The sequence below is a fragment of the Actinorugispora endophytica genome (assembly GCF_004363075.1).
In the GTDB taxonomy this organism is placed as follows: Bacteria; Actinomycetota; Actinomycetes; order Streptosporangiales; family Streptosporangiaceae; genus Actinorugispora; species Actinorugispora endophytica.
The window spans coordinates 1-56,880 of record NZ_SNYN01000030.1 but is presented as its reverse complement, the minus strand read 5'-3'; the positions used below and the strand labels follow the sequence as shown (position 1 = coordinate 56,880).

At 71.2% G+C, this 56,880-nt stretch carries 52 protein-coding genes and 1 tRNA gene; 24 read left to right on the top strand and 29 right to left on the bottom strand.

The genetic code is table 11. From position 1 onward, the window contains the following. Positions 1–427: 427 nt before the first annotated feature. Positions 428–509, bottom strand: a tRNA-Tyr gene (locus EV190_RS21755). 261 nt (positions 510–770) lie between these two features. On the opposite strand from EV190_RS21755, the gene EV190_RS21750 reads away from it, so the two are divergent. After that, positions 771–1,268 (top strand): YajQ family cyclic di-GMP-binding protein, encoded by a 498-nt coding sequence (locus EV190_RS21750; protein WP_133743468.1) that lies wholly within the window; start codon positions 771–773, stop codon positions 1,266–1,268. A 27-nt stretch (positions 1,269–1,295) separates the two neighbouring features. On the opposite strand, the gene EV190_RS21745 is transcribed toward EV190_RS21750, so the two are convergent. Further along, positions 1,296–2,162 (bottom strand): M48 family metalloprotease, encoded by an 867-nt coding sequence (locus EV190_RS21745; RefSeq protein ID WP_133743473.1) that lies wholly within the window; start codon positions 2,160–2,162, stop codon positions 1,296–1,298. 519 nt (positions 2,163–2,681) lie between these two features. Here EV190_RS21745 and EV190_RS21740 point away from each other — a divergent pair. The 6 genes from EV190_RS21740 (at position 2,682) to EV190_RS21715 (ending at position 8,533) form a co-directional block, all read left to right on the top strand. After that, a complete protein-coding gene (locus EV190_RS21740) occupies positions 2,682–4,535 on the top strand; it encodes a 2-oxoacid:acceptor oxidoreductase subunit alpha (RefSeq protein ID WP_133743467.1) in 1,854 nt (617 codons plus the stop codon). Continuing rightward, the gene (locus tag EV190_RS21735; protein ID WP_394345546.1) at positions 4,525–5,619 is read left to right on the top strand and encodes a 2-oxoacid:ferredoxin oxidoreductase subunit beta; all 1,095 of its coding nucleotides are present in this window, start codon (positions 4,525–4,527) and stop codon (positions 5,617–5,619) included. The genes EV190_RS21740 and EV190_RS21735 overlap by 11 nt, the downstream gene beginning before the upstream one ends. 193 nt (positions 5,620–5,812) lie before the next feature. Further along, positions 5,813–6,556, top strand: coding sequence for a phosphatase PAP2 family protein (locus EV190_RS21730; RefSeq protein WP_133743466.1), 744 nt, complete (start codon positions 5,813–5,815; stop codon positions 6,554–6,556). Positions 6,557–6,624: 68 nt separating this feature from the next. Beyond that, positions 6,625–7,287, top strand: coding sequence for an SDR family oxidoreductase (locus EV190_RS21725; RefSeq protein WP_133743465.1), 663 nt, complete (start codon positions 6,625–6,627; stop codon positions 7,285–7,287). Between the two features lie 141 nt (positions 7,288–7,428). Beyond that, the gene (locus EV190_RS21720) at positions 7,429–7,935 is read left to right on the top strand and encodes a hypothetical protein (protein ID WP_133743464.1); all 507 of its coding nucleotides are present in this window, start codon (positions 7,429–7,431) and stop codon (positions 7,933–7,935) included. Between the two features lie 85 nt (positions 7,936–8,020). Beyond that, complete coding sequence (locus tag EV190_RS21715; protein ID WP_208113284.1) at positions 8,021–8,533, top strand: GNAT family N-acetyltransferase; 513 nt, start codon at positions 8,021–8,023, stop codon at positions 8,531–8,533. Positions 8,534–8,540: 7 nt separating this feature from the next. Here EV190_RS21715 and EV190_RS21710 read toward each other — a convergent pair whose 3' ends face one another. Further along, positions 8,541–9,260, bottom strand: coding sequence for a GNAT family N-acetyltransferase (locus EV190_RS21710; protein WP_133743462.1), 720 nt, complete (start codon positions 9,258–9,260; stop codon positions 8,541–8,543). A 178-nt stretch (positions 9,261–9,438) separates the two neighbouring features. Between EV190_RS21710 and EV190_RS21705 the strand changes: the two genes are divergently transcribed. From EV190_RS21705 to EV190_RS21675, 7 genes are all read left to right on the top strand, one after another. Next, entirely contained in the window at positions 9,439–10,188 is a 750-nt protein-coding gene (locus EV190_RS21705) for a MerR family transcriptional regulator (RefSeq protein WP_133743461.1), read from the top strand. 547 nt (positions 10,189–10,735) lie between these two features. After that, the gene (locus EV190_RS21700) at positions 10,736–12,682 is read left to right on the top strand and encodes a serine hydrolase domain-containing protein (RefSeq protein WP_133743460.1); all 1,947 of its coding nucleotides are present in this window, start codon (positions 10,736–10,738) and stop codon (positions 12,680–12,682) included. A gap of 109 nt (positions 12,683–12,791) precedes the next feature. Next, positions 12,792–13,631: an AraC family transcriptional regulator gene (locus tag EV190_RS21695; RefSeq protein ID WP_133743459.1), complete on the top strand. Its 840-nt coding sequence runs from the start codon at positions 12,792–12,794 to the stop codon at positions 13,629–13,631. Between the two features lie 299 nt (positions 13,632–13,930). After that, the gene (locus EV190_RS21690; protein ID WP_133743458.1) at positions 13,931–14,962 is read left to right on the top strand and encodes an iron-siderophore ABC transporter substrate-binding protein; all 1,032 of its coding nucleotides are present in this window, start codon (positions 13,931–13,933) and stop codon (positions 14,960–14,962) included. After that, the gene (locus EV190_RS21685) at positions 14,962–16,002 is read left to right on the top strand and encodes a FecCD family ABC transporter permease (RefSeq protein WP_133743457.1); all 1,041 of its coding nucleotides are present in this window, start codon (positions 14,962–14,964) and stop codon (positions 16,000–16,002) included. Before EV190_RS21690 ends, EV190_RS21685 begins: the two co-directional genes overlap by 1 nt. Further along, on the top strand, positions 15,999–17,033 hold the full coding sequence (locus EV190_RS21680; RefSeq protein WP_133743456.1) for a FecCD family ABC transporter permease: 1,035 nt from the start codon (positions 15,999–16,001) through the stop codon (positions 17,031–17,033). Before EV190_RS21685 ends, EV190_RS21680 begins: the two co-directional genes overlap by 4 nt. Continuing rightward, complete coding sequence (locus EV190_RS21675) at positions 17,030–17,842, top strand: ABC transporter ATP-binding protein (RefSeq protein WP_133743455.1); 813 nt, start codon at positions 17,030–17,032, stop codon at positions 17,840–17,842. Before EV190_RS21680 ends, EV190_RS21675 begins: the two co-directional genes overlap by 4 nt. A gap of 45 nt (positions 17,843–17,887) precedes the next feature. Here EV190_RS21675 and msrA read toward each other — a convergent pair whose 3' ends face one another. Further along, positions 17,888–18,556 (bottom strand): peptide-methionine (S)-S-oxide reductase MsrA, encoded by a 669-nt coding sequence (msrA, locus tag EV190_RS21670; protein WP_133743454.1) that lies wholly within the window; start codon positions 18,554–18,556, stop codon positions 17,888–17,890. Between the two features lie 126 nt (positions 18,557–18,682). Between msrA and rarD the strand changes: the two genes are divergently transcribed. Beyond that, positions 18,683–19,615 carry an EamA family transporter RarD gene (gene rarD, locus EV190_RS21665; RefSeq protein WP_133743453.1) on the top strand — a complete coding sequence of 311 codons (933 nt, stop codon included), beginning with the start codon at positions 18,683–18,685 and terminating at the stop codon, positions 19,613–19,615. 53 nt (positions 19,616–19,668) lie between these two features. On the opposite strand, the gene EV190_RS21660 is transcribed toward rarD, so the two are convergent. The 20 genes from EV190_RS21660 to EV190_RS21565 all read right to left on the bottom strand — a co-directional run bounded on the left by EV190_RS21660 (position 19,669) and on the right by EV190_RS21565 (position 41,871). Next, complete coding sequence (locus EV190_RS21660; RefSeq protein WP_133743452.1) at positions 19,669–20,544, bottom strand: YsnF/AvaK domain-containing protein; 876 nt, start codon at positions 20,542–20,544, stop codon at positions 19,669–19,671. A gap of 444 nt (positions 20,545–20,988) precedes the next feature. Further along, the gene (locus EV190_RS21655; protein WP_243742718.1) at positions 20,989–21,399 is read right to left on the bottom strand and encodes a PRC-barrel domain-containing protein; all 411 of its coding nucleotides are present in this window, start codon (positions 21,397–21,399) and stop codon (positions 20,989–20,991) included. A gap of 170 nt (positions 21,400–21,569) precedes the next feature. Further along, a complete protein-coding gene (locus EV190_RS21650) occupies positions 21,570–22,574 on the bottom strand; it encodes a polyprenyl synthetase family protein (RefSeq protein ID WP_133743451.1) in 1,005 nt (334 codons plus the stop codon). Between the two features lie 145 nt (positions 22,575–22,719). After that, a complete protein-coding gene (nuoN, locus tag EV190_RS21645; RefSeq protein WP_133743450.1) occupies positions 22,720–24,381 on the bottom strand; it encodes an NADH-quinone oxidoreductase subunit NuoN in 1,662 nt (553 codons plus the stop codon). Continuing rightward, entirely contained in the window at positions 24,378–25,943 is a 1,566-nt protein-coding gene (locus EV190_RS21640) for an NADH-quinone oxidoreductase subunit M (RefSeq protein ID WP_133743449.1), read from the bottom strand. Before EV190_RS21640 ends, nuoN begins: the two co-directional genes overlap by 4 nt. 58 nt (positions 25,944–26,001) lie before the next feature. Further along, positions 26,002–27,948 (bottom strand): NADH-quinone oxidoreductase subunit L, encoded by a 1,947-nt coding sequence (gene nuoL / locus EV190_RS21635; protein ID WP_133743448.1) that lies wholly within the window; start codon positions 27,946–27,948, stop codon positions 26,002–26,004. Between the two features lie 15 nt (positions 27,949–27,963). Further along, on the bottom strand, positions 27,964–28,263 hold the full coding sequence (gene nuoK / locus EV190_RS21630; protein WP_133743447.1) for an NADH-quinone oxidoreductase subunit NuoK: 300 nt from the start codon (positions 28,261–28,263) through the stop codon (positions 27,964–27,966). Then, positions 28,251–29,168, bottom strand: a complete 918-nt coding sequence (locus EV190_RS21625) for an NADH-quinone oxidoreductase subunit J (RefSeq protein ID WP_133743446.1) — start codon at positions 29,166–29,168, stop codon at positions 28,251–28,253. The genes nuoK and EV190_RS21625 overlap by 13 nt, the downstream gene beginning before the upstream one ends. Continuing rightward, positions 29,165–29,719, bottom strand: a complete 555-nt coding sequence (gene nuoI / locus EV190_RS21620) for an NADH-quinone oxidoreductase subunit NuoI (protein WP_133743445.1) — start codon at positions 29,717–29,719, stop codon at positions 29,165–29,167. Before nuoI ends, EV190_RS21625 begins: the two co-directional genes overlap by 4 nt. Next, entirely contained in the window at positions 29,712–31,088 is a 1,377-nt protein-coding gene (gene nuoH / locus EV190_RS21615) for an NADH-quinone oxidoreductase subunit NuoH (protein WP_133743444.1), read from the bottom strand. The genes nuoI and nuoH overlap by 8 nt, the downstream gene beginning before the upstream one ends. Next, positions 31,085–33,568, bottom strand: coding sequence for an NADH-quinone oxidoreductase subunit G (locus tag EV190_RS21610; RefSeq protein WP_133743443.1), 2,484 nt, complete (start codon positions 33,566–33,568; stop codon positions 31,085–31,087). Before EV190_RS21610 ends, nuoH begins: the two co-directional genes overlap by 4 nt. Further along, the gene (gene nuoF, locus EV190_RS21605) at positions 33,568–34,884 is read right to left on the bottom strand and encodes an NADH-quinone oxidoreductase subunit NuoF (RefSeq protein ID WP_133743442.1); all 1,317 of its coding nucleotides are present in this window, start codon (positions 34,882–34,884) and stop codon (positions 33,568–33,570) included. The genes EV190_RS21610 and nuoF overlap by 1 nt, the downstream gene beginning before the upstream one ends. Further along, positions 34,881–35,624, bottom strand: a complete 744-nt coding sequence (gene nuoE, locus EV190_RS21600) for an NADH-quinone oxidoreductase subunit NuoE (protein ID WP_133743441.1) — start codon at positions 35,622–35,624, stop codon at positions 34,881–34,883. Before nuoE ends, nuoF begins: the two co-directional genes overlap by 4 nt. Next, positions 35,621–36,922: an NADH-quinone oxidoreductase subunit D gene (locus EV190_RS21595; protein WP_133743440.1), complete on the bottom strand. Its 1,302-nt coding sequence runs from the start codon at positions 36,920–36,922 to the stop codon at positions 35,621–35,623. Before EV190_RS21595 ends, nuoE begins: the two co-directional genes overlap by 4 nt. A 40-nt stretch (positions 36,923–36,962) precedes the next feature. Further along, complete coding sequence (locus EV190_RS21590; protein WP_133743439.1) at positions 36,963–37,721, bottom strand: NADH-quinone oxidoreductase subunit C; 759 nt, start codon at positions 37,719–37,721, stop codon at positions 36,963–36,965. Further along, positions 37,718–38,275: a NuoB/complex I 20 kDa subunit family protein gene (locus tag EV190_RS21585; protein WP_133743438.1), complete on the bottom strand. Its 558-nt coding sequence runs from the start codon at positions 38,273–38,275 to the stop codon at positions 37,718–37,720. Before EV190_RS21585 ends, EV190_RS21590 begins: the two co-directional genes overlap by 4 nt. A 74-nt stretch (positions 38,276–38,349) precedes the next feature. Further along, positions 38,350–38,709 carry an NADH-quinone oxidoreductase subunit A gene (locus EV190_RS21580; protein WP_133743437.1) on the bottom strand — a complete coding sequence of 120 codons (360 nt, stop codon included), beginning with the start codon at positions 38,707–38,709 and terminating at the stop codon, positions 38,350–38,352. Positions 38,710–38,794: 85 nt separating this feature from the next. Next, on the bottom strand, positions 38,795–40,105 hold the full coding sequence (locus EV190_RS21575; RefSeq protein WP_133743436.1) for a geranylgeranyl reductase family protein: 1,311 nt from the start codon (positions 40,103–40,105) through the stop codon (positions 38,795–38,797). Positions 40,106–40,567: 462 nt separating this feature from the next. After that, entirely contained in the window at positions 40,568–41,278 is a 711-nt protein-coding gene (locus tag EV190_RS21570) for a demethylmenaquinone methyltransferase (RefSeq protein ID WP_133743435.1), read from the bottom strand. A 275-nt stretch (positions 41,279–41,553) separates the two neighbouring features. Further along, positions 41,554–41,871 carry a DUF4229 domain-containing protein gene (locus EV190_RS21565; protein WP_133743434.1) on the bottom strand — a complete coding sequence of 106 codons (318 nt, stop codon included), beginning with the start codon at positions 41,869–41,871 and terminating at the stop codon, positions 41,554–41,556. 397 nt (positions 41,872–42,268) lie between these two features. On the opposite strand from EV190_RS21565, the gene EV190_RS21560 reads away from it, so the two are divergent. Next, positions 42,269–42,469: a BldC family transcriptional regulator gene (locus EV190_RS21560; RefSeq protein ID WP_133743433.1), complete on the top strand. Its 201-nt coding sequence runs from the start codon at positions 42,269–42,271 to the stop codon at positions 42,467–42,469. 115 nt (positions 42,470–42,584) lie between these two features. Then, the gene (locus EV190_RS21555; protein ID WP_133743432.1) at positions 42,585–42,932 is read left to right on the top strand and encodes a PLDc N-terminal domain-containing protein; all 348 of its coding nucleotides are present in this window, start codon (positions 42,585–42,587) and stop codon (positions 42,930–42,932) included. A gap of 184 nt (positions 42,933–43,116) precedes the next feature. On the opposite strand, the gene metG is transcribed toward EV190_RS21555, so the two are convergent. Further along, positions 43,117–44,637 carry a methionine--tRNA ligase gene (gene metG, locus EV190_RS21550; RefSeq protein ID WP_133743431.1) on the bottom strand — a complete coding sequence of 507 codons (1,521 nt, stop codon included), beginning with the start codon at positions 44,635–44,637 and terminating at the stop codon, positions 43,117–43,119. A 391-nt stretch (positions 44,638–45,028) separates the two neighbouring features. On the opposite strand from metG, the gene EV190_RS21545 reads away from it, so the two are divergent. From EV190_RS21545 to EV190_RS21535, 3 genes are all read left to right on the top strand, one after another. Next, positions 45,029–45,418, top strand: coding sequence for a hypothetical protein (locus tag EV190_RS21545; RefSeq protein ID WP_133743430.1), 390 nt, complete (start codon positions 45,029–45,031; stop codon positions 45,416–45,418). 124 nt (positions 45,419–45,542) lie between these two features. Continuing rightward, positions 45,543–48,242 (top strand): protein translocase subunit SecD, encoded by a 2,700-nt coding sequence (gene secD / locus EV190_RS21540; protein WP_394345547.1) that lies wholly within the window; start codon positions 45,543–45,545, stop codon positions 48,240–48,242. A 163-nt stretch (positions 48,243–48,405) separates the two neighbouring features. Continuing rightward, entirely contained in the window at positions 48,406–49,158 is a 753-nt protein-coding gene (locus tag EV190_RS21535; RefSeq protein ID WP_243742717.1) for a ZIP family metal transporter, read from the top strand. A 36-nt stretch (positions 49,159–49,194) separates the two neighbouring features. Here EV190_RS21535 and rsmI read toward each other — a convergent pair whose 3' ends face one another. Next, positions 49,195–50,052 carry a 16S rRNA (cytidine(1402)-2'-O)-methyltransferase gene (gene rsmI / locus EV190_RS21530; protein WP_133743428.1) on the bottom strand — a complete coding sequence of 286 codons (858 nt, stop codon included), beginning with the start codon at positions 50,050–50,052 and terminating at the stop codon, positions 49,195–49,197. 427 nt (positions 50,053–50,479) lie between these two features. Here rsmI and EV190_RS21525 point away from each other — a divergent pair, with 427 nt between their 5' ends. Together EV190_RS21525 and EV190_RS21520 are read left to right on the top strand one after the other, a co-directional pair. Beyond that, positions 50,480–52,306, top strand: a complete 1,827-nt coding sequence (locus tag EV190_RS21525; protein WP_133743427.1) for a dolichyl-phosphate-mannose--protein mannosyltransferase — start codon at positions 50,480–50,482, stop codon at positions 52,304–52,306. A gap of 297 nt (positions 52,307–52,603) precedes the next feature. Next, the gene (locus EV190_RS21520) at positions 52,604–52,807 is read left to right on the top strand and encodes a cold-shock protein (RefSeq protein ID WP_133743426.1); all 204 of its coding nucleotides are present in this window, start codon (positions 52,604–52,606) and stop codon (positions 52,805–52,807) included. Between the two features lie 10 nt (positions 52,808–52,817). On the opposite strand, the gene EV190_RS21515 is transcribed toward EV190_RS21520, so the two are convergent. Then, positions 52,818–53,729, bottom strand: a complete 912-nt coding sequence (locus tag EV190_RS21515) for an ion transporter (protein WP_133743425.1) — start codon at positions 53,727–53,729, stop codon at positions 52,818–52,820. Between the two features lie 144 nt (positions 53,730–53,873). Here EV190_RS21515 and EV190_RS21510 point away from each other — a divergent pair, with 144 nt between their 5' ends. Then, the gene (locus EV190_RS21510) at positions 53,874–54,683 is read left to right on the top strand and encodes a phosphatase PAP2 family protein (RefSeq protein ID WP_243742716.1); all 810 of its coding nucleotides are present in this window, start codon (positions 53,874–53,876) and stop codon (positions 54,681–54,683) included. A 42-nt stretch (positions 54,684–54,725) separates the two neighbouring features. After that, complete coding sequence (locus tag EV190_RS21505; protein WP_133743424.1) at positions 54,726–55,049, top strand: sec-independent translocase; 324 nt, start codon at positions 54,726–54,728, stop codon at positions 55,047–55,049. A 24-nt stretch (positions 55,050–55,073) separates the two neighbouring features. Here the strand turns inward: EV190_RS21505 and EV190_RS21500 are convergent, their stop codons facing one another. Then, positions 55,074–55,613, bottom strand: a complete 540-nt coding sequence (locus EV190_RS21500) for a transcriptional regulator (RefSeq protein WP_133743423.1) — start codon at positions 55,611–55,613, stop codon at positions 55,074–55,076. 321 nt (positions 55,614–55,934) lie between these two features. After that, positions 55,935–56,165, bottom strand: coding sequence for a hypothetical protein (locus EV190_RS21495; RefSeq protein WP_133743422.1), 231 nt, complete (start codon positions 56,163–56,165; stop codon positions 55,935–55,937). Between the last annotated feature and the right edge of the window lie 715 nt (positions 56,166–56,880).

The window sequence follows — 56,880 nt, the reverse complement described above, 5'->3', positions numbered from 1 at the left end:
TACGGGGAGTCGGGCGCCGGCGCGGGTGCGCGCGCTCGCCTGCGTTCCGCGCGGCGCGCTTCCCGCGCCACGCCGTGCCCAGGGGCACGACGTTCGATAGGGGGATCGACCAGAGGGCCAACCACAGTCCTTGAGGGAGTGGACCGCGGGAACGAGGCCGGAGCCGAGAGCACCAGCACAGCACGCGCGGCCAGGACCAGGAGCCCACTCACCGGGCAGGCCGAGGCCAGGAGCGCAGCAAGCACGAGAAGAACGGTGAGAAAGAGAAGAGGAAGGTGGGGAGGGAGCAGATGGAAGCCCCGAAGCGTGTGCCCGTTCCGTGCCCGAAGACAGTCAAAAATGTTCGGAAACAGCGAGAGACAACCGGAAACAACGAGAAGCGGCCTTCCACCGGGTTTCCCTGGTAGAAGGCCGCTTCCGCGAGGTGTGGCAGGTGTAGGGTTCGAACCTACGTAGGCTGAGCCGGCAGATTTACAGTCTGCTCCCTTTGGCCGCTCGGGCAACCTGCCTGGGATCGCGTGACGCCTTCGGTGCCGCGCATGAATGAGGATAGCGGACTGCCGCGCAGACGCGAAATCGAATACCCGACACGCTCTCAAGGCCCGGGACGTGCCCGGACGGTGCCCGCGCGCCCGCCGGGCTAAGCTCTTCTGTCACTGCCGTGGCAGGGCCGTGCCGCAGCGGCGCGCCGACCGCGGCGACCGATCGATCACGAGCCGTCGGCCGCCCCAACGGGGCCGGGCCCAGACACTACGGGGGTATGAGCACACGTGGCAGCCGAATCCAGCTTCGATGTCGTCTCCAAGCTTGACCGGCAGGAAGTGGACAACGCCGTCAACCAGACCGCCAAGGAGCTCTCCCAGCGCTTCGACTTCAAGGGGACCGGCTCGACCATCGAGTGGTCCGGCGACCAGGGCGTGGAGATCAAGTCCGGCTCCGAGGAGCGCGCGAAGGCCGCTCTGGACGTGTTCAAGGAGAAGCTGATCAAGCGCGGCGTCTCCCTGAAGGTCCTGGACGCGGCCGACGAGCCCAAGATCTCCGGCAAGGAGTACCGCCTGCCGATCACGCTCAAGGAGGGCATCACCTCCGAGGACGCCAAGAAGATCTCCAAGATCATCCGGGACGAGTTCCCCAAGGGTGTGAAGGCCCAGATCCAGGGCGACGAACTCCGGGTCAGCTCCAAGAAGAAGGACGAACTCCAGGCCGTCATCTCCCTGCTCAAGGGCAAGGAGCTCGACATCGCCCTGCAGTTCGTGAACTTCCGGTAGCCCCCGGGGCCGACGGGGTGACCGCGGTCACTCCGCCGGCCCCCACTCCTCAGCCATGCCCCTCAGGCGGCGGATTCGCTCGGGGGTGGGCGGGTGGGCGGCGAAGAGGCCGCCCGCGCCCCGGCGGGAGAACGGGTGGGCGATCATCAGGTGCCCGGAGGCGAGCAGGCCCCGCTCCGTGGGGAGCGGGTGGGTGCGGGCGCCGATCTCGATCTTGCGCAGAGCCGTGGCCAGGCCGATCGGGTCTCCGGTGAGGCGGGCGGCGGCCTCGTCCGCGTCGAACTCGCGCCTGCGGCCGACGGCGGCCCGGACGACCGCCGCGGCGATCGGGCCGACGGCGAGGAACAGCAGTCCGCTGAGCAGGCCCTGACCGTCCTCGTCCTCCGAGTCGGCGAGCGGAAGCAGCAGTGCCAGCGCGGTGAGGGACGTGATCATCATGGCGAGCATCGCGGCCACCGAGCAGACGATGGTGTCGCCCTTGCGCAGGTGCGCCAGTTCGTGCGCGACGACACCGCGCAGTTCGCGTTCGTTGAGGATCCTGAGCAGGCCCGTGGTGCAGCACAGCACGGACCGGCGGCGACGCCAGCCGGTGGTGAAGGCGTTGGGCGCGACCGTCGGGGACAGGAACAGCCTGGGCATGGGCTGGCGGGCCTCGGTGGCGAGCTCCCGGACGACCCGGTAGAGCTCCGGCTGCTCGATCTCACTGATGGGGCGCGCGTGCATCGCGCGCAGCGTCATGGTGTCGCCGAAGAAGTAGACGAGTCCGTTGACGGCGATGACCGAGACCACGCCCAGCTTGAGACCCTGGGCCCCCCAGCACGTCCAGCTTCCGACGACCAGCAGCGCGGAGAGACCGGCGATGAGGGCCGCCGCGCGAAACGTGTTGTGGTGCATGGCCACGGTCCTCCCTTCCTCTGCTCGCGGGGCCTTAGTCCGCCCGGCCCGTTCCCCGTTGTCAACGTACGGGTCGGGGTCGCGCGTTCCCGGGCCCGGGGGGCGAACCTCACCTGCCCCTGCTCCACGCCCCATGGTCGGTAAATCGGGCCTCGGAGCGACCCCCGGCGGGGACCACCGCCTATAGTTCCGACTGTGACCTTCGCTACTCGGCCCGCGCTGCCCGGTGTCCTGCTCGTCGGGCGCCGGCACGTGGACCTGCTCCGGATCAACGGCGGCCTGTGTCCCCGATGACCTCCGGCCGGTCCCGTCCCCGCAGGAGGACCGACCGCCTGCGAAGCCCTCCCGTCAATTCGGCCCCGGTCGTCCAGCCACGCCCCCGGGACGGGGGAGCCCCCGAAGACAGAGACAAGCGCCACGTCCGGGCGGCCGTCCGGTGAATACCGTTGTGGCGAGACTGAGTCAACCCTAAGTCACCGTGTTCCGCGCGGCGGCTTCTCTAGGAGGTCGACGATCTCAGTGCCCAAAGAGGTCCAGCGACTCGATCGCGTCATCATCCGGTTCGCCGGCGACTCCGGCGACGGCATGCAGTTGACCGGCGACCGGTTCACCCAGGAAACCGCGTCCTTCGGCAACGACCTGTCCACCCTGCCGAACTTCCCGGCGGAGATCAGGGCGCCCGCGGGAACGCTCCCCGGCGTGTCCAGCTTCCAGCTGCACTTCGCCGACCACGACATCATGACCCCCGGGGACGCCCCGAACGTCCTGGTCGCGATGAACCCCGCCGCCCTCAGGGCGAACATCGACGACGTGCCCAAGGGCGCGATGGTCATCGTCAACACCGACGAGTTCACCAAGCGCGCCCTGGCCAAGGTCGGCTACACCGCCAACCCGCTCGAGGACGGCTCCCTCGCCGGGTACAAGGTGAGCGCGGTGCCCCTGACCTCCATGACGGTCCGCGCGCTGGAGGACTTCGGCCTCTCCAAGAAGGACTCCGAGCGCGCGAAGAACATGTTCGCTCTGGGGCTGCTGTCCTGGATGTACAACCGCCCCACCGAGGGGACGCTCGACTTCCTGCGGGCCAAGTTCGCCAAGAAGCCGGACATCATGTCCGCCAACATCGCGGCGTTCAAGGCCGGCTGGAACTTCGGCGAGACCACCGAGGACTTCGCGGTCTCCTACGAGGTCAGACCGGCGGCGCTGCCCTCGGGCACGTACCGCAACATCACCGGCAACACCGCGCTGTCCTACGGCCTGGTCGCGGGGGCCGAACTGACCGGGCTGCCGCTGTTCCTGGGGTCCTACCCCATCACCCCGGCCTCGGACATCCTGCACGAGCTGTCCAGGCACAAGCGGTTCGGCGTGCGCACGTTCCAGGCCGAGGACGAGATCGCGGGGGTCGGCGCGGCCCTGGGGGCCTCGTTCGGCGGGGCCCTGGGCGTGACCACCACGTCGGGGCCGGGCATGGTGCTCAAGGCCGAGACGGTGGGTCTGGCGGTCATGACCGAGCTGCCGTTGATCGTCGTCGACGTGCAGCGCGGCGGGCCGTCCACCGGCCTGCCCACCAAGACCGAGCAGGCGGACCTGTTGATGGCGCTGTTCGGGCGCAACGGCGAGTCCCCCGTCCCGGTGCTGGCCCCGCGCTCGCCCGCCGACTGCTTCGACATCGCGGTCGAGGCCGCGCGCATCGCCACCAAGTACCGGACCCCCGTCATCGTGCTGTCCGACGGGTACCTGGCCAACGGCTCCGAGCCCTGGCGGATCCCGGACGTGTCGGCGCTGCCGGACCTGTCGGTGGAGTTCGCGGCCGGGCCCAACGGCGAGGACGGCGCGTTCCTGCCCTACCTGCGCGACCCCGAGACGCTGGCGCGCCCGTGGGCGGTGCCGGGGACGGCCGGGCTGGAGCACCGCATCGGCGGCATCGAGAAGAGCGACCGCACCGGCGACATCTCCTACAGCCCCGCCAACCACGACCTGATGGTGCGGACCCGCCAGGCCAAGGTGGACGGGATCTCCCGCGACATCGACCCGCTGGAGGTGGACGACCCGACGGGTGACGCGGACGTGCTCGTGCTGGGCTGGGGCGGCACGTACGGCTCGATCGGGGCGGCCGTGCGCCGGGTCCGGCGGGTCGGGGGGAGGGTGGCCCACGCCCACCTGCGCCACCTCAACCCGTTCCCCGGGAACCTGGAGGAGGTCCTGCGCCGGTACGACCGGGTGCTGGTCCCCGAGATCAACCTCGGCCAGCTGGCCCTGCTGCTGCGCGGCAGGTTCCTGGTCGACGTCATCAGCTACACGAAGGTGCGCGGCCTGCCGTTCAAGGCCGAGGAACTGGCGGGCGTGCTGCAGGAGGTCATCGACCGTGCCGAGTGAGAACACCGACGGGCACCCGAACGGGGTGGCCGCCGACGGCTCCGGACCCGCGTTCAAGGGGCTCACGCTGGTCCCCGTGAGCGACGTCCGGTACAGGATGAAGGACTTCAAGTCCGACCAGGAGGTGCGCTGGTGCCCCGGCTGCGGGGACTACGCGATCCTGGCCGCGTTCCAGGGCTTCCTGCCCGAGCTGGGGGTCCCGCGCGAGAACATCGTGATCGTCTCGGGCATCGGCTGCTCCTCGCGGTTCCCCTACTACCTGTCCACGTACGGAATGCACTCGATCCACGGGCGCGCGCCCGCGATCGCGACGGGGCTGGCCGCGAGTCGGCCGGACCTGTCGGTGTGGGTGGTCACGGGCGACGGCGACGGTCTCTCCATCGGCGGGAACCACCTGATCCACGCCCTGCGGCGCAACGTGAACATCAACGTGCTGATGTTCAACAACCGGATCTACGGCCTGACCAAGGGGCAGTACTCCCCGACCTCCGAGCGGGGCAAGGTCACCAAGTCCTCGCCGGTGGGGTCGCTGGACACGCCGTTCAACCCGGTGTCGCTGGCGCTGGGCGCCGAGGCATCGTTCGTGGCGCGCACGGTGGACTCGGACCGCAGGCACCTGACGTCGGTGCTGCGCGCGGCCGCCGACCACCCGGGCGCGTCGTTCGTGGAGATCTACCAGAACTGCCCGATCTTCAACGACGACGCGTTCGAGCCGCTGAAGGACCCCGGCCAGCGGGACGCGCGGCTGCTGCGGATGGAGCACGGCGAACCGCTGATGGTCGGCGCGGACCGGGGCGTGGTGCTCGGCGAGTACGGCGAGCTGGTCGTCGCGGACGTGGCCGAGGCGGGCGAGGACCGCGTGCTGCGGCACGACGCGCACCGGACCGACCCGGGGTACGCCTTCGCGCTGTCCCGACTGGACCGGCCCGCGTTCGAGCACGTGCCGGTCGGCCTCTTCCGCAGTGTGCGGCGGCCCAGCTACGACGAGATGCTGAACGGGCAGATCGCCGAGGCCGAGACGACCCAGGGCCGGGGTGATCTGGCGGCCCTGCTGGCGAGCGGGGACACCTGGACCGTGGAGTAGCCCCGGTCCGACGACGAAGGCGGGCGCGCACCGGAAACGGTGCGCGCCCGCCGTGCTCCCGGGGTGTTCCGGCGCCGGGGGCGGAGCGCGCCCGTCCGGAACCTCCGGAGCAAAGAGTCCAGTTCATCCAGATTTTTCCAGATTTTCTACTAAAATTTTATCGATGGCAGTGAACCGGTAACCTCTTCGAACTGTGAACCCCCCTTCTACTTCCCCCGGCCCGGCCGCGCCCACCGCCTCCTCCCGCCGGGAACAGGCCGAGGCCCTCCTGCCCTCGCGGCGGGGGCCGCTGACCGCCGTGGCGCTGGCGGCCGCCCTCCCGTTCCTGTCCCTGTGCGCGCTGGTCGTCGGCGGCTGGTGGCCGCTGCTGGCCTTCGACGCGGTCCTCGCGGAGCGGCTGTACGCGTGGGTGCGCCCGCGGCCCGATCTGGCGCACGGGCTGGAGGTCTGGACCGAGGCGTTCGGCACCTGGTCGATGCGGATCGTCTCGCTGCTCACCGCCGCCTGGCTGGTGCTGCGCCGCCAGTTCTCCACCGCCCTGTGGGCGTGCGCGGCGGTGTTCACCGCCAACCTGCTCGGGCTGGTCACCAAGCTCGGCGTGGCCCGGGAGCGCCCCGAGTTCACCGATCCGATCCTGGTCGGGGTGGGGCCGTCCTTCCCCTCGGGGCACTCGCTGATGGCCTTCACCGGCATGGGAATCCTGCTGTTCGCGGCGCTGCCGCTGCTGCGCGGGGCCTGGCGGGGCGCCGCGTGGGCCGCGGCGGCCGTGATCGCGCTGAGCACCGCGCTGAGCCGCCCCATGCTCGGCGTGCACTGGTTCACCGACATCGTCGCGGGGATGAGCCTGGGCGTCCTCACCCTGGCCCTGACCATGCTGGCGTGGACCTTCCTGCCGTCGGCGCTCCGACGCCGGGACCGCCCCTCCACCCGCCGCTGACCCGCCCTCCCCCTGGTCGACGGCGGGTGCGCGGAGCAGTTCGGGTCGGCAGGGAATAGCCTGCGGGTATGCGTATCGTCATCGCCGGAGGGCACGGAAAGATCGCACTGCGACTGGAGCGGCTGCTGGCCGCGCGCGGCGACTCCCCCGTGGGCCTCATCCGCAACCCCGACCACGCCGGCGACCTCCGCGCCGCGGGCGCCGAACCGGTGGTCATCGACCTGGAGTCGGCCACCGTCACCGAACTGACCGAGAAGGTGATGGGCGCGGACGCGGTCGTGTTCGCCGCGGGCGCCGGCCCCGGCAGCGGGGTCCCGCGCAAGGACACCGTGGACCGCGGCGCCGCCGCGCTGCTGGCCGACGCCGCCTCGCTGGCCGGGGTGCGCCGCTACCTGATGGTGTCCGCCATCGGCGTGGACAAGGGCCCCGCCCCCGACGCCGAGCCGGTGTGGGCGGCGTACGTCGAGGCCAAGAAGGCCGCCGACGACGACCTGCGGGAGCGCGGCCTCCAACTCGACTGGACGATCCTGCGTCCGGGCGGCCTGACCGACGACCCGGGGACCGGGAGGGTTCGGCTCGCGCCGGAGGTGGAGCGCGGCCAGGTCTCCCGGGACGACGTGGCGGCGGTGCTCGTGGCGCTGCTGGACACCCCGTCCACCGTCGGCCACGTGCTGGAGCTGGTCGGCGGTGACACCCCGGTCGACGAGGCGGTGGCCGCCGTCGGACAGTAGTTTCGACGCTCTCTGTGGCCCGAAGGGGGTCATAGGGGGCATCATGGACGGAGATGGCCCTGCGGGTCTTCTCCGCGACGCACGCGGACGAACAGCAGCGCTCGACAGCGCTCGTCAAGGGCAGATGGGTACGGTTGGCAGATGAGCGTCACACAGGTCGTGAGAGACAGCACCGTCGTCGAGCACGCCAAGGTCGCAGCTCAGCAGAAACGCAAGATGTTCGTGGTGCAGCTGCGCGTCAACACCTATGACGACGCCTCCAGCAGCGTCCGGCCGGGACTGACCCGAATCCTCGAGGGCATCGAGGAGGCCGGTTGGCGGTTGGAGCAGACCTCCTACAGCCAGGGCAGCAACGGCGAACCCGCGCAGCTGTTCGTCTTCCGTCCCGCTCCCGACGAGCCCGAGGCCCCCGAGCCGGAGAAGGCCGCGCAGGAACAGCAACAGCAACAGTCGGGACAGCAGCAGCCGTACCAGCAGGACCCCTACGCCGGGTACCAGTACCCGCAGGGCCAGCAGTACGACCAGCAGGGCTACCAGCAGCAGTACCCGGGGTACGGGCAGCAGCAGGGGTACCCGCAGCAACAGCAGCAGTACCCGGGGTACGGGCAGCAGCAGTACCCCCCGGGCTACGGCCAGCAGCAGTGGTAGGACACCGCGACGGCGCGGCGGCCCCCGGCTCACCCGAGCCGGGGGCCGTCCGCGTTCCGGCCTCTCCGACGAGCGAGGCAGACCTCTGACTCCCGCGCGCGCCCCTCTGCCCGCGGTCCGCGCGGCCGTCGCCGGGGACGGCCCCGACCTGGTCCACGTCGACGCCCTCACCTGGTCCTCCGACGTCACCCCCGCGCCCCGGTGGGACCCCGGCAGGCGCTTCTTCGAGGGGTGCGCGGTCGAGGACGTACTGGTCGCCGAGGTCGACGGGAGGACCGCCGGGTACGCGGTGGTGTCGCCGTACCTGCCCTTCCCCAGCGCCGCGCACGTCCAGGAGCTCAGGTCCCTCGCGGTGGCCCCGGAGGCGCGGCGGCGCGGCGCGGGACGCGCGCTGCTGTCCGCCGCCCGGGACCTGGCCGCGCGGCGGGGCGCCCGCAAGCTGGTCCTGCGCGTCCTGGGCGGCAACACGGGGGCGCTGGCGCTGTACCGTTCGGCCGGCTACGAGGTGGAGGGGGTCCTGAAGGGGCTGTTCCTCCTGGACGGGCGTCCCGTGGACGACGTGCTGATGGCTCTGGACCCGACCGGCCGCGCGGGGTGACGGCCCGTCAGCGCCACGAGTGCCAGCGCGCGCCGGAGACCTCGCCGAAGCCCAGGTCCGCGTAGAGCGGCACGCCCGCCGGGGTGGCGGTCAGGACCACCTCGCGGTCCTGGTGGTCCGCGAGCGCGGCGGCCAGCACCGCGCGCGCGATCCCGCGGCCCCGCTGCTCGGGGAGGGTCGCCACCCAGTAGACGCCCACGGTGGCGCCGTCGTCGTAGGTGCAGCACGCCGCGGCCGGCACGCGCTGCCTGCGGGCCAGCCACACCCGCAGCCCGGGAGCGTCGAGCGCCTCCGGCGGCAGCAGCAGTCCCGGGGTGTACGGCCACAGGTCCCGGTAGGGGAAGCCGTACACGATCGTGCTCTCGGCCTCCTCCAGCGCCCGCCGGTCGGCCACCCGGACGATCTCCAGGTCGGCCTTCGGCGGCGCGGGCCGGACCGGGGCCGGCGGCCTGGCCATGACCGTGAGGTCGGCCGTCTCGGCGCCGGTCGTCCACGCGTCCCCGAGCGCTCCGAAGGGGTCTTCGACGACGCGGGGACCGCCGGCGTCCAGGATTCCGCGCACGGTTCCGGGAAGCTCCTCCAGGGGGTCGCGCAGGACGGTCCGGACGAGCCCGCGGCGCGGTATCCGGAGCACGACGGCCTCGGGCGCGTCGTGCAGGACCTCGGTGTGGTCCGGCCCCAGGCCGGTCCACAGCGCGGCCGCGTTGTCCGCGTAACTTCCCGGCATTCCCGATACTCCGCAGTGCGATCGTGTCAACGACGCTCCGCAGCCTAGCCGCTGGCCGCGGGGGCCGGGGCACCGGGTGGGAATCCGCCGGGAACGGGGCTTGCACCTGACGTCGCGTCAGGTCCTAACGTCGTCGGTGCCGCTCCGGACGGGGCGGCGCGAGGAGGAGGCCGGGGCGATGGGTGAGCAGGGCGGACAGGTCTGGAAGGTCGGGGACCTGGCCAGGCTGACCGGGTTGACCGTGCGGACGCTGCACCACTACGAGCACGTGGGGGTGCTGCGGCCGTCGGGGCGCAGTCCGGCGGGGCACCGGCTCTACGACGAGGGCGACGTGCGCCGGCTCTACCAGGTGGTCGCGCTGCGGGACCTGGGGCTTCCGCTGGAGGCGATCGGCACGGCGCTGGCGGGGGAGCTGGACCTGACCGCGCTGTTGCGCGAGCACCTGGCGCACGTCGAGCAGCAGCTCACCGCCCTCAGGTCGCTGCGCACCAGGCTCACCGCCCTGGTGGCCTCCGCGCGCTCGAGGCGCGTGGGCCCCGACGACCTCCTCGGGCTGACGGAAGAGGTGATCAAGGTGGAAGAGACCATCAGGAACTACTACACGGACGAGCAGCTGGCGTTCCTGGAGCGGCGGCGCGGGGAGATCGGCGAGGACGCCATCGCCGCGGTGGAGGCCGAGTGGCCGGAGCTCATCGCGAAGGTCCAGGCCGAGATGGACGCGGGCACCGACCCCGCCGACCCCCGGGTCCGGGCGCTGGCCGAGCGGTGGATGGGGCTGCTGGAGGCCTTCCACGGCAACGACCCGGGCGTGCGCGACTCGCTGTACCGGATGTACGAGGAGAACAGCGAGCAGATCACGCGGCAGTACGGCGGGCCGCCGGCCGCGATGCGGGACTACATCGGCCGGGCCCAGGAGGCGGCCGGCTGATCCGGGGCCGCGCGGACGGCCCCTCCCCGGCGGGGCGACAGGCCGGGACACCGGGGTTCCGATTACGGCGGGCGGCGACGGCGGGCGCCGGTCGAGGCCGCGCCCATGATGCCCGTTGTGTGGGGGTCTCGTTGGCGGTCTTGGGCTTTCTGCCCGTTTCGGGGTCGGGAAGGGCGGAAAGCCCATGATCATTCCGGGTGAGAGCGGAACCGGCCCTCGAACCGCCACGTCACGGGCATCCGGCGGGAACGCGCGGGCCTCCGGCCCCGCCCGCCATCGCCGCCCGCCATGACCCTCCGGTCCGCGCGGCGCGAGGCCGAAAGACCCACCCGAAGCACCGGTGCGCGAATCACCCCCGCGCCGGAGGCTCCCCAGGGAGTCTCCGGCGCGGGGGTGATTCGGTGGGTGGTGCTGGCACCACCCTCGGGAGGGCAGCGGTCTGGCACTCCAAGAGGGGGGACAGCGCGGCTGCCCCGAGGCATCCGGATCTCTAGCGTCGTATTCCGAAGGGACCACCCGGGTCCCCGGAGCACGAGGAGACGGCGCCGTGTCGCCACGAACAAGATCCGCACTCGCCCTCGGCGCGGCGGCGATGCTGGCCGCCGGCCTCGCCGTCCTCCCCGGCACGGCCGCGCTCGCCGACGACGCGACCCCGGTCGAGCCCACGGCGGAGAACGTCCGGAGCTTCCTCGACGGGCGGGTGCCCGAACTGCTGGAGGAGCACCGGATCCCCGGCGCCGCGGTGTCCGTCGTCGCCGGGGGCGAGCAGGTCTTCGCGGGCGGGTACGGCGTCACCGACGCCGACGCCGGGACCCCGGTCGACCCCGACCGCGTCTCCTTCCCCACCGCCTCGGTCAGCAAGTCCTTCACCGCGGTCGCCGTGCTGCGGCTCGCGGAGGACGGCGAGGTGGACCTGCACGCCGACGTCAACGAGTACCTTCCCGACGAGGCGGACCTGCCCGACACGTACCCCGGGCAGCCGGTGACCCTGCACCACCTGCTCACCCACACGGCGGGCTTCGAGGACGCCGTCGCCGGCATGCTCGCCGACACGCGCGACGAGGCGGCCCCGCTGGCCGACTACATCCCCGGGTACCGGCCCGAACGCGTCTACCCGCCCGGGAGGTTCGTCGCCTACTCCAACTACGGGTACAGCCTGGCCGGGCTGGTCGTCGAGGAGGTCTCGGGGCTCTCCTTCGAGGAGTACACCGCCGAGCGCGTCTTCGCGCCCCTGGGCATGGGGAACAGCGGCTTCGCCTTCCCCGACGACGCCGCCGAGCGCTTCGAGACCGCCACCCTCTACTACGGCTCCCCCGACGACCCCGCCCCCGACACGTACCTGAACCAGATGCCCGCGGGCGGCGCCTACGCCACCGCCACCGACATGTCGCGCTTCATGCTCGCCCTGCTCGGCGGCGGTGAACTCGACGGCGAGCGGGTCCTCTCCCCCGAGACCGTCGAGATGATGACCACGCGCCGGGACGGCCTGCACCCGGCGCTGGCGGGCAGCGGATACGGGGTCTGGGAGGAGCGCCCCGCCGGTCCCGGCGGGCCGCGCTCCGTCGGCCACGGCGGCGACTACGTCGGCGCGCACTCCCACTACTCGATCCTCCCCGAGGATGACCTGGGGATCTACGTGGTGGTGAACGGCGACGGCGCCCCCGCTCCCCTCTTCGAGGACGCCCGGACACTCATCGTCGAGGAGTTCCTGGCCGAGTTCGCCGGCGTCGGGCGGAACCCGGATCTGCCGGCCGCGGCCGACTTCCCGCTGGAGCCCTACACGGGCGTCTACACGACGACCCGGACCAGCCGCAGCGACCCCTCCGCGCTGATGATCGCCATGGACCAGGTCATGGTGTCCGCCGCGGACGACGGCACGCTGCACACCTCCAGCTCGGTACTGGGCGAGCAGGAGTGGACGCCGGTCGAGCCCGGCGTGTTCCGCTCCGAGAAGGGCGACCGGCTCGCGTTCTCCGAGGAGGACGGCGAGATCACCGGCCTCGGCTTCGACGTCATCTCCTCGCAGAACTACGAGCGGGTCCCGTGGCACGGCCAGCCGTACCTGCACCTCGCCGCGGCCGGGATCGCGCTGCTGGTCATGGCGACCATGCTGGTGTGGCCGGTGGCCGCCCTCGTACGCCGGCTGCGCGGCCGCAGCGCGCCCGCCCCGGCCGGCGCCCGGGCCGCCCGCCTGGCGGCCGGGGCCGCGGGCCTGCTGAGCGCGGGGTTCATCGGCTTCATGGTGTGGCTGCTGGCCGACCAGGCGGCGCTGGAGCAGATGCTCTTCAACGAGTCGCCGCTGCTGACCGCGCCGCTGACCGCGCTGTTCGTCCTGGCGGTCGCTCTGGTGGCCATCGCGGGCGCGTCCTGGTTCCGCCGCTGGTGGAGCCTTGCCGGACGGATCCACTACTCGCTCGTCGTGTGGGCCGTCGCCGCCTTCGCCTCGGTGGGCGCGCAGTACGGGTTGGTGTGGCTGCCGGTGCCGCTGCCGTAGGGCGGACACGCGGAAGGGCGGTCCGGGCGCTCCCGGACCGCCCTTCCGCGTGTCCGCTCCAGGGTCGACGCCTCCGTGCCGGCGGCCACCACCGCATAGCCTGGATGACGTGGCCATACAAGACATCCGGCCGGGCCCGGCCGCCCGACCGCGCCCTGCCGGACCGTCACGGCGCGACGCGGTCGACAGCCGCAGGCTCCCCCTCTACTCCGCCGGTGAGATCGATGTGCCGTTCGTCGTCGAGGGCATGACCGAGTTCATCCCGTGTGACACGTTCTGGGAGGAGCACTCGCATCCGACGCACGAACTGCTCTGGAACCGGCAGGGCGCGTCCTCGGCGACGGTCGGCAGGCGGATCTGGACGATCACCCCGACGGCCGGCCTGTGGATTCCCGCCGGCACCCCCCATTCCGGCTGGGCACCCGCCGGAACGTGGCACCGGTCCGCGCAGTTCGGCGTCCACGCGGTTCCGTCGATCTCCGACAGGCCCGTCGCGGTGGAGGTCACACCGCTGCTGCGGCTCCTGCTCGACCGGCTCGACACCGGCGGCATCGTCTCGGAGCCGCGTTCGAGGACGGAGGCGATGGTGGTCGACCTGCTCGTCCCCGCCCAGCGCGAACTGCTCTTGCAGATACCCGCGTCGCCGCTGCTGGCTCCCATCGTCGCCGCCGTTCGCGACGATCCCGCCGACACCACCACGCTGGCCGTGTGGGCGGCGCGGCTCGGTGTGAGCACCCGCACCATCACACGGGCGTTCCGTTCCGAGACCGGCCTCGGGTTCAGCCGGTGGGTGGCCACCGCGCGCGTGCAGCACGCGGTCGCGATGCTCACGCGGGGAGACGAGATCGACGAGGTGGCCGCGCGTACCGGGTACCACTCGGTGAGCGCGTTCGGCGTGGCCTTCCGGCGGATCACGGGATTGAGCCCGGGACGGTTCCGCTCGCAGTGAACGGCGCACCGGAAACCCCATCGGATAACAATTGTCCGTTTCGCGACAAAAGGTGTCACATCTAATCGATTGCACCTTAACCAAGTACACCCTAAATTTGCTTAGGCAAACCTAACCTCTCGCTGTCGTCGAGGTCGGGGCGGCGCGTGCGCCCACGCGTCGCGTCGAGGGGTTCCGCCCGACCCCGCCCCCGCAGGCCGCGCGCCGCCGCGTACGCCCACGGGCCCCGCAGACGACACGGGAGCCGAACCGTGGCATCGACACGGCTCAGGCCACCCGGCCGCAACCGGAAGGAAACCATGCCCCCCGTTTCAAGGCTGACCGCGCTCTCCACGGCCGCGCTGCTCACCGTCGGACTCGCGGCCTGCTCCTCGCCCTCTCCCGAGCCCTCCGGCGGGGAGGACGCCGGCTCCGGGAACTGGACCCCCGTCACCATCGAGCACGCGCTCGGCACGACGACCATCGAGTCGGAACCCGAGCGGGTCGCCACGGTGAACTGGGCCAACCACGAGGTTCCGCTGGCCCTGGGGATCGTGCCCGTCGGCATGGCCGCCGCCAACTTCGGCGACGACAACGGCGACGGCGTGCTCCCGTGGGTCGAGGAGAAGCTCGACGAACTGGGCGCGGAGACGCCGGTGCTGTTCGACGAGACGGACGGCATCGACTTCGAGGCGGTCGCCGACACCCAGCCGGACGTGATCCTCGCCGCCTACTCCGGGTTGACCCAGGAGGACTACGACACCCTGAGCGAGATCGCCCCCGTCGTCGCCTACCCGGAGACCGCCTGGGGCACGGCCTGGCGGGATTCGATCCGGTTGAGCAGCCAGGCCCTGGGCCTGGCGGACGAGGGCGAGGAGCTCATCGCCGACCTGGAGGAGGAGATCGACGCGTCGGTCGCGGAGCACCCGCAGATCGAGGGCAGCTCGGCGATGTTCCTGACCCACGTGGACACCACGGACCTGAGCGAGGTCAGCTTCTACACGGCGCACGACACGCGCGCCATGTTCTTCGAGGACCTCGGACTGGCGACCCCCGAGAGCATCGCGACCGCCTCGGCCGAGACCGACCAGTTCTCCCTGACCCGGAGCGCCGAGCAGGCGGACGCGTTCGACGACGTCGACATCATCGTCACGTACGGCGGCGACGACCTCGTGGCCACCCTGGAGGACGACCCGCTGCTGTCGCAGATGCCGGCGGTGGAGACCGGCTCCGTCGTCAACCTCCCCGGGGACGGCCCCCTCGGCACGGCCGCGAACCCGACTCCGCTGTCGATCTCGTGGGTCCTCGACGACTACCTGTCGCTCCTCAGCGCGGCCGCTGACGAGGCGTAGTGACGACGAACACCTCGCCGTCCGCCCCGGGCGCCGCCGTGCGGCGCCCGGGGCCCGGCCGGTTCCTCTGGCTGCTCGCCGTGCTGGGCGTACTGGCCGCCCTCATGGTCGCCTCGGTCACCGTCGGCTCCCGCGACGTGCCGTGGTCCGCCGTCGTGGCGGCGTTCGGCGGCTCGGTCGAGGGCTTCGACCAGGCGGCGGTCGCCAAGCGGATCCCCCGGACCCTGCTGGCCGTCCTCGCCGGCGCGGCCCTCGGCGTGTCGGGCGCGGTCATGCAGGGGGTGACCCGCAACCCGCTGGCCGATCCGGGCATCCTGGGCGTCAACATGGGGGCCTCGCTCGCCGTCGTCACGGGCATGGCCTTCTTCGGCCTGGAGTCCGCGACCGGTTTCGTCTGGGTGGCGATCACCGGCGCGGGCGCCACGATGGTGTTCGTCTACGTGGTCGGCTCCCTGGGGCGGGGCGGCGCCACCCCCCTCAAGCTGACCCTCGCCGGAGCGGCGGTCTCCGCCGCTCTGACGTCGTTCATCAGCGCCGTCGTGCTCCAGCGCAACGACGTCGCCGACGGGGCCCGCTCCTGGCAGATCGGCGGTGTCGGCGGCGGGACGTTCGACAGCGTCGCGCAGGTGCTCCCGTTCCTCGCCGCCGGAATGGCCGTCTGCCTGCTGTCGGCACGCGGGCTCAACCTTCTGGCCTTGGGCGAGGACCTCGCCGCCGGCCTGGGGGAACGCGTCGCGATCGCGCGGGGGACGGCCTTCCTCGGCTCCGTCGTGCTGTGCGGCGCGACCACCGCCGTCACCGGGCCGATCGGCTTCGTCGGCCTCGTCATCCCGCACGTGTGCCGGCTGCTCGTCGGTGTCGACCACCGGTGGCTGCTCCCGTTCTCGGCGCTCGGCGGCGCCGCCCTCCTGACCGCGTCGGACGTGATCGGCCGCGTCGTGGCCCGCCCCGGGGAAGTCGATGTGGGGATCGTGACCGCGTTGATCGGCGCCCCCTTCTTCATCTACATCGTCCGCCGTCAGAAGGTTCGTGCACTGTGAGCGTCTCCACCGTCGAGACCGTCACCCGCGGCCGGGTGCGCCGCGCGTACCGGCGGCGCGCCGTGATCGTCGTCCTCGCCGTCCTGATCGTCCTCGTGTTCGCCGTGACCCTGATGGCCGGACGGACCTTCTACCCGCCCGGCGACGTCGTGCGGGTGGTCCTGGGGCAGGACGTGCCGGGCGCCTCGTTCACCGTCGGGCGGCTCCGGCTGCCGCGGGCCGCGCTCGCCGTGGTGGCGGGACTGTGCTTCGGGATCGCCGGCGTCACGTTCCAGACCATGCTGCGCAACCCCCTCGCCAGCCCGGACATCATCGGCATCACCTCGGGTGCGGGCGCGGCGGCGACCTTCGCGATCGTGGTGCTCTCGCTCGACGGGGCCGGGGTGTCGGTCTTCGCGATCACCGCCGGCCTCGCGGTGGCCGTGGCCGTGTACGCGCTGTCGTTCAAGAACGGGGTCTCGGGGATCCGCCTCATCCTGATCGGCATCGGCATCGCGGCCATGCTCGACAGCGCCACCGCCTACATCCTGGACCAGGCGGCCGAATGGGACCACCAGGAGGCGATGCGGTGGCTGGCCGGCAGCCTCAACGGCGCGACCTGGGACAGGGTCGTCCCGGTCGCCGTCGCGCTTCTCGTGTTCTCCCCCGTGCTCCTGCACCGGTCGCGCGACCTCGAGGCGCTCCAACTGGGTGACGACACCGCGTCGGCCCTCGGCGTGCGCGTGGACCGGACCCGGCTCGTCGCGATCATCGGGGCGGTGGGACTCATCGCCTTCGCGATCGCCGCGGCGGGGCCGATCTCCTTCGTCGCCTTCCTCTCGGGTCCGATCGCGGCGCGCGTCGTCGGACCGAACGGTTCCCTCCTCGTCCCCTCCGCGCTGGTCGGCGCGCTCCTCGTCCTGGCGGCCGACTTCTGCGGGCAGTTCGCCTTCGGGATCCGCTACCCGGTCGGGGTCGTCACCGGCGTGCTCGGCGCCCCCTACCTCGTCTACCTGATCGTCCGCTCCAACCGCGCGGGAGGCTCCCTGTGACCACGGACCATTCACTCCTCGTCGAGGAGCTGACGCTCGGCTACAAGGACCGCGTCGTCATCGACTCCCTCGACCTCGCGGTCCCTCCCGGGCTGATCACCGCGATCGTCGGCGCCAACGCGTGCGGCAAGTCCACCCTGCTCCGCTCGATGTCGCGGCTTCTCGCCCCCCGGAGCGGGCACGTGCTCCTCGACGGCAAGGAGGTCCACCGCCTTCCGTCGAAGGAGGTCGCGCGGACGCTCGGCCTGCTCCCGCAGTCGCCGATCGCGCCGGAGGGGATCACCGTGGGCGACCTCGTGGGACGGGGCCGGCACCCCCACAAGCGGGCGCTCTCCCGGTGGAACAAGGAGGACGACGAGGCCGTCGCCGCCGCCCTGGAGGCGACGCGGACGGTCGACCTGGCCGACAGGCCCGTGGACGAGCTCTCCGGCGGGCAGCGCCAGCGCGTCTGGATCGCCATGGCCCTGGCCCAGCGGACGGACCTCCTCCTTCTCGACGAGCCGACCACGTTCCTGGACGTCACCCACCAGGTCGAGGTCCTCGACCTGCTCACCGACCTCAACCGGTCGCTCGGGACGACGATCGTGCTGGTCCTCCACGACCTCAACCTCGCCGCGCGGTACGCCGACCACCTCATCGCGCTCGCGTCGGGCAGGCTCCACGCCGCGGGCCCGCCGGAGCAGGTGCTGACCCCCGAGACGGTGCTCGCCGTGTTCGGGCTCCGCTGCGAGGTCATCACCGACCCCACGTCGGGGAAACCCCTCATGCTCCCCATCGGCAGGCACCACAACGCGGTGCGGGCCGACTGACGGGCGGGGCCCCGCCCCGACCGCCGTCGAACAGAGGTCCGGGCCCTACCCGTCGGTGCGGGCCACCCCGATCGGGCAGACCGCGCCGGTGCCGCCGACCCCGCAGTACCCGTTGGGGTTCTTGGCGTCGGACAGGTACTGCTGGTGGTAGGGCTCGGCGAAGTAGAACTCGCCCGCCGGGACGATCTCGGTGGTGACGGGTCCGTAGCCGGAGGCGGCCAGGACCGGTTGGAAGGCGTCCCGGGTGGCCTCGGCGGCGGCGCGCTGGGCGTCGTCGTGGTAGAGGATCATCGACCGGTACTGCGTGCCGACGTCGTTGCCCTGGCGCATGCCCTGAGTGGGGTCGTGGCCCTCCCAGAAGACCTTGAGCAGGGCCTCGTACGAGGTGCGCTCGGGGTCGAAGACCACGCGCACGGCCTCGGTGTGGCCGGTGCGGCCGGAGCAGACCTCTTCGTAGGTGGGGTTGGGGGTGTAACCGCCCGCGTAGCCGACGGCGGTGGTGATGACACCGTTCTCGGCGCCCAGGCGCCAGAAGGCGCGCTCCACTCCCCAGAAGCAGCCCATGCCGAAGTCCGCGATCCGCGCGCCCTCGGGGTAGGGCGGGGCCGGCGGGATACCCAGCACCTCGTGGCGGGCGGGAACCGGCATGGGGGTGTCGCGGCCGGGCAGCGCGCTCGCCCGGTCGACCATCATCGTCTTCGTTGACCCGAACATGCCTCCAGGCTATCCGCGCCGTCCAGTCGGACCGCGCCGCCGGGGCGGCCGTCGGCATCCCTGCTAAACAGCACCTTTAAGAGGAATTAATTATTAAAGGCTGAATATTTCCAATAATCTGAATCAGTGTCTGACATGAACAAGGGTGTCGCCTACGGCGCGGGCGCGTACCTCCTCTGGGGCTTCATGCCCCTCTACTGGCCCCTGGTGGCGCCGTCCGGGTCGGTGGAGATCCTCGCTCATCGGATGATCTGGTCGCTGGCCGTCGTCCTCGGGCTGCTGCTGGCCATGCGGCACTGGCGGTGGGTGCTCGCGGTGCTGCGCAGCCCCCGGCAGATACTGCTGCTCACCTGCGCGGCGCTGCTGATCACGCTGAACTGGGGCACCTTCATCTACGCCGTGAACACCGGGCACACCCTGCAGGCCGCCCTCGGCTACTTCATCAACCCGCTGGTCAGCGTGGCGCTCGGCGTCATCGTGTTCTCCGAGCGGCTGCGCGCGGCCCAGTGGGCGGCGGTGGCCCTCGGCGCGGTCTCCGTCGCGGTGCTCTCGCTCTCCTACGGCTCGCTGCCCTGGATGGCGCTCACCATGGCCTTCACGTTCGCCTTCTACGGGCTGACCAAGAAGTTCGTCAGGCTCGACGGCGTGGAGAGCCTGACGGTCGAGACGGGGATCCTTTTCCTGCCCGCGCTGGGCTTCGTGGTGTTCCTGGAGGCGACCGGGGCGGGCACCTTCCTGTCCGGCTCCTCCGCGCACGCGGCGCTGCTGATCGGGGCCGGGCTGGTCACCGCGGTACCGCTGGTGCTGTTCGGCGCGGCCGCGCACCGCATCCCGCTGAGCCTGGTGGGACTGCTCCAGTTCATCGCGCCGGTGCTGCAGTTCCTGGTCGCGTGGCTGGTCTTCCGCGAGGAGATGTCGTCCTTCCGGTGGATCGGCTTCGCCGTGGTGTGGACCGCGCTCGTGGTGTTCGCCGTCGACATGATCCGCCACTCCCGCCGGGGCAGGCCCGCCGCCGCGCCGCCGGTCGGAGGGCCGGACCTGGCGGTCGAGCACCGGTAGGCCGTGCGGAGGGGCGGCCCGGCGACCGGGCCGCCCCTCCCGCGTTTCGGGCCTCAGGGCCTCCGGTGGCGCCGGGGCCTGCCCTCCTCGTCGATCTCGATGTTCTCCTTGCGCAGCTCGCCCTCCACGTGCTCGGTGTCGGTGACCTCCTCCTTGGTGATGCGCACCTTCTCCACCGGCACCTGCTCCTTGCCGAGTACCGCGTGCTCCTCGCTGAGGATGATCTCCTCGTCCTCCTCCCCGATCACCGTGCCCGCGGCCCGGTCCCTCTCGGTTATGGGTTCGCGGTGGACGCGGATCTCCTCGCGCTTGACGGGAACGTCCTGCTCGAAGTGCTCGGTCTCGACGGTCTTGCGCACCCGGGCCCGGCCGCTCTCCTGGCGCTCGACACCCACGTGGGCCTGCTCCTCCGAGCGGGTGACGGACGTCTCACCGTAGGCCGTCTCGCCTCGGGCCATCGGGCGGCCCCCGGCCTCGCCCGTACCCGTCGGGGGGACGCCCTCACCGCTCCGCCGCCCCATGTCGCGGCCCATGTCGCGGCCCTCCGCGGTGCGCCGCTCCTCGGTCATGGTTTCCCCGGGACGGGTCTCGGCCTCGCCCCGCGGGCCCGGAACCGACGGCTGCACTCCGTAGTGCCGGTACAGCCGGCTCTCCTCGTCCGGGGAGAGGTGCCGTCCCGCCTCGAATCGCGGCGAGTCCTTGATCATGCCCTTGTCGAACGGGACCCTCAGATCCTCATGGGAGATCTGCGCCCCCGCGAGCGGGACGAAGCTCTCCTGCGTGCCGAACATGCCGGTGTGCACGGTGACCCATGTCGGTTGGTGGGTCTGGTCATCGCGGTAGACCTGGCCGATCTTGCCCACGTTGTGACCGTCCTTGTCGAGCAGCCGGTGTCCGACAAGGTCCTGGACTCCGAGTCTCGGCGCCATGCGAATCAACCCCTTGGATCTGGCCCCGCCGGGGCGGGCTTCTTCCCGCGACATCCGGAAACCGGTATCGCAGCAGGTCAGAGAGTTCGCTACCCGTTTGCCGGTGAAGCGACCAGGAGTTGTCCGACGTATACCCGGAAAATGCCAGAACCTGACCCGGCGGCACCCCGGCGGGGCGCTAGGGAGTCTTCGGCGCGGGGGTGTTTCGGGCACCGGTGGTTCCGTTGACGGTCTTGGGCTTTCTGCCCTTCCCGGCCCCGAAACGGGCAGAAAGCCCAAGACCATTCCGGGTCAGAGCGGAACCGGCCCTCGAACCGCCGCGTCACGGACACCCGGCGGATACGCGCGGGCCTCCGGCCCCACCCGCCGTCGCCGCCCGCCGTCACAGGCCCCGAGCGGACCCTGCTCCAACAGAGCCCGAAACACCCCCGCGCCGGGGGTTCTCTAGACCGTGGGCTGGGTCCGGGAGCGTTCGGGGGTCTTGGCGTGCTTGCCGCGCGGAGCGAGGTACGGGCGCTGCTCCGGGACCTCCTGCGCCGTCTCGGGGGCCAGGCCGTAGTGCAGGTAGATCTGGTCCTCCTCGGCCACCGAGATGTGCCGGTCGGTCGGGAAGACCGGCGCCGTCCGGACCGTCTCCCTGGAGTACGGGACCTGGACGTCGTCTCCGAGCGGGCGGGCGCCGCGCAGCGGCACGAAGTTCTCCCCCGCCCGGAAGAACCCGCGCCGCACCGTCACCCAGCGGGGCGCGCCCGTCTGGTCGTCGAAGTAGACCTGGCCGATCACGCCCACTCTGATCCCGTTCTCGTCCACGAGACGGAGTCCGATGAGTTGCTGCGCCCCCAGTTGCCGCACCACAGTCGATCACGCTCCTCGAGTTCCCGGTACTCGGCCGCATCCGGACGGTATCCCAGAGTCACCAAGAGACTACGGTCGGGCGCGTTCTGCGGTCGGCCGGACGGAGCCGCGCATTACCCGGGGCATACGCGGAAAAGGGGCGGCCATGACCCTGCGGCCGGTGCTCCCGGTCAGCCGGTGCGGCGCACCACGTAGTCGCAGAGCGCCTCGAAGGCGTCGCGGGCCGGGCACGAGGGAAGGGTGGCCAGCTCGGTGCGGGCCAGGTTCGCCCAGCCCTCCAGGTCCGCGCGGGCCGCGCTCATCGCCGGGTGGGCGCGCAGCAGGGACAGCGCCTCGGCGGTCTCGTCGTCGCCCAGAGGGCGTCCCAGCAGCGAGCGCAGCCGCGCGTTCTCCGGCGCGTCGTCCCTCTGCGCGTGGAACATCGGCAGTGTCAGCACGCCCTCGCGCAGGTCGGTGCCGGGGACCTTGCCGGACTGGTCGGTCTCGCTGGCCACGTCCAGGATGTCGTCGGACAGCTGGAAGGCCATCCCCAGCGCGTCGCAGGCCCGGGTGACCGTCTCGATGACCTTGGGGTCGGCACCGGCGACCATCGCGCCGAACCGTCCGGACGAGGCGATCAGCGACGCCGTCTTGTCCCCGATGACCTCCAGGTAGTGCGCCATCGGGTCGGCTCCGGCATTCGGTCCCGCGGTCTCCAGGATCTGCCCCCTCACGAGCCGCCCGAAGGTCTGCGCCTGCAGGCGGACCGCCTCCGTGCCCAGGTCCGCCAGCATCTCCGAGGCGCGCGCGAACACGTAGTCGCCGGTGAGGATCGCGATGGAGTTCCCCCAGCGGCGGTTCGCGCTGGGTTCGCCGCGGCGCAGCTCCGCCTCGTCCATGACGTCGTCGTGGTAGAGGGTCGCCACGTGGGTCAGCTCCACGACGGCCGCCGCCGGGACGAGGTCGGGGTTACCGGTGTCACCGAAGCGCGCAGCCAGCAGCACCAGTATGGCGCGGAAGCGCTTGCCCCCGGCCGCCAGCAGGTGCGCCGCCGCCTCGTTCAGCAGCGGGTCACTGGCCTCCACCGTGTCGTGGAGCAGCTTCTCCACCCGGTCAAGCTCCGCCTGAATTTCCCGGGCGAGCGCGTCGTCGATACTCGGCAGCGTCAGGAACCCGCTCGGGACAGCACCGCTCACCTGAAAGCTCCACGTGTCAGCAGGGCGCGCGATACCTCCTGAGAAACGAAGTACCGCGCGCTCTCGAAAATGAACACCAACCGATCTAGAAGTTATCCGACGTCGTCTCAACCACCAAAGCCGACGCCGGATTACCCCTCCATCCCTACCGAACGAACATGTCCTCCGGAACGATCCCGGCCCCGGAGGGCTGTGTGCCGACGGCCGCCTCCGCGGACGGCTGGGGCAGCAGGTTGTCCAGCACCGGCCCGGGGAAGACGCCCAGGAGGACGGTGGCCGCGATCCCCACGCCGATCACCGTTCCGGTGAGCCCGCCCGGCCTGAGCACCCGGGGCGCCGTCTCGGCGGGCTCGGCGAAGAACATCAGCACGATGATGCGCACGTAGAAGAACGCGGTCACCGCGCTGCTGAGCACGCCCACGACCACGAGCGGGGTCGCCCCGGCCGCCACCGCCGCCTCGAACACCGCGAACTTGCCGATGAACCCGCTGGTCAGCGGGATACCAGCGAAGGCCAGCAGGAACAGGCCGAGCGCTCCGGCCAGGAACGGGGAGGTCCGGGCCAGGCCGGCCCACTGCGCCAGGTCGCCCGCCTCGGCCCCGCCCTCGGGGGCGCGCACCAGGGTGACGACCGCGAACGCGCCGATCGTGGTGAAGCCGTAGGCGGCCAGGTAGAACATCGCACCGGCCAGTCCGTCGGCACTGGCCGCGACGACCGCGGTCAGGACGAACCCCGCGTGCACCACCGAGGAGTAGGCGAGCAACCGCTTGATGTCCCGCTGGGTCACCGCGATCACGGCGGCGAGCACCATGGTGAGGATCGCCACCACCCACAGCATCGGCCGCCACTCCCACACCGACGCGCCGAAGGCCACGTAGAACACCCGCAGCAGCGCGCCGAAGGCGGCGACCAGCGTGCAGGAGGCCATCAGCGCGGTGATGGGGGTGGGCGCGCCCTGGTACACGTCGGGCTTCCAGTTGTGGAAGGGCACCGCGCCGACCTTGAACAGCAGGCCCACGCCGATCAGCGCCATGCCGATCAGCAGCAGCGGCTCGCCGTCCTCGATCACCCCGGCACCGCCCGCGCCGACCGCCGCGTAGACGTCGGCGAAGTGCACCGAGCCCGCGTAGCCGTACACCATGGCGATCCCGAACAGGAAGAACGCCGAGGAGAAAGCGCCCAGGAGGAAGTACTTGACCGCCGCCTCCTGGGAGAACAGCCTGCGGCGCCGGGCCAGACCGCACAGCAGGTACAGCGGGAGGCTCATCACCTCGAGGGCGATGAACATGGTGAGGAAGTCGTTGGAGGCCGGGAACAGCTGCATTCCCAGCACCGCGAACATCACCAGCGGGTAGACCTCGGTGTGCTGCGATCCGGCGAGGACGTGCGCGCGCTCCTCCTCGCTTCCGGGAACCGCGGCCGCCTGGGCGGCGAACGCGCTCTCGCCGTCGCGGTTCTCCGCGATGAGCAGCAGGCTGATGAAGGCCAGCACCAGGATGGTGCCCTGGAAGAACAGGGTCGGCCGGTCCACCGCGACGGTGGCGAACGCCACACCGACACCCGCGCCCTGCTCGGGCAGCGAGCCCACCTGCAGGAGGGTCAGCACGAACGCCGCGCCGACGCCGGCCAGGGCCAGCACCAGCTGGGTGAGGCGGCGGTGCCGCCGGTCCACGAACGCCTCGACGAGCACCCCGACGACGCCGACCGCGAAGACCACCAGCAGGGGTGACAGCAGCCAGTAGTCCAGGTCGGGGGCCTGGGTGGTGAGTGCGGGAGCCGTCGGCTCCGGCAGGCCCAGCGGGATCATTCGCCTGCTCCTTCCTGGCCACCGGCCTGGTCGACACCCAGCACCGGGGCGGGGTCGCTGACATCGATCTGCTGCATGGTCTGCTCCACCGCGGGGTTGATCACGTCCAGCAGCGGCTGCGGGTAGACGCCGAACAGGATGATGACGGCGATGAGCGGGGCCACCGCCCACACCTCGCGCCCGGACAGGTCCGCCATGCCCGCCAGCTTCTCCCGGACCGGGCCGGTCATCATGCGCTGGTACATCCACAGGATGTACAGCGCGGCCAGCACCACGCCGACGGTCGCGACGACCGCGGGCACCGGCAGGACCGTGAAGGTCCCGACGAACACCAGGAACTCGCTGACGAACGGCGAGAGGCCCGGAAGCGCCAGGCTGGACAGGCCGGCCACCAGGAAGGTGCCGGCGAGCACCGGGGCGACCTTCTGCACGCCCCCGTAGTCCGCGATCACCGCGGACCCGTTGTTGCGGGTGATGAGGAAGCCCGCGATCAGGAACAGCGCGCCGGTGGAGAAGCCGTGGTTCACCATGTACAGCGCGGCGCCGGACTGGCCCTGCGAGGTCATCGCGAAGATGCCCAGCGTGATGAAGCCGAAGTGCGACACCGAGGTGTAGGCGATGAGCCGGAGCATGTCGGTCTGGCCGATCGCCACGACCGCGCCGTAGATGATGCTGACCAGGCTGAGGACCACGACCGGCCAGACGAACCACGCGGCGGCCCCGGGGAACAGCTCCAGGCAGTACCGCAGCATGCCATAGGTGCCCACCTTGTCCAGGACGCCCACCAGCAGCACGGCGGTCCCGGGGCGCGAGCTCCCGGCGGCCGCGGGCAGCCAGGTGTGCACCGGCCACATCGGGGCCTTGATGGCGAAGGCGACGAAGAACCCGAGGAACAGCCAGCGGGCCGCCGTGGTGTCCACGCCCGCGAGCAGGCCCTCGGCGCCGACCAGGTCGGCCCACAGGAACGTGCCGTTGCCCGCCTGGGCGCTGTAGGCGTACACGCCGATCACCGCGACCAGCATGAGCAGCCCGCCGAGGAGGCTGTAGAGCAGGAACTTCATCGAGGCGCGGCGGCGCTCCCCGCCCCGGCCGTACCGCCCGATCATGAAGTAGACCGGGATCAGCATGGCCTCGAAGAAGACGTAGAAGAGGAAGACGTCGGTGGCCGCGAAGACCCCGATCATCATCGCCTCCAGGACCAGGATGAGGGCGAAGTAGCCCTTGCCCCGGTCCTCGGCGTCCTCCTGCTCCTTCCAGGCCGCCAGCACGACCAGCGGAACGAGCAGCGCGGACAGCCCGATCAGGGTCAGCGCGATGCCGTCCACGCCCACCGCGTAGTGCACGCCGAAGCGCGCGATCCACGGGTGGACCTCGGTGAACTGGAAGCGGGGGCCCGAGGGGTCGAAGTTCAGCGCCATCGCGCCGACGACGGCGAGCACGACCAGCGTGCAGGCCAGCGCGACGCGCTTGGCGAGTTCGGCCCGCTCGCGCGGGATGAGCGCCACGACCAGCGCGCCCACTGCGGGCAGCGCGATCGCGAGTGTCAACCAGGGGATGGTCATTTAGGTCCTCACCTGCCGGTCTCGTGCGCTCCGGGAGGTCGTTCGGCTGGGTGTGAGACTAGGCAAAGGTCACTCCCAGCGTGGTGGCCACGACGACGGCCGCGCCGAAGAGCATGGTCAGGGCGTAGCTGCGGGCGAACCCGGTCTGGACCAGGCGCAGGTTCTCCGAACCGGTCCGGATCCAGCGCGCGACCCCGTTGACGAGGCCGTCCACGGCGTGGTTGTCGAAGGCGGTCGAAGCCGCGGTGACCACCTGGCCGGGCCGCATGAACAGGCCCTCGTTGAGGGCGTTTCCGTACAGCTCCTCGCGCGCGGCGACGGTGACGAAGTTCCCCTTGGGGGCCTCGACCGGAACGTCCGCGCGGGCGTAGCGCACCCACGCGAACGCCACGCCGACGAGCATGAACGCCAGCGCGATCAGCGAGTACGGGCTGGTCACCATGTGCGCGAGGTCGAACTCGTGGTGCGGCGCGCCCACAACGGGGGCGAGGAACCCGGCGAGGGTGTAGTTGAACACCAGCACCGCGCCCAGCGCCACCGAGCCGACGGCCAGCACGATCATCGGGACCGTCATGGAGGACGGCGACTCGTGCGGGTGCGCGTCGTCGGCCCAGCGCTTCTTCCCGAAGAACGTCATGAACATGATCCGGGACATGTAGAACGCGGTGAGCCCGGCGCCCAGCAGCGTGGCCCAGCCCAGGATCTGCCCGGTGACGCCGCCGGAGTCGAACGCCGCCTGGATGATGCCCTCCTTCGTCCACCAGCCGGACAGGAACGGCACCCCGATGATGGCGAGGTAGCCCGCCCCGAAGGTGGCGAAGGTGATCGGCATGGCCTTGCGCAGCCCGCCGTACCTGCGCATGTCCACCTCGTCGTTCATGCCGTGCATGACCGATCCGGCGCCCAGGAACAGCCCGGCCTTGAAGAAGCCGTGCGTGACCAGGTGCGCGATGGCGGCGGCGTAGCCGATCGGGCCGAGCCCGGCGGCCAGGACCATGTAGCCGATCTGGCTCATGGTGGAGCCCGCCAGCGCCTTCTTGATGTCGTCCTTGGCGCATCCGATGGCCGCGCCGGCCAGCAGGGTGGCCGCGCCGACGACGGTGACCACGAGCTGCGCGGTGGGCGCCGCCTCGAAGACGGGGCCCGAGCGCACGATCAGGTAGACCCCCGCGGTGACCATGGTCGCGGCGTGGATGAGGGCCGAGACCGGGGTCGGGCCCTCCATCGCGTCCAGGAGCCACGCCTGGAGCGGGAGCTGCGCGGACTTTCCGCACGCTCCCAGCAGCAGGAGGAGGCCGATCGCGGTCATGACGCCCTGTCCCGCGCCGCCGACGGACTCGAACAGCGGGGTGAAGGCGACGGTGCCGAAGGTGGTGAACATCAGCATGATCGCGATCAGGAGGCCGATGTCGCCGACCCGGTTGATCAGGAACGCCTTCTTGGCCGCAACGGCCGCCGAGGGCTTGTGCTGCCAGAACCCGATGAGCAGGTAGGACGCCAGGCCGACGCCCTCCCAGCCCAGGAACAGCAGCAGGTAGTTGTCGGCCAGGACCAGCACGAGCATGGCCGCGACGAACAGGTTGAGGTAGGCGAAGAACTTCCGCCGGTTCTCGTCGTGGCTCATGTAGCCCACCGAGTAGACGTGGATCAGCGATCCGACGCCGGTGATGAGCAGCGCGAAGGTGATCGACAGCGGGTCGACGAGCAGGCTCACGTCGGCCCGGAACCCGCCGACCTCGATCCACCGGTAGACCTCGACCGCGACGCTGCGCCCCTCGGGCGCGCGGCCCAGGAGGTCGACCAGGCCCAGAACCGCCCAGGCGAAGCTCGCCAGCGCCGCGGCGATGGCGAGCCAGTGCCCCCAGGCGTTGGCGCGTCTGCCGCCCAGCAGCAGGATCGCCGCGCCGGCGAGCGGGAACGCGATCAGCAGCCAGGCGAAGGAGAGTGCGCCGCCGTCGGCCGCGGTGGTCACCGCGTGCACGTCAGCGGCCAGGGTTGGCGTCATCGTCGTGCCCCCGCCCTAGTTCTTGAGCAGGCTGGCGTCGTCGACCGACGCGGACCTGCGGGTTCGGAAGATCTGCATGATGATGGCGAGCCCCACCACGACCTCGGCCGCGGCGACCACCATCACGAAGAAGGCGATGACCTGGCCCTCGATGCCGCCGTGCATCCGGGCGAAGGCCACGAAGGCGAGGTTGCACGCGTTGAGCATCAGCTCCACGCACATGAAGACGATGATCGCGTTGCGCCGCACCAGGACGCCGACGGCGCCGATGGTGAACAGGACCGCCGCGAGCACGATGTAGTTCATCGGGTCCATGAGCCCTCGCCCTCCCGTTCTCCGTTGCCGTTGTCCGAACCGGCCGCGGACCCGCCGGTGTCGTCCCCACCCTTGTCGCGGGTCTCCCCGGACCGCGCGGAGTCCGGCCCGCCGCCGGGCCCCGCGCCGATGACGCGGCGCATGTCCTCGGGCACGGACCGCTGGTCCTCCGGGACGCGGGCGGCCAGCACCGGGTTGAGCGAGAGCTCCGAGACCGAGCCGTCCGGCAGCAGCGCGGGCATGTCGATGGAGTTGTGCCGGGCGTAGGTGCCCGGGCCGGGCAGCGGCGTCGCGTGGTCGCCGCGGATGCGCTCCTGCGACAGGTGGCGCTGGGTGCGCTTCTTCTTGGTCCGGACCGTGTGGGCCAGGACGAGCGCCCCCAGGACCGCCGTGATGAGCAGCGCCCCGGTCGCCTCGAAGGCGATGACGTAGCGGTAGATGACCTCGCCGGCGATCCACGGGATGTTGCCGCCCGCGGCGGCCACCCCCGCGGCCAGGCCGACCGGCTCGCCCACGGTGACGGTGGTGATGCCGGTGGCCAGCGGGACGAGGAAGCACAGCGCGATGACGGCCGTCAGCAGCCGCTGGCCCCTGATCGTCTCCACCAGGGAGTCGGAGGACCCGACGCCCACCAGCATGAGGACGAACAGGAAGAGCATCAGCACGGCGCCGGTGTAGACGACGATCTGCACGACCATCAGGAACGGCGCCTCGTTGATGCCGTAGAAGACCGCGAGGCTGATCATCACGACGGCCATCATCAGCGCCGAGTAGACCGCCTTGCGGCTGAAGACCACGCCGAGCGCGGCGAGCACCACGACGGTGCCCAGCACGTAGAAGGCCACGGTCTCGCCGCCCCCGACGGGGGCGGACGGAACCGCGGTCTGGAGGGGGACGGTGATCACTGAACAGCCTCGCTGTTCCGCTCGTCGGCGCGGGCCGCCGCGTCCGCGTCCTGGCTGCCGAGTCGGTAGTAGTCCTCTTCGGTCTCGCCGAGCCGCATCGCGTGCGGCGGCGCCTCCATCCCCTCCAGCAGCGGCGCGAGCAGCTGCTCCTTGGTGAAGATGAGGCTCTCGCGGCTGTCGTCGGCGAGCTCGTACTCGTTGGTCATGGTGAGCGCCCGCGTGGGGCACGCCTCGATGCACAGCCCGCACAGGATGCAGCGCAGGTAGTTGATCTGGTAGACGCGTCCGTAGCGCTCCCCCGGGGAGAAGCGGTCCTCCTCGGTGTTGTCGCCGCCCTCCACGTAGATGGCGTCGGCCGGGCAGGCCCAGGCGCACAGCTCGCAGCCGATGCACTTCTCCAGGCCGTCGGGCCATCGGTTCAGCTGGTGCCGCCCGTGGAAGCGCGGCATCGTGGGCGCCTTGACCTCCGGGTACTCGACGGTCGGCACCTTCTTGAACATGGTGTGGAAGGTGACGCCGAACCCTTTGACGGGATTGAGCCACTCAAGCACCGGAAACCTCCTCACGCTCGTGGGCCGAGGCCGGTTGGAAACGGGGTTCCTCCGCGGCCACGCTGCTGCCGTAGTGCGGAGCCGTCATCGGGGGCACGGGGAATCCGCCGTGCATGGGGTTGTCGCGCATGGCCCGGCGCTCGGCCTCCAGTTCGGCGTCCGACTCGGCCCTGGCCCGTTCGGCGGACCGCCCCCAGGCCCAGAGCGCGGCGACGATCAGCACGAAGAAGACGCCGATGACGACGGCCGTCACGTACGGCGGGTACTGCTCGTTGCGCAGCACCCGGATGGTGGCCACCGCGGTGATCCAGACCAGCTGGATCGGGATCAGCACCTTCCAGCCCAGCGCCATGAGCTGGTCGTACCGGATGCGGGGCAGCGAGCCGCGCAGCCAGATGAACAGGAACATGACGAGGAGGAACTTGCCGAGCCACCACACCGCGCCCATCCACCCCTCGCCGGCGTCCGGCCAGAAGGTGGTGACCGGCGGCGGCGCGTGGTAGCCGCCGAGGAACAGGGTGACGCTCAGCGCCGCGACGGTGACCATGTTGACGTACTCGGCGAGGAAGAACATCGTGAACTTCATCGAGGAGTACTCGGTCATGAACCCGCCGACGATCTCGCCCTCGCCCTCGGCGAGGTCGAAGGGCAGCCGGTTGGTCTCGCCGACCATCGTGATCAGGTAGATCACGAAGGACGGGAACAGGATGACCGCGAACCAGACGGGCTGCTGCGCCTCGACGATCCCCGAGGTGCTGAGCGTCCCGGAGTAGATGAACACCGCGACGAACGACAGGCCCATCGCGATCTCGTAGCTGATCACCTGGGCCGAGGCGCGCAGGCCGCCCAGCAGCGGGTACGGCGAGCGCGAGGACCACCCGGCGAGCACGATGCCGTAGATGCCGATGGAGGCGGTGGCCAGCACCAGCAGCACCGCGACCGGCAGGTCGGTGAGCTGCAGCCGGGTCTGCACGCCGAACATCGACACCTCGGGCCCCACGGGGATCACCGAGAAGGCGATGAACGCCGGGATCGCCGCGACCATGGGCGCCGCGATGTACACGACCTTGTCGACGGTGCGCGGGATCAGGTCCTCCTTGAGCGACAGCTTCACGCCGTCGGCAAGGGACTGCAGCAGGCCCCAGGGGCCGAACCGGTTGGGGCCGTGGCGCTGCTGCATCCGGCCCATCACCTTGCGGTCGGCCATGATCATCATCAGCACGCAGACCATCAGGAAGACGAAGATGCCCACGGCCTTGATCAGGACGATCCACCAGGGATCGCTGCCGAACGCCTCCAGGCCCGGTTCGGCGGCCAGGTCCAGCGCCCGCGCGCTGACGGCCGCCGCCGTTTCGGTCGTCGGTGTCACTTCTCGCTCCCAGCACTCGTCGCTGCCCCGACGGGAACCCCGCTGTCGGCGGCCAGGGACACCACGGCCCCGATGCCCGCGCCGAGGTCCCGGCGGGACGCGCAGTCGGCGGCGTTGGCCGGGAGCCACACCACGCGGTCGGGCATTTCGGTGACGATCGCCGGGACGCGCACCGCCCCGGCGGGCCCTTCGACCCGCAGCACGCCGCCGTCGGCCAGGCCGATCTCGGCGGCGGTGGCCGCGGAGACCCGGGCGGCCGCCGGCCGCGCGGTTCCGGCCAGGTACGGTTCGCCGTCCTGCATCCGGCCCTCGCCCAGCAGCTGCCGCCAGGTGGCCAGGACCGCCTGGCCCTGTCCGGGGGCGGCGGCCGGGGCGGGGCGGTCGACCGGGGTGGGCAGCGGCGTCCCCTTCCAGCCGCCGAGGCCGCTGAGCTCGCGGCGGGCGGCCTCGGGGTCGGGCAGGCCCAGGTGGACGTCCATCTCGTCGGCGATCGCGGACAGGACCCGCAGGTCCGACAGCGCGCCGGGCACCTTCAGGGCGGTGCCGAACGGACGGCCGCGCCCCTCCCAGTCGACGAACGTTCCGGACTTCTCGGCGACGGCGGCGACCGGGAGCACCACGTCGGCACGGTCGGTGACGCCGCTGGCGCGCAGCTCCAGGCTGACGACGAACGGCACCCGCGCCAGCGCGGCCCGGGCGGCCTCGGGGTCGGGGAGGTCGTCCAGGTCGACGCCCGCGACGAGCAGGGCGTCGAGTTCTCCGGCGGCGGCCGCGGCGAGGATGCCCGCGGTGTCGCGGCCCTCACCGGCGGGCAGGTCGGCGACCGACCAGGCGCGCGCCACCTCGGCGCGGGCCGCGTCGTCGGAGACCGGCCGGCCCACCGGCAGCAGGTTGGGCATCGCGCCGGCCTCGACCGCGCCGCGGTCGCCCGCGCGGCCGGGGATCCAGGCCAGGCGGGCGCCGGTGGAGTCGGCCAGGGCGGCCGCCGCCGACAGCGCGCCGGGGGTCTCGGCGAGGCGCTCGCCCACCAGGATGACGGCGCCTTCGGCCCGCAGCGCCTCCAGCGTCTCGGGCGCGACCTCGCCGAGGGAGGACAGGACGCGCGCCTCGTCGCCGGGCGCCGCGGGGACCAGGGTCCCGTCGGTCTTGACCAGGCCCCGGCTGGCGAACGCGGCCACCGAGTGGACGCGGGTGCGGTTCTTGCGGACGGCCTTGCGCAGCCGCAGGAACACCACGGCCGCCTCGTCCTCGGGCTCGAACCCGGCGAGCAGGACGGCGGGCGCCTTCTCCAGGTCGGCGTAGGAGACCTCGACCCCGCGCCCGGCGACCCGGGCCGCGATGAACCCGGCCTCCTCCTCCGAGTGGGGGCGGGCCCGGAAGTCGACGTCGTTGGTGCGCAGCGCCGTCCGGGCGAACTTGGCGTACGCGTAGGCGTCCTCCAGGGTGAGCCGCCCGCCGGTGAGGACCCCGACCCTGCCGCGGGCGGCGGCCAGGCCGCGGGCCGCGGTGGTCAGCGCCTCGGGCCAGGAGGCGACCTCCAGGGCGCGGCTGTCCTCGTCGCGCACCAGCGGGTGCTTGAGGCGGTCGGGCCCGGTGGCGTAGGTGAACGCCCACCGGCCCTTGTCGCAGTTCCACTCCTCGTTGACCTGCGGGTCGTCCCCCGCCAGGCGCCGGGTCACCTTGCCGCGCCGGTGGTCGGTGCGCAGCGCGCACCCGGCGGAGCAGTGCTCGCAGACGCTGGGGGTGGAGACCAGGTCGAAGGGGCGCGAGCGGAACCGGTAGGCCGCGCCGGTGAGCGCGCCGACCGGGCAGATCTGCACGGTGTTGCCGGAGAAGTAGGACTGGAAGGGCTGGCCCTCGGCGATGCCCACCTGCTCCTTGGCGCCGCGTTCGAGGAGTTCGATGAACGGGTCCCCGGCGATCTGCGCGGAGAACCGGGTGCAGCGGGCGCACTGGATGCAGCGCTCGCGGTCCAGGAGCACCTGGGTGGACAGCGCGATCGGCTTGGGGAAGGTCCGCTTGACGTCGGTGAAGCGGGACTCGCCCTGGCCGTTGGCCATCGCCTGGTTCTGCAGCGGGCACTCGCCGCCCTTGTCGCAGACCGGGCAGTCCAGCGGATGGTTGATCAGGAGGAACTCCATGATCCCGCGCTGGGCCTTCTCCGCGACCGGCGAGGTGAGCTGGGTCTTGACGACCATGCCCTCCATGACGGTGATGGTGCAGGACGCCTGCGGCTTGGGCATGCCGCGCCCGTTGCCCATGTCGGGGATCTCCACCAGGCACTGGCGGCACGCGCCGACCGGGTCGAGCAGCGGGTGGTCGCAGAAGCGCGGGATCTGGATCCCGAGCAGCTCGGCCGCGCGGATCACCAGGGTGCCCTTGGGGACCCTGACCTCGAAGCCGTCGATGGTGACGGTGACCAGGTCCTCCGGCGGCACCGCGGGGGGACCGCCCGCGGTGGTGTTGGTCGTGACTGTCATCAGGCGTCCTCTTCCACGGACTCGCTCGCCCAGCGGGTGGTGCGCTGGTAGGGGAAGAGCTCCCACGCGGGGGTGTGCGTCCCCGCGATGAACTCCTCCCGGAAGTACTTGATCGCCGAGGTCACCGGGCTGGTCGCTCCGTCTCCCAGGGCGCAGAAGGAGCGGCCGAGCAGGTTGTCGCAGATGTCGAGCAGCTTGGCGACGTCCTCCTCGGTGCCCTTCCCCGCCTCGATCCGGCGCAGTACCTGGGCCATCCAGAAGTTGCCCTCGCGGCACGGCGTGCACTTGCCGCAGGACTCGTGCGCGTAGAACTCGATCCAGCCGCGCACGGCCCGGACCACCGAGGTGGTCTCGTCGAAGATCTGCAGCGCCCGGGTGCCGAGCATCGACCCGGCCGCGCCGACGGACTCGAAGTCCAGCGGGATGTCCAGGTGCTCCTCGGTGAAGATCGGCGTGGAGGAGCCGCCCGGTGTCCAGAACTTGAGGCGGCGCCCGTCGCGGACCCCTCCCGCCATCTCCAGGAGCTCGCGCAGCGTCACGCCGAGCGGGGCCTCGTACTGGCCCGGCCGGGTGACGTGCCCGGACAGCGAGAAGAAGCCGAACCCGGCGGACTTCTCGGTGCCCATGGAGGTGAACCAGTCGGCGCCGTTGGCGACGATGCCGGGCACGCTCGCGATGGACTCGACGTTGTTCACCACGGTCGGCGAGGCGTACAGCCCGGCGACGGCGGGGAACGGCGGCTTGAGCCGGGGCTGGCCCCGGTAGCCCTCCAGCGAGTCCAGGAGGGCGGTCTCCTCACCGCAGATGTAGGCGCCCGCGCCGGAGTGCACGACCACGTCGAGGTCGAAGCCGCTGCCCAGGATGTCCTTGCCGAGCAGCCCGGCCTCGTACGCCTCGGCGACGGCGTTGCGCAGCCGCCGGATGACGTGCAGGACCTCGCCGCGCACGTAGACGAAGGCGTTCCTGCTGTTGATCGCGTAGGAGGCGATCGCGATGCCCTCGACCAGGGCGTGCGGGTTGGCCAGCAGGAGCGGCATGTCCTTGCAGGTGCCCGGCTCGGACTCGTCCGCGTTGACCACGAGGTAGCGCGGGTTGGGGTTGTCCTTGGGCAGGAAGCCCCACTTCATCCCGGTGGGGAAGCCCGCTCCGCCGCGGCCGCGCAGCCCGGAGGCCTTGACCAGGTCCACGATCGCGTCGGGGGTCATGCCCAGCGCGGCGCGCAGCGCCTCGTAGCCGCCGGTCTCGCGGTACGCGGCCAGCGTGAAGGAGTCGGGCCGGTCCCAGTTCCTGGACAGGATGGGGGTCAGGGTGGTCACTCGGCGTCCTCCTCGTCTGCCGGGGCGGGCGCGGCCGCCGGCTCGGGGGCGCGCCAGCCGCGCTCCCGGGCCACTTCGAGCCCGGCCAGCGAGGGGGCGCCCGCCTGGGGGCCCTCCGCGGCGCGGCCGTCGTCGAACCCGGCCAGCACCCGGGACGCCTGCTTCCAGGTGCACAGGCTGTTCGGGCCGCGGGTGGGCTTGACGTCCTTGCCCAGGCGCAGGTCGTCGACGAGCTTCTTGGCGGACTCGGGGGTCTGGTCGTCGAAGAACTCCCAGTTGACCATCACGACCGGCGCGAAGTCGCAGGCCGCGTTGCACTCCAGGTGCTCCAGGGTGATCTTGCCGTCCGCGGTGGTCTCGTCGTTGCCGACGTCCAGGTGCTCCTTGAGCCCGGCGAAGATCTCGTCGCCGCCCATCACCGCGCACAGCGGGTTGGTGCACACGCCCACGTGGTAGTCGCCGACGGGGCGGCGCTTGTACATCGTGTAGAACGTCGCCACGGCCGTGACCTCGGCGGTGGTGATGCCCAGCTGCTCGGCGCAGAAGGCGATGCCGGCGGTGCTGACGAAGCCCTCCTCCGACTGCACGAGGTGCAGCAGCGGCAGCAGCGCCGACCGCGGCTTGGGGTAGCGGGCGATGACGTCCTTGGCGTCGAGCTCCAGGCGGGCCCGGTTCTCGCCGGAGAAGACGTCCCCGGCGGTCTCGTCCCGGGGGGTCGGGGGTGTCTCGGGCGCGCTCATCGGTCGACGCCTCCCATCACGGGGTCGATGCTGGCCACCGCGGCGACGACGTCGGCGACCGTGCCGCCTTCGCACATCGCCGCGACCGCCTGGAGGTGGGTGAACGAGGGATCCCTGAAGTGCAGCCGGTAGGGGCGGGTGCCGCCGTCGCTGACCGCGTGGCAGCCGAGTTCGCCCTTGGCGCCCTCCACCGCCGCGTACGCCTGGCCCGGGGGGACCCGGAACCCTTCGGTGACGAGCTTGAAGTGGTGGATGAGCGCCTCCATGGACCCGCCCATGATGTGCGCGATGTGCGCGGGCGAGTTGCCCATGCCGTCGGCGCCGATGGCGAGCTGGGCGGGCCAGCCGATCTTGGCGTCCTCGATCATCACGGGGCCGGGGGCGAGCTTGTCCAGGCACTGCTCGACGATCTTGAGGCTCTCGTCGATCTCGGCCATGCGCACCCGGTAGCGGGCGTAGACGTCGGCGCCGTCGGAGACCGGCACGTCGAACTCGTAGTTCTCGTACCCGCAGTAGGGCTTGGCCTTGCGCAGGTCCCAGGCCAGGCCCGCCGAACGCAGCAGCGGCCCGGTGACGCCCAGCGCCATGCACCCGGCCAGGTCCAGGTAGGCCACGTCCCGGGTGCGCGCCAGGTACAGCGGGTTGGCGTCCAGGAGCTTGCGCATGTCGTCGAGCCGCTTGGGCATCTCGACCAGCAGTTCCCGGATCTTGCCGACCGCCCCGGGCGGCAGGTCCTGGGCCACGCCGCCGGGGCGGATGTAGGCGTGGTTCATGCGCAGGCCGGTGACCATCTCGAAGATGTCCAGGACCAGCTCGCGCTCGCGGAATCCGTTGGTCATGATGGTCGTCGCGCCGAGCTCCATGCCGAACGTGGCCATCGCGACGAAGTGCGAGGACATCCGGTTGAGCTCCATCATCATCACCCGGATGACGTTGGCGCGGTCGGGGATCCGGTCGGTGACGCCGAGCAGCTTCTCGACGGCGAGGCAGTAGACGGCCTCGTTGAAGATCGGCGTGAGGTAGTCCATGCGGGTCACGAACGTGGTGCCCTGCGTCCACGTCCGGTACTCCATGTTCTTCTCGATGCCGGTGTGCAGGTAGCCGATGCCGACGCGGGCCTCGGTGACGGTCTCGCCGTCGAGGGTGAGGATGAGCCGGAGCACCCCGTGGGTGGACGGGTGCTGGGGGCCCATGTTGACGACGAGCCGCTCGGCGTTTCCGCGCTGGGCGGCCGCGACGACCTCGTCCCAGTCGCCGCCGCTGGCGTCGACGTAGGTCTCAGTAGGAGTGGCGGTCATGGTCGCCCTCCCCTCCTCGCAACGTGGGTGTCAGTGGGGGTCACGCGTACGACCTCCGCTCGTCCGGCGGGGGGATCTTGGCTCCCCGGTACTCGACCGGGATCCCGCCCAGGGGGTAGTCCTTGCGCTGCGGGTGGCCGTGCCAGTCGTCGGGCATCTGGATCCGGGTGAGCGCGGGGTGGCCGTCGAAGACGATCCCGAAGAAGTCCCAGGCCTCGCGTTCGTGCCAGTCGTTCGTGGGGTAGACGGCCACGATCGAGGGGATGTGCGGGTCCTCGTCGGAGCAGGCCACCTCGACGCGGATCTCGCGGTTGTGCGTGATCGAGCGCATCTCGTAGACGGCGTGAAGCTCGCGCCCGGTGTCGCTGGGGTAGTGGACGCCGTTGACGCCCAGGCACAGCTCGAAGCGCAGGGCCGGGTCGTCGCGCAGCCGGGTCACCACGTCGAGCAGGTACTCCCGCCGGACGTGGAAGGTGATCTCGCCGCGGTCCACGACGACCCGCTCGACCGCGTCGCCGAACGACGTGTCGACCTCCTTGAGGGAGCGCTCCAGCGCGTCGGCCACCTGGTCGAAGGAGGCGGTGCGGGGGTCGTCCTCGTCGGTGTAGGGCCGCTCGGTCCGGGACTGCGCCGGGCGGTAGACCCGGAGCCCCCCGTAGCCCGAGGTGTCGCCGGAGCTCCTGGCGCCGAACATGCCCTTGCGGGCCACCGGCGAGTCCAGGCGTTCCCGCCCCCTCTCCGCGGGGAGATTTTCTCCTTCGGATAGGTTAGGCTTGCCTTCATGATTGGCGGAGGTCACTGCGCGGCCCCCCCGGTCTGCTCGACCAGCGGGAGCATGCGCATCCGCCGCCGGTCGAGTTCCTCGATCTCACGTTCGCGGTGCGCTCCGAGCTTGGTGTTCTGGACCTTGTCGTGCAGCTTGAGCACGGCGTCCAGCAGCATCTCGGGGCGCGGCGGGCAGCCCGGGAGGTAGATGTCCACAGGAACGATGTGGTCGACGCCCTGGACGATGGCGTAGTTGTTGAACATGCCGCCGCTGGAGGCGCAGACGCCCATGGCGATGACCCACTTCGGCTCGGACATCTGGTCGTAGATCGTGCGCAGGACGGGCGCCATCTTCTGGCTCACCCGGCCGGCAACGATCATCAGGTCGGCCTGGCGGGGTGTGGCCGAGAAGCGCTCCATGCCGAAGCGGGCGATGTCGTAGCGCGGGCCGCCGGCCGACATCATCTCGATGGCGCAGCAGGCCAGGCCGAACGTCGCGGGCCACATGGACGTCTTGCGCACGAAGCCGACGACCTGCTCGACCGTGGTCAGCAGGATCCCGCTGGGAAGTTTCTCCTCGATTCCCATCAGGCGAACCCCCTTTCCGGTTCTTCGATCTCAATGGGACGACTGGTGGGGCTCATACGCGGGTCGTTCACGGGTCAGTCCCATTCGAGACCGCCGCGACGCCACTCGTAGGCGTAGGCGATCGAGACGTTGGCGAGGAAGAGGACCATCGCGACCAGGCCGAACATCCCGAGCGCGTCGAGGTGCACCGCCCACGGCACGAGGAAGATGACCTCGATGTCGAAGACGATGAAGAGCATCGCCGTCAGGTAGTACTTGATCGTGAACCGGCCGCCGCCCACCGGCTGGGGGGTGGGGTCGATGCCGCATTCGTAGGCCTGCAGCTTGGTGCGGTTGTAGCGCTTGGGGCCCGCCAGCGCTCCGACGACCATGGAGAGCACCACGAAGGCGGCGCCGATACCGCCGAGCACGAAGATGGGTGTGTACAGCTCCATCGGCTAGCCGTTCCCTTGTGGTTCTGCGCGGAAGAAGTTCATGCCATACCGTCCTCGCGGGGTTGCGTCTCGTCACCGTGCCCGGTCAGGCGGCGGGCGCGATCTTGGACAGGCCGTTGATGACCCGGTCCATCGCGTCGCCGTGGCTGGGTTCGGTGAGGTTGGCCAGCAGCTTGAGGGTGAAGCGCATCAGGAGCGGCTGCGGAAGGCCGTACTTGGTCGCGTACTTCATGAACTCGGCGTTGCCGATCATCTTCACGAAGTAGCGGCCGAGCGTGTAGTAGCCGCCGTAGGTGTCCCGCAGGATCTCCGGGTAGCGCAGCAGGGTGCGCTCGCGGGTCTGCCGGGTGGGGCGGCTGAGTGCCTGGACGACCACGTCCGCGGCGATCTGCCCGGCCTCCATCGCGTAGGCGATGCCCTCGCCGTTGAAGGGGTTGACCATTCCGCCGGCGTCGCCGACCAGCATCAGGCCGCGCGCGTAGTGCGGGGTCCGGTTGAAGCCCATCGGCAGCGCGGCGCCGCGGATCGGCCCCTGCTGGTTCTCCTCGGTGTAGCCCCACTCCTCGGGCATGCTCCGGGTCCAGCGCTTGAGCAGCTCCCGGTAGTCCACCTTCTGGAAGGACGCGGTGGAGTTGAGGATGCCCAGGCCCACGTTGCTGGTGCCGTCGCCGACGCCGAAGACCCAGCCGTAGCCGGGGAGCAGGACGTCCTTGCCGCCGCTGGAGTCCCACAGCTCCAGCCAGGACTCCAGGTAGTCGTCGTCGTGCCGGGGGCTGGTGAAGTAGGTGCGCACCGCCACGCCCATCGGGCGGTCGTCGCGCTTGCGCACGCCCATCGCCACCGAGAGGCGGGAGGAGTTGCCGTCGGCCGCCAGCACCAGGGGCGCGCGGAAGTGCGTGGTCTCGCCGTCGGCGTTCCTGGCGCGGACCCCGACGATGCGGTTGCTGCGCTCGTCGATGACGGGCTCGGTGACGTTGGTGCGCTCCAGCAGCCGGGCCCCGGCCGCGACCGCCTGCCTGACCAGGATCTCGTCGAAGTCGTGGCGGGTGCGGACCAGGCCGAACCCCGGGTACTCGGCCAGATCGGGCCAGGGCAGCTCCAGGCGGACACCCCCGCCGATGATCCGCAGCCCGCGGTTCCGGATCCAGGCCTTGTCCTCGAGGGAGACGCCCATGGACACGAGCTGCCTGACGGCGCGCGGGGTGAGCCCGTCTCCGCAGACCTTCTCGCGCGGGAAGGCGGTCTTCTCCAGGAGGAGGACGTCGACTCCGGCCTGCGCGAGGTAGTAGGCGGCCGTGCAGCCGGCGGGTCCCGCGCCGACGATGATGACATCGGCCTCGTTCGCGGGGGTCCCAACGGCTACGGACGTCGATGGGGTCGGTGCTGTCTGGCTCACGAATGGTCCTGACTGCTCGGCGCGGCGTTGCGCTGGCGGCGTGAGGGAGGTCACGCCTGTGGCTGCGTTCGGTGCGGGATATAACTCGCCCTCTTGTGAAGTGCTTCACAAGGTTTTGGCTCGCAGTCTAGACCTTTCGCCCCCGGGGAGCGACCCCCGCCCCGCCCTCGCCCCATTCGGGGGATTTGCCTGCTATCAAGGGGTTTTAAAGAACAGATGAAGGGATATATAAGGAGGTTTGCCCGTTTCATCCCAAAAAGGCCCGAAGGCTTGTCGGGCGCGCAAAAAGTCCCATAAAACAGACATTCGACATCCAATACCCCAAGTGGACGGCGGCTCCGACGCCCTGTCCCAGCCTCCCGCAGCCCCGAAAAATCTTCTGGAATCCCGGTGGCGGACACGCGAAAGCGCACGGTGGGTGACCACCGTGCGCTCGGAGTGACAGTCTTTTCGGGTGTCCGGTCAGCCCTCGCGGTACCCCCGGTGCAGGGCCACCACGCCGAGGGTGAGGTTGCGCCAGGCCACCCTCGACCAGCCCGCCGCCTGGAGCCGCCCGGCCAGGGCGGGCTGGTCCGGCCAGGCCGCGATGGACTCCGACAGGTAGGCGTAGGCGCCGGGGTCGTTGCCGAAGCCGCGCGCCACGAGCGGCAGCCCGACCTCCATCCCCCTGCCGAGGAGCCGGTCCAGGACCGGGACCGGGAGGTGGCTGAACTCGCAGATGACCAGCCGCCCGCCGACCCGGGTGACCCGCCGCAGCTCCGCCAGCGCCTGGTCCACGTCGTTGACGTTGCGCAGGCCGAAGGAGATGGTGACCGCGTCGAAGGTCTCGTCGGCGAACGGCAGGCGCAGCGCGTCCCCCGCCACCACGGTGACCCCGCGGCTGGAGGCGCCGCCCCGGCGCTCGGCCCCGACCTGGAGCATGCCGAGCGAGAAATCGCAGGCGACGACCCGCGCGCCCTTGGCGGTGAAGGACTCCGAGGAGGTCCCGGTCCCGGCGGCCAGGTCGAGCACGAGCTCGCCGCTGTAGGCGTCGACGGCGCCCACGACGGCGCGGCGCCAGCGGCGGTCCTGGCCCGCGGAGAGCACGTCGTTGAGAAGGTCGTATCGTCCCGCGATGGCGTCGAACATCGCGGCGACGTCCCGGGGGTTCTTGTCCAGCTCGGCACGGGTCATGCCGTCCAGCCTAAAGCGGCCGGACACCGGTCAGAACCGGTTTCCCCACCGCACGGACGGCGTTCTCCGCCCGAACCCCCGCCCAGGGGACGTCTCCGCGTGTGAACGCGCGCGAGCACACGGTGACCGAAAGAACGGGGGCGACAGAACGCTCGGGGGCCGCCCCGGAACCCCGGCCGTACGCGCGGCCGGAGGGGCGCTCCTGGCCGCGGCTACCACGCGCGGCTCCGGACACTCCCGCCGGGGTGGGCCGACCGGGGGCCCGGACGGTCCCGTCATCGCTCGGCGGCGTCGGCGCGGGGCTCCTCCGCCGGAGGCTCCGCGTCGCCGGGGGCGTCCGCTTCCACCTGGTCCTCCTTTGCCGCGCCCTCCTCGAACCGGCCCCCGACACCGCGCTTCCGGTCCATCGCCTCGGTGATCGCGGCGGACATCGCGTCGCGCCGCTTGGAAAGCAGAACGAAACTCACCAGGCCGCTGACCAGGAAAGCGATGATGATCGCGAGCAGTTCTCGGGCGCCGAGCAGGTAGACCACCCCATAGGTGGCCGCGAAGAGCAGGAGACGGGCCGCGGTATAGGCGATGACGTTGCGCATGAAACTGCCTCACAACGGGCGAGTCGACGAATAGATTAGGAGGCAGCGACGCGCGAGACCGCGATTCAGGTCACCGCCGGCGTGCTCCGAGGCATCCCCTGGAACGCCCGGGCGCACGCATCGCCCCTCCTCACAGGGTACGGGCCGGCTTTCCGGGGCGGTGACCGCCCCACCCGCGCGACGCCGGTCCGATGTCCGGACACGAACCTGGTTCCGGTCACCTCGGAGTCACCGCGAGACGACCGATCGAAACCAGGGTCACGTTCCGGTCACATCTGGCCGAGTCGACATCCGTTCCTCCCTATTTTCCGAAAACTAGGGAGGAAACGGACTAACTCGTGCACACTAGGGGATCAAACACCCGCCGTGAATTCCGGGGCGGGAGCGAAGGGGGATAGTGAAGGTGGAAAGAGGAAGCGAACGCTTGCTGACCCCCGGAGAGGTTGCCTCTCTCTTCCGGGTCGACCCCAAGACGGTGACCCGCTGGGCTGCCTCTGGACGGATCAGCAGCATACGAACGCCCGGCGGGCACCGCCGGTTCCGGGAGTCCGAGGTCCGGGCACTGCTGCACGGGGAGGTCACCGAGCCCTCGCACTGAGCGGGGTCCACGGCTTCCCACCGCGTCCGACACGGACCACCGGTCACGCCGAGCGCGCTCGACCGGGTTCTCGCCCCCCGCACGTACGGGACGTCTCCCCGGATAGGCTGGAAGCATGGTGTGGCTCGCTGGCCTGATTACGCTGCTCACGATTGTGCTCTGGGTGTACGCGTTCTTCGACGCGCTCACCTGCCCCTCTGAGGAAGTCCGCAACCTTCCCAAGGTGCTCTGGATGATCATCATCATCGTCTTCGTGGTGGTCGGTCCGTTGCTCTGGCTCTTCCTCGGTCGTCCCCGTGCCCCCGCCACAGCGGCTACCTCCGCTCCCGTGGCGGCTGCCTCCGCCGACCACCTGGACCCCTCGGATTTCCAGCACCCGTCCGGACGTCAGCGTCCTCTCGGCCCGGATGACGACCCCGAGTTCCTGCGGCGGCTCGACAAGCGCATCGACCCCGAGAACTGAGCACACGGCGAGGGCCCCGCCCAGGGATGGGGGCGGGGCCCTCGCCTCCCTCGGCGATCTTGACCTTTTCGGGGTCTCAACAGCTTCCGAGACCCCGAAAAGGTCAAGATCGCCGAGAAAACCGGGGGCGGCCCCCGTAGTACGGGGGCCGCCCCCGGTCCAGGCGGGAACAGCGGGCGGAGGCTCAGTCCTCCGCCGTCGCCAGTTCCAGTCGGCGGAAGATCGGGGCCGGGGCGGTGACCCGGTCGCCTCCGTGGCCGGTCTGCTCGAGGATCCTGGCCGCCGACTCGGGGAGGAACGGCACCAGCAGGTCGCCGAGCACCCGGCAGGTCTCCACGAGTTCGGCGAGCACCCCGTCCAGCGTCTCGGGGACCGCGCCCTCTTTCTTCTCCGCCTTGGCCAGCGTCCACGGGGTGGCGGCCTCGACGAAGCGGTTGCCCTCGTTGCCGAGCTGGGTGATGACCTCCGCGGCCTTGCGGAAGTCGAACGCGGCGACCTCCGCGTCCAGCCGGGCGCCCGCCTCGGCGCGGACCCGGCGCAGGTCGGCCGACAGCGCGGTCTCCCCGGGCAGCGCCGGAACCGCGCCGCCCCGGTACTTGTTGACCATGGACACCGTGCGGTTGACCAGGTTGCCGATGTTGTTGGCCAGGTCCTCGTTGTTGCGGGCGACCAGGCGCTCGTCGGTGTAGTCGGTGTCGCCCGTGAGCGCGACGTCGCGCAGCATCCACCAGCGCATGGCGTCGGTGCCGAACCTCTCGGCGAGCTCGCCGGGGTCGGCGGCGTTGCCCTCAGACTTGCTGATCTTCCTGCCGCCGGCGGTCAGGTACTCGTGCACGAAGACCGTGGAGGGCAGCTGGATCCCCGCCGAGAGCAGCATGGCGGGCCAGTACACCGCGTGGAAGCGGATGATTCCCTTGCCGATGACGTGGACGCGCTCGTCGCTGTCGGTCCACCAGTGCGCGAAGTTCTTCTCGTCGCTGCCGTAGCCGGGTGCCGTGATGTAGTTGGCGAGCGCGTCGTACCAGACGTAGACGACCTGGTCCGGCTGTCCCGGCACGGGGATGCCCCAGCCGCGGGCCCGCTCCATGCTGCGCGAGACGCTGAAGTCCTCCAGGCCGGACTCGATGAACGACAGCACCTCGCGCTTGCGGTGGGCGGGCTCGATCCTGAGGCGGTCGCTGGAGATCAGCTCGATCAGCTGGTCCTGGTAGCGGCTCAGCCGGAAGAACCAGTTGTTCTCCTCGACCAGGTCGGGCCGCACGCGGTGCTCGGGACACAGCCCCTCGACGAGCTCGTCCTCGGTGTAGAACTGCTCGCAGCCGTAGCAGTACAGGCCCGTGTAGCTCTTGGTGTAGAAGTCGCCGCGCTCGGCGCAGGCCGCCCAGAGCTTCTCCACCCCGGGGCGGTGCCGGGGGTCCGAACTGGTCTTGATGAAGTCGTCGAAGGACAGGTTGAGGGCCCTGCCCAGGCTCAGGAAGCCCTGCGCCACCTGCTCGACGTACTCCTGCGGGCTCACGCCCGCGGCCTCGGCGCTCTGCACGTTCTTCAGCGCGTTGTCGTCGGTGCCGGTCTGCGCGCGCACCTCGTCCCCGCGGTGCCTGCGGTAACGGGCCAGGAAGTCGGTCTCGACCAGCTCCAGGGCGTGGCCCACGTGCGGTTTGCCGTTCACGTAGGGAATGGCGGTCATGACGAAATAGCGACTCATGCGAACCTTTCCGCCCCACTGACACCCGGGCCGAGGAGGCACCGGCTGGGGCCTCCTCAAGCGTTGGATCAGGGCACGCGCGGGAGGCCGGAGAACATCGTCATCCGGCTCGGCATCATGGCCGTGCGCACCCGCTGCATGCCCCCAATGCTACCCCCGTTGCCGCTCCCCGGGCGCTCCCCGGGCGCTCGCCGGAACCGGGCCCGCGCCCGGCCGATCCTTTGCCCTCGGCCGGGCATGGTCCGGCGGTCGGCGGGGGTTGGTGCTGTTGGGGGTTCCCAGCGGCCCCGGGGGTGGTTCCGCCTCTCTTCCCGCACTCCTATTCCGCTCCTCGCGCGGATAGGGTGTGTGGCCGTAACCCGTTGCAGCCCGTCGCGAACCCGTGAGGAAGGTGGTCACCACGGTCTCCCGTGCCCTGGCCGCGCTCCTGGCCGCGATGCTGGTGCTCCTGTGCGCTCCCTCGGTCGCCGCGCAGGACCGCGAGGACGCGCCCGCGCGCTCCGGCCGGACCTCCTCCGCGGGGCTCTGGCCGCACGCGGTCGCGGGCCCCGTGAGCGACTCCTTCTCGATCGCCCTGGCCCTGGCCAAGTGGAGCGGGGAGCAGCAGCGCGCGGTCCCGCGCGACCTGCCCGACGGGTACACCCCTCCACCGGTCTCGGCTCCCGGGCCGGGCCACGCGTGGGGACGGGTTCCGCCGCCGGAATCGGGGCCGCCGCCCGACGCCGCGCCCGACTCCGGCCTGCCACCGGGCCGTGCGCCTCCGCTCACGACGCTCACCTGATCCCCCTGACGGCGGGCACCCACCCGCCGCCCCCTTTTCTTCACGTCGTGAGAGGTCTTCCGTCTTGTCCACTTCACCGGGGTCCGGGGCGCGCTGGACGCGCGCCATCGTATCCCTGCTCATCATGGTCGGCGCGTTCGCCGCCGGCTGGTTCATGCCACCGCACCTGGGGCTCGACCTCAGCGGCGGCACCCAGATCGTCCTGGAGACCCAGGACGGCGAGGACGGCACCGAGGCCAACGCCGAGAACACCGACAAGGTCGTCGAGGTCCTTCGCAACCGCATCGACTCCCTCGGTGTCAGCGAGGCGACGATGTCGCGCTCCGGAGAGAACCGGATCATCGTCGAACTGCCCGGCGTGCAGGACCCGACCGAGGCGGCCGAGATCATCGGGCAGACCGCCCAGCTGACCTTCCACCCCGTCCTGGGCGTGTCCGCCGCCGGCGGGACGACCGGGATGGGCGACTTCGCCAACGCGCCCGCCGACGAGGCCAACCCGCCCGCCGACGCCACCGCCGAGGAGGGCGCCGAAGGGGGCGGTGAGAGCCTCTCCGAGGAGGACCTCCAGGCCCTGCTCGGCGGCCAGGACACCGGCGGCGCGGGCACGGCCCCCCCGAGCCAGGAGGCCGCGAACCCCGAGGACGTCGCGCTGACGCTCCCCGACGAACAGGGAAACCAGCTCCAGCTGGGCGCGGCCGCCATCAAGGGCGACCAGGTCGGCGGCGCCGAGGCCGCGCTGGACGAGTTCCAGACCAGCTGGCTGGTCAACGTCGAGTTCCGCGGTGACGGCCGCGACGCCTGGCAGGAGCTGACCGGCCAGGCCGCCTGCAACGAGATGAGCACCCCGCAGCGGCGGGTCGCGATCGTCCTGGACAACGAGGTCATCTCCTCCCCCGAGGTCGTCGCCGAGGTCGCCTGCGACGTCGGCATGACCGGCGGGCGCACCTCCATCACCGGCAGCTTCGACCAGGAGAGCGCCAACGACCTGGCCGTCCTGATCGAGGGCGGCTCGCTGCCGCTGCCCGTCGAGGAGGTGCAGCGCCAGACGGTCGGACCGACCCTGGGCGCCGAGGCCATCGAGGCCAGCTTCATCGCGGGCGGGATCGGCATCCTGCTGACCGCCGCCTACATCACCTTCGCCTACCGCTTCGCGGGCTTCCTGGCCTCGATCGCGCTGCTGTGCTACACCGCGATCGCCTACGCCGCGCTGGTGGCGCTGGACGCCACGCTCACGCTGCCCGGTCTGGCCGGTTTCGTGCTGGCCATCGGTATGGCGATCGACGCGAACGTGCTGATCTTCGAACGGGCGCGCGAGGAGTACCAGCGCCAGGAGAAGGTCTACGCGGCCAACAAGTCGGCCGGCATGGCGGACGCCAGCGAGAAGGAGCAGGACGAGGCCGCGGTCGGCGTCCTGACCCGACGGCGCCGCCGCGCGATCCCGCCGAGCCTGCTCAAGTCGTTCACGACCGGCACCCAGAAGGCGTGGAGCGCCGTCCTGGACACGAACATCACCACGCTCATCGCGGCCGGTCTGCTGTTCTTCCTGGCTTCGGGCACCGTCCAGGGCTTCGGTGTGACGCTGGGCCTGGGCACGCTGGCGTCGATGATCTCGGCGCTGCTCATCGCGCGCGTTCTGATGGAGTGGGCGATCGTCCGCAGCACCCCGGCCCGGCGCCTGTGGCTCATCGCCGCGGCCGCCCTGGTCGTGGCGCTGGTGGCGGTGCTGTCCGACGGTCTCGACCCGGACAACCCGCTGCTTCTCGTGGCGGGGGCCCTGGCGGTCCTGGCGGCGTCCGTCGCCGTCGTCCCGCTGATCGTGCGCAAGTACCCGGGCAGCAGCGGTATCGCCAGGGTCAGCGCGGTCCGCGCGTGGCTGGTCAAGACCAACCCCGACCTGATGAAGCGCAGCACCCTGTGGCTGGGCGTCAGCGCGGCCATCGCGATCGTCGCGATCATCGGCGTGTTCGTGCGCCCGCCGAACTACGGTGTGGAGTTCACCGGCGGCCGGGTCATGGACTTCACCGTCAGCGAACCGGTCAGCGCCGACCAGGCGCGCGAGATCGTCGCGGACGCGGGCTTCCCCGAAGCGGTCGTCCAGGAGTCCGGGGACAGCGGCATCTCGGTGCGCACCGGCCAGATCTCCGACGCCGAGGCCACCGAGATCGAGCGGTCGCTCGCCGACGAGGGCGGCGACGTCGTTCGGTCCAGCGACGAGAAGATCGGCCCGAGCATGGGCGACGAGCTCCGCAACAAGGCGCTGATCGCGCTGATCGGGGCGCTCGTGCTGCAGATGGGGTACCTCGCCTGGCGGTTCCGCTGGTCGTTCGGCCTGTCCACGATGGTCGCGCTGGCCTTCGACATCGTGGTGGTGGTCGGCCTGTTCGCCTGGCTGGGCAAGCCGATCGACGGCGTGTTCCTCGCCGCGATCCTGAGCGTCATCGGCTTCTCGGTGAACGACTCGGTGGTGGTCTTCGACCGCGTCCGCGACGAGTGGGCGCACGACACCAAGTCGCCGTTCTCCAGGATCGCCAACACGGCGGTCCTGCACACGCTGCCGCGAACGGTGAACTCCGGTATCGGCGGGATCTTCATCCTGGCCACGCTCGCGATCTTCGGCGGGTCCTCGCTGACGGACTTCTCGATCGCGATGCTGGTGGGTCTGGTCTCGGGGATGTTCTCCACGGTCTTCGTGGGGACGCCGCTGTCGATCTGGCTGCACAAGTACGACAGGACCGCGGCTCCGCACGTGGTCAAGGAGCGCAAGACCAAGCAGCGCAAGGAGCTGCGCACCGTCCGCGAGGAGACCGACGGCGCGATCGTCTAGAGGCGTCCGGAGGATCTCTCCGGGCGCTCCGCCCGGGCGGAGCGGAGGGGGCGGGGACACGGTGTCCCCGCCCCCTCCGCGTTTCCCGCCCCCGACGGCTCCGCGGCACGCGCGGGTGTGCGCGGGCCCACGCGGGGCAGTACAACCGCCGACGGAGGTGGCGATGCTGCCGGTGTGGCTGGAAGCGGGCCTGTGGGGTCTTGTCGGCGGCGGCGCGCTCGTGCTCGGCGCGGCGGTCGCCTGGCTGGCGCGGGTGCCCCGGTGGCTCGTCGCGGCGGTCATGGCCTTCGGCTCGGGGGTGCTCCTCTCCGCGCTGGCCTTCGACCTGGTCGACGAGGCGGAGCGCACCGGGGGGCTGGCCCCGACCGCGGTCGGCTTCCTCGGCGGGGCGGTCGCCTACGTGGCGGTCAACGCCGCGCTGGCCGGCCGCGGCGCCCGGCACCGCAAGCGCTCCGGGGGACAGCAGCCGTCCGAGGAGGACTCCCGGGGCAGCGGCGCCGCCATCGCCGTCGGGGCCCTGCTCGACGGCGTCCCCGAGTCGGTGGTGCTCGGCCTCTCCCTGCTCGACGGCGGCGTCGGGGTCCCGGTCCTCATGGCGGTCTTCATCTCCAACGTCCCCGAGGGCCTGTCCAGCGCCGCGGGGATGAAGCGGGCCGGCCGCGGCGCGCGGTACGTCTTCGGGGTCTGGGGCGGCATCGCGCTCGCCTGCGGCCTGGCCGCCCTGGTGGGCTGCCTCGCCCTCCAGGACGCTCCACCGGCCCTGGTCGCGCTCATCACCGCCGTCGCCGCGGGCGCGATCCTGGCCATGATCGCCGACACGATGATCCCCGAGGCGTTCGAGCGCGCCCACGTCCTCACGGGGCTCATCGCCACCGTGGGGTTCCTGCTGGCCTTCACGGTCGAACGCCTGGGATAGGGACTGGAGGCGCTCGCCGAGTCGGCCGGGCGCTCCCTACTTGTGCACCGCGTCGTAGACCTCGCGCTTGGGCAGGCCGCGCTCCCTGGCCACCTCCTGGATGGCCTGCCTGCGCGGTACCCCCGACTCCTCGCGCGCGGCGACGGCCTCGGCCAGGTCCTCGGGGTCGCGGCTGACCACCGGCTCCCCGGCGCCCTCCACCACCAGCGTGATCTCCCCGCGCACCTGGCCGCCCGCCCACTCGGCGAGTTCGGCCAGGCCGCCGCGGCGGATCTCCTCGTACGTCTTGGTGAGCTCGCGGCACACCGCGCCCCGGCGGTCCGGGCCGAACGCCTCGGCCATCGCGGCGAGCGTGGCGGCCACCCGGTGCGGGGACTCGAAGAAGACCATGGTGCGGCGCTCGTCCGCGAGTCCGGCGAAGTGCGCCGCCAGGCCCTTCCGGGGCGGGAAGCCCTCGAAGCAGAAGCGGTCGGTGGGCAGGCCCGACAGCACCAGGGCGGTGGTGACCGCCGACGGCCCGGGGATCGCGGTGATCGGCACGTCGGCCGCCACGCACGCGGTGACCAGGCGGTATCCGGGGTCCGAGACTCCGGGCATGCCCGCGTCGGTGACCACGAGCACGTCGTGCCCGGCCAGCAGGTCGGCCAGCAGCTCCTCGGCGCGGCGGCGCTCGTTGGCGTCGTAGTAGGACACGATCCGGGCCCCGGCCTCCCCGCCGAGCCGGATGCCCAGCCTGGCCGCGAACTGGCGCAGCCGCCGGGTGTCCTCGGCCGCGATGATGCCGGTTCCCTCCAGCGCCGCCCGCAGCCGGGGCGGGGTGTCGTCGCGGTGCCCGATCGGCAGGCCCGCCAGGACCAGCGTCCCCGGCCCCGTCCCGTTCTCCTGGTCGGCCACCTGGTCTCCTCCGTACGTTCCGTCCCTGTGGGGACGGTGGTTCAGATGCTTTCTCCGCGCGGATCCGGTCGGGATTCCGATGATTCGGTCACTCCCGGTCCCCGCCTCCCACCCTTTTTCGCTCTAGTATGGCCGCGGTGGCGCTGCCGCCCCGACGAGCGGACCGGGAACCCGGCTTTCCCCTCTCCGTGACTTTCCGGCGCGGCGCCCAGACACTGCGCGATCCGGCGCGGCCGCGAGCCCGACGGCCGTCCGTGCGGGTTCTCAACCCAGTCCATCAGGCGTTCTCCGGTTCCGTCCGCCCGGCCCCGGGCGGAGTGCGGAACCCGGCGGTCCGCGGGCGGCGCCCCGGGCCGGGCCAACGGAAAGGAGTCGGCGTCTCCCTGGCGCACCGACGCGCTCCAGGGACGTAGTCGCCACCAAGCGCATGACCACCACAGTCCTCCCCGACGAGGTTCCCCCCGCTCCCTCGAACAGACCGTCGCTGCGTTCCCGGCTGGTTCCGGCGATGCCCGCCCCCGCGTGGGTGGGATGGGTGGCCGCGCTGGTCGTGGCGGCGTTCGCCGGCGCGCTGCGCTTCATCCGGCTCGGCGACCCGGCCCAGGTCTACTTCGACGAGACCTACTACGCCAAGGACGCCTTCGGGCTGCGCGAGTACGGCGCCGAGCACGAGACGCTGGAGAACGCCGACGCGCTGCTGGCCCAGGGCCTGCACGAGATCTTCACCGGAGGCGGCGACTTCGTCGTGCACCCGCCGCTGGGCAAGTGGCTGATCGCCGCGGGCGACAGCGCGTGGGGGCTGCTGCCGTTCGGCGAGGTCATGACGCCGACGGGCTGGCGGCTGGCGGCGGCTCTGTTCGGCACGCTGTCGGTGCTGCTGCTGGTCCGCATCGCGCTGCGGATGACCCGATCCGTACTGCTGGGCGCCTCCGCCGGGCTGATCATGGCGCTGGACGGCCTGCACTTCACCATGAGCCGCATCGCCATGGTGGACATCTTCCTGACCTTCCTGATCCTGGCCGGGTTCGGCTGCCTGGTGATCGACCGCGACCGGACCAGGGCGCGGCTGGCCGCGGCCACCGAGGCCGGGCTCGGCACGGTGAACGGGGTGGCCGTGGCCTGGTGGGAGACGCTCTCCGGCGTGTCGGCGCGGCTGGCCCGCGGCGCGGACCCCGCCTACGGCGGGGACGGTCCCTACGAGCCCTCCCCCAAGCCCTGGGCCCGGGTGACGGCGCGGCTGGCCGCGGCCGCCGCCGACCGCCTGGACACCGCGCGCTCGGCCGACCGGATCGCGGTCCGCTGGCTGGGGGTGCGCTGGTGGCGGATCGCCGCGGGCGTGTGCCTGGGGCTGGCGTGCGGCACCAAGTGGTCGGCGCTGTTCTTCGTCGCCGCGTTCGGGCTGCTCACCGTGGCCTGGGACTACGGGGCCCGGCGCAGCGTCGGGCAGCGTCGGGCGGGCCCGCGCTGGCTGGTCGTCGACGCGGTCCCCGCGTTCTTCCAGACCGTCGGCGTTGGAGCCGTGTTCTACCTGGCGACGTGGAGCGGCTGGCTGCTCGGCCCCAACGGGTGGGGCCGGGACTGGAGCCTGGAGAACCCCACCGCCCTCACCGCGGCGCTTCCCTCGCCGTTGCGCCCTGTCGTGGACGCGCTGCGGAGCCTGTGGGAGTACCACTGGCAGATATGGAACTTCCACAGCGGGCTGTCCGCCGACCACGACTACGCCTCGCGGCCGTGGGAGTGGATCGTCATGCGCACGCCGGTGGCCTTCTACTACGACGGGGACACGACGGAGTGCGGGGCCTCGTCCTGCTCCAGCGCGATCCTGAGCCTCGGCACCCCGGCCGTGTGGTGGTTGTCCATCCCGGCCTGCCTGGTGCTGCTGGGCTGGTGGGTGACCTACCGGGACTGGCGCGCGGGCGCGGTGCTGCTGGGCGTGGCCGCCGGATGGCTTCCGTGGTTCGCCTACCCCGACCGCACCATGTTCGCCTTCTACGCGCTGCCGATGCTGCCGTTCCTGGTGCTGGCGCTCGTGCTGACGCTGGGTTTGCTGATGGGCCCCGACGTGGACCACCGGGATTTCTCACTGCGGTCCCGAATCATCGGCGGGGTGGTCTACGGAGTCGTTCTGCTGCTGGTCATCGCCAACTTCGCTTACCTGTATCCGGTGCTGAGCGCGGAGGTCATTCCGTACGAGGAATGGGCGGATCGAATGTGGTTCTCGACCTGGATCTACGGCAACGGCGGTCCCGGGTGACCATACGCTTACCCGCCCTTTACCACCCCATTCGGCCTGGGCGAATACCGTGAACACCACCCGACATATCAGGACTTCCATGCCGGATTTTCCTGCCCGGAAACTCTCTACAATCCGGGGAGCCTGCTGGTAGTCTCAGGCACTGGTTGCGGTTGTAGTTTCCATGGATGCCCAAGGCGCCTCGCGGAACTTCACGTGGGCGCTGGTCGTTTCGGTAGTTCGACTCCCGGGGACGGGCGCTCAGCAACCCGAGACCAGCAGGGTGCGGTCTCGTTGTAGTCCCCAAAGGGAGAGCAGATGGCTCAGGGCACCGTGAAGTGGTTCAACTCTGAGAAGGGTTTCGGGTTCATCGCCGTTGACGGCGGCGGCCCCGACGTGTTCGTTCACTACTCGGCGATCGCGGGTGCCGGCTTCCGGAACCTGGAAGAGAACCAGGCGGTCGAGTTCGAGATCACGCAGGGGCCCAAGGGCCCCCAGGCCTCCGAGGTCCGGGCGCTCTGACGCACCGGGACTAACGTCGCCTGTTTCGTTTCTCGGCCCTTCGCTCCTTCCGAGCGGAGGGCTTTTTCGTGTCCGGCCCCGCCGCGTCGCGCGTCTTCTCGCCGGGACTGCCGCCGAGCACCCCGACCTGCTCGGACAGGGCGGCGACCTGGCTGCTGAGCTGCTCCAGCCGCAGCATGACCGCCTGGTGCTGCTCCAGCTCCACCTCCTGGTCCTCTTCCCAGCGCTCGGCGTTGACCTCCTCCTCCATCGAGGTCACGATCACGCCGATGATGAGGTTGAGCACGATGAAGGCGCTGATCACGATGAAGACGACGAAGAAGATCCAGGCGTAGGGGGCGTCCTCGATCACCGAGTCGGAGATGTCCGGCCAGTTCTCCGTGGTCAGGAGCATGAACAGGGTGTACAGCGTGGTGCCGAGGTTCCCGAAGTAGTCGGGGGAGATCCGCCCGAACAACTTCTCCCCCATGACCGCGGCGGTGTACATGACCACGAACAGCAGCCCTATGACGGTGCCCAGGCCCGGCACGGAGCGGAACAGCGCGTTGACGATCTCCCGCATGTTGGGAATGACGCTGATCAGCCGGAGCAGGCGCAGGACCCGCATCAGCCGCAGCACCGAGAAGCTCCCGGTCAGCGGGATCAGGGCGACCCCCACCACGAACAGGTCGAACCAGTTCCAGCCGTCCCTGAAGAAGGACCAGCCGCGCGCGAACATCTTGAGCGCCAGCTCCATGGCGAAGAAGCCCACGAAGAGGCTCTCGATGAGCAGGAAGCGCTCGTGCAGGAACGAGAACCGGCCCTCGTAGGTCTCCAGGCCCAGCGTGATCCCGTTGAGCACGATCACGGCGATGACGGTGTTCTGGAACCACCGCGACTCGACGAACCCGGCCACACGTCCACGTAGGCTCTGGCTCGCCACCCGACTCCTCCCGCAACCCGCCCGCGTCCCCCGGACACCCTAACGTGCGCCGGCGCGGCCTCTCCGGGCGTGCCCCGGGCTCCCCTCCCGCCATCGGATCCCTAAGCTGAGGGGCGTCGAGCCGATCCGTGGAAAGGGCGGACAGTGACGCAGTACCGGACCGCCTCCCGCGACTCGTCCGCCGCCCGGCTCCGGCCGTTCGCGACCTGGCTGGCCGCGGTGTGCGCGGCGCTGGCCGCCGTGACCTGGCAGGTACTGGTCAAGGGGCCGCTGACCGCGCCCGACTGGCCGGTCCACGCGTTCGTCGACCCGCGCCAACCCGACGGCCCCCTGCTGTGGGCGGCGGTGGCCGTGGCCAGAATGGGCCAGCGCCTGGTGACGGTTCCGCCCCTGGTGGCCCTGGGCCTCTGGGTGACGCTGCTCAGGCGCGACGCGCGGCCGCTTCTGGCGGTGCTGGCGGGGCTGGGCTCGCTCGCGGTCGTGGGCACGCTGCTGAAGGTGGCCACCGGGCGCACCCCTCCGGTGGTCGGGGTGGACGTCGTCACACCGGGCCTGGCCAACGTCCTGGACTGGACGGCCGCCGCCGTCGTCCCGGGCGCCGCAGCGTTCGAGGGATACGTCTCCTTCCCGTCGGGGCACTCGGCGAACGCCGCTCTCACCTATCCGCTGGTGGCGTGGCTGCTGTTCGGCGCCAACGGGCTTCGCCCGGACCCGCGCCGGCTGCGGGCGGCGCTGTGGGCCGCCCTCTTGCCCGTGGCCGCCGTGGGCGCGATGATGACCCTGCTGGACTACCACTGGGCCAGCGAGACGCTCGGCGGCTGGCTGCTGGGCGCCTGCGTGCTGCTGGTGGCCAGGCTGGTGCTGGGGCGCGGGGACACCGGCGCGGTCGCGGCGGGGTCCGCCCCCGAGCGGTGGCGCGGGGGACCGGCGGGGGCGCCGGGCGGAACCGGTTAACCTGCTGAGTGACTGGATCGTCGGGTCGCTGGAGGAGAACGCATGTTCAACATCGGGGCGGGTGAGTTCCTCGTTCTGGGGCTCCTCGCGCTCCTGGTCTTCGGCCCGGACCAGCTTCCCAAGGCCGCCGCGCAGGCGGGGCGGGCGCTGCGGCAGCTGCGCCGGCTCGCCGACAGCGCCAAGAACGACATCCGCGACGGCCTGGGCCCCGAGTACAAGGACTTCGACGTCCAGGACCTCAACCCCAAGCGGTTCGTGCAGAAGCACTTCTGGGACGAGTCCGACGACGAGGACGAGCGGACCCCGCTGAGCGTCTCCGCCCGCCTCAACGGCCGCCGCCCCCCCTTCGACCCCGAGGCCACCTAGCCCCGCGTCCGCTCCTCCCGTTGGTCAGCCGAGCATGAGCAGGATCACCAGGCCGACGGACATGACGGCCGCCGAGCCCGCGACGATCAGGAGAGGGCTCACCGTCGCCACGAGCAGTTCGACGGCGAGGGTCCCGGTGATGAGCGCGACGGCCCACGGCCAGCGGGGCGCGGGCTCCCAGTCGTTGGCGCGCTCCCGTTGGATCGTCACCAGTGTCCCGGCTCCGAGGGCGAGCCAGAACAGCACGTGCCCGGCCATGCGCGCGCCGACCGGAAGGGAGGCCGCGGCGCTGGCCGAGATCATCACGTACAGCGCGGTCCAGACCACCAGGCCCCAGTTCCCCTTGGGCCGTTCGGGGCGGATGGTCTTCAGTCGCGCGGGGGTGGTCCGCCTGAAGTTCTCCCGTAGTTCCGGATCGGGCTCCTGGAGCTCGTCCGGTTCCCGCGGGGTCTCCGAGGCCTCCTCGCCGTCCGGGTCCGCCAGGCGGCCCTGGGGCTCCTCGGCGAAGTAGTACCCGCCTTCGTCCTGCTGCTCCTCGGGCCTGTGGTCGGGCCTGTCGGTCACGTCGGTCCTCCCGTTCACCGGCCGCGCCGGGCGGAACCGGAGCGGAGGCGGGACCGCACGGGTCCCGCCTCCTGTCGTCCGCGTGCCGCTCGCGCCGCGTCGTCGCCTATGAACATGACCCGAAGTCGCGTCCGCCAATCCTGCGCGGCGCGCCGGGTCCGGGGGAACGCGCACGGCGTCCCCCTCGGGGGGTCCTTGTTGGTCTTGGCGTTAGCGGGGCCGCGTCCGCGTTCTGACCCCGCTAACGTCAGGGCCAACAAGGAGGGATCGGTGCCCGGTCCGCGCGGACCGGGCACCGGGCCGCGAGGGCGTGCCGGGCTTCTACCACCAGCTCCAGCCGGGGCCGCTGAGGGTCTTGACCTCGTCGCCGCCTTCGCCGTCGTCCACCAGCAGGTCCGCGAGGCTTTCGGAGATGCCGGTGACCGTGTCGGCCATGTACCAGCTCCAGCCGCCCTTGAGTTCGGTGCCGACCGTGTCGGCCGACGCCGCTCCGGCAGTACCGAGGACAGCCACGGCCGTTATCGCGGCCGCGGCGCAGATCTTCTTGAACACAACGCACCCTTCAGTCGTAACGCGAGTCCATCCCCGTGTCACAAGATGACGTATCAGTCACGGGGCGCACAATACCCGGAAGGGCCCAATTTCAGCGATTGCCGCTATAACGAGATTTGCCGCCCGGGATCACCCTATTCCGCGAACCGGACCTGCGGCGACCAAACCGCTCCAAAAAACCCCGTCATCTGGCAATCAATCGTCGAGCTTCGGCCGAACCGCCCCAAGTCGGTACGGATCCCCTACAGCATAAGGGTTCCGGGGTTCTCCCCGCTCCCCGCCGGCCCTCCGCGATCAACTGGAGAATGAACAGCTGGTCACCCCGTTGAATCGTTCCCACTTCTTCGACGTGAACGGGGGATCACCCTCTGCCAGCAGTTCGAACCGGTCTGTGCCCGCGGAAGGGCGACCACTGGGCGGGTAACGCGGCTCCGGGCGGCGGGGCCGCGCCCCCGCCGCCCGCGACGACTAGGGAAGCTCCGGCGCGGGGGTGGTTCGGCGTGCCGGTGCTTCGGGGGGTCTTTCGGCCGCACGCCACGCGGATCGCGAGGTCACGGCGGACGGCGACGGCGGGTGAGGGCCGGGGCCGCGCTCATCATGTCCGTCGCGTGAGGGGTCCGTTGACGGTCGTGGGGGGGGGGGGCCGCCCCCCCCCCCCCCCCGGGCGGACCACCCCCCCCCCCCAAAAAACACCCCCGGCCCCCGGACACCCCCG

Excerpts from the sequence above, each read along its gene's own strand:
- EV190_RS21745 (WP_133743473.1), bottom strand. The coding sequence starts at position 2,162 with ATGCACCACAACACGTTTCGCGCGGCGGCCCTCATCGCCGGTCTCTCC.
- EV190_RS21725 (WP_133743465.1), top strand. The coding sequence starts at position 6,625 with ATGCGTATCGTCATCGCCGGAGGGCACGGAAAGATCGCACTGCGACTG.
- EV190_RS21720 (WP_133743464.1), top strand. The coding sequence starts at position 7,429 with ATGAGCGTCACACAGGTCGTGAGAGACAGCACCGTCGTCGAGCACGCC.
- EV190_RS21710 (WP_133743462.1), bottom strand. The coding sequence starts at position 9,260 with ATGCCGGGAAGTTACGCGGACAACGCGGCCGCGCTGTGGACCGGCCTG.
- EV190_RS21705 (WP_133743461.1), top strand. The coding sequence starts at position 9,439 with ATGGGTGAGCAGGGCGGACAGGTCTGGAAGGTCGGGGACCTGGCCAGG.
- EV190_RS21690 (WP_133743458.1), top strand. The coding sequence starts at position 13,931 with ATGCCCCCCGTTTCAAGGCTGACCGCGCTCTCCACGGCCGCGCTGCTC.
- msrA (WP_133743454.1), bottom strand. The coding sequence starts at position 18,556 with ATGTTCGGGTCAACGAAGACGATGATGGTCGACCGGGCGAGCGCGCTG.
- EV190_RS21660 (WP_133743452.1), bottom strand. The coding sequence starts at position 20,544 with ATGGCGCCGAGACTCGGAGTCCAGGACCTTGTCGGACACCGGCTGCTC.
- nuoN (WP_133743450.1), bottom strand. The coding sequence starts at position 24,381 with ATGATCCCGCTGGGCCTGCCGGAGCCGACGGCTCCCGCACTCACCACC.
- EV190_RS21640 (WP_133743449.1), bottom strand. The coding sequence starts at position 25,943 with ATGACCATCCCCTGGTTGACACTCGCGATCGCGCTGCCCGCAGTGGGC.
- nuoL (WP_133743448.1), bottom strand. The coding sequence starts at position 27,948 with ATGACGCCAACCCTGGCCGCTGACGTGCACGCGGTGACCACCGCGGCC.
- nuoK (WP_133743447.1), bottom strand. The coding sequence starts at position 28,263 with ATGGACCCGATGAACTACATCGTGCTCGCGGCGGTCCTGTTCACCATC.
- EV190_RS21610 (WP_133743443.1), bottom strand. The coding sequence starts at position 33,568 with ATGACAGTCACGACCAACACCACCGCGGGCGGTCCCCCCGCGGTGCCG.
- nuoE (WP_133743441.1), bottom strand. The coding sequence starts at position 35,624 with ATGAGCGCGCCCGAGACACCCCCGACCCCCCGGGACGAGACCGCCGGG.
- EV190_RS21595 (WP_133743440.1), bottom strand. The coding sequence starts at position 36,922 with ATGACCGCCACTCCTACTGAGACCTACGTCGACGCCAGCGGCGGCGAC.
- EV190_RS21585 (WP_133743438.1), bottom strand. The coding sequence starts at position 38,275 with ATGGGAATCGAGGAGAAACTTCCCAGCGGGATCCTGCTGACCACGGTC.
- EV190_RS21580 (WP_133743437.1), bottom strand. The coding sequence starts at position 38,709 with ATGGAGCTGTACACACCCATCTTCGTGCTCGGCGGTATCGGCGCCGCC.
- EV190_RS21570 (WP_133743435.1), bottom strand. The coding sequence starts at position 41,278 with ATGACCCGTGCCGAGCTGGACAAGAACCCCCGGGACGTCGCCGCGATG.
- EV190_RS21565 (WP_133743434.1), bottom strand. The coding sequence starts at position 41,871 with ATGCGCAACGTCATCGCCTATACCGCGGCCCGTCTCCTGCTCTTCGCG.
- EV190_RS21555 (WP_133743432.1), top strand. The coding sequence starts at position 42,585 with ATGGTGTGGCTCGCTGGCCTGATTACGCTGCTCACGATTGTGCTCTGG.
- metG (WP_133743431.1), bottom strand. The coding sequence starts at position 44,637 with ATGAGTCGCTATTTCGTCATGACCGCCATTCCCTACGTGAACGGCAAA.
- secD (WP_394345547.1), top strand. The coding sequence starts at position 45,543 with ATGGTCGGCGCGTTCGCCGCCGGCTGGTTCATGCCACCGCACCTGGGG.
- EV190_RS21535 (WP_243742717.1), top strand. The coding sequence starts at position 48,406 with ATGCTGCCGGTGTGGCTGGAAGCGGGCCTGTGGGGTCTTGTCGGCGGC.
- EV190_RS21525 (WP_133743427.1), top strand. The coding sequence starts at position 50,480 with ATGACCACCACAGTCCTCCCCGACGAGGTTCCCCCCGCTCCCTCGAAC.
- EV190_RS21520 (WP_133743426.1), top strand. The coding sequence starts at position 52,604 with ATGGCTCAGGGCACCGTGAAGTGGTTCAACTCTGAGAAGGGTTTCGGG.
- EV190_RS21505 (WP_133743424.1), top strand. The coding sequence starts at position 54,726 with ATGTTCAACATCGGGGCGGGTGAGTTCCTCGTTCTGGGGCTCCTCGCG.